General features: G+C 49.8%; 52 protein-coding genes and 1 riboswitch. Of the genes, 16 read left to right on the forward strand and 36 right to left on the reverse strand.

Translation table 11 applies throughout. The features are described 5' to 3' along the window. The 8 genes from EOJ37_RS09635 to EOJ37_RS09670 all read right to left on the reverse strand — a co-directional run. Nucleotides 1-142 (reverse strand): GTP-binding protein (locus tag EOJ37_RS09635; RefSeq protein ID WP_240651695.1); only part of this gene is annotated, 142 nt, incomplete at its 3' end. 67 nt (nucleotides 143-209) lie between these two features. Next, entirely contained in the window at nucleotides 210-2318 is a 2109-nt protein-coding gene (gene fusA, locus EOJ37_RS09640; protein ID WP_127959712.1) for an elongation factor G, read from the reverse strand. A gap of 139 nt (nucleotides 2319-2457) precedes the next feature. After that, the gene (gene rpsG, locus EOJ37_RS09645) at nucleotides 2458-2928 is read right to left on the reverse strand and encodes a 30S ribosomal protein S7 (RefSeq protein WP_127959713.1); all 471 of its coding nucleotides are present in this window, start codon (nucleotides 2926-2928) and stop codon (nucleotides 2458-2460) included. A 97-nt stretch (nucleotides 2929-3025) separates the two neighbouring features. Next, nucleotides 3026-3400: a 30S ribosomal protein S12 gene (gene rpsL / locus EOJ37_RS09650; RefSeq protein ID WP_127959714.1), complete on the reverse strand. Its 375-nt coding sequence runs from the start codon at nucleotides 3398-3400 to the stop codon at nucleotides 3026-3028. Between the two features lie 142 nt (nucleotides 3401-3542). Then, nucleotides 3543-3830, reverse strand: coding sequence for a sulfurtransferase complex subunit TusB (gene tusB, locus EOJ37_RS09655; RefSeq protein WP_127959715.1), 288 nt, complete (start codon nucleotides 3828-3830; stop codon nucleotides 3543-3545). A gap of 9 nt (nucleotides 3831-3839) precedes the next feature. Beyond that, a complete protein-coding gene (gene tusC / locus EOJ37_RS09660; protein ID WP_127959716.1) occupies nucleotides 3840-4199 on the reverse strand; it encodes a sulfurtransferase complex subunit TusC in 360 nt (119 codons plus the stop codon). A gap of 57 nt (nucleotides 4200-4256) precedes the next feature. Then, the gene (gene tusD / locus EOJ37_RS09665; protein WP_127959717.1) at nucleotides 4257-4646 is read right to left on the reverse strand and encodes a sulfurtransferase complex subunit TusD; all 390 of its coding nucleotides are present in this window, start codon (nucleotides 4644-4646) and stop codon (nucleotides 4257-4259) included. Continuing rightward, a complete protein-coding gene (locus tag EOJ37_RS09670; RefSeq protein WP_127959718.1) occupies nucleotides 4646-5368 on the reverse strand; it encodes a helix-turn-helix transcriptional regulator in 723 nt (240 codons plus the stop codon). Before EOJ37_RS09670 ends, tusD begins: the two co-directional genes overlap by 1 nt. Before the next feature lie 495 nt (nucleotides 5369-5863). Here EOJ37_RS09670 and EOJ37_RS09675 point away from each other — a divergent pair, with 495 nt between their 5' ends. The 8 genes from EOJ37_RS09675 to EOJ37_RS09710 all read left to right on the forward strand — a co-directional run bounded on the left by EOJ37_RS09675 (nucleotide 5864) and on the right by EOJ37_RS09710 (nucleotide 11995). After that, nucleotides 5864-6769, forward strand: a complete 906-nt coding sequence (locus EOJ37_RS09675) for an SPFH domain-containing protein (RefSeq protein WP_206194043.1) — start codon at nucleotides 5864-5866, stop codon at nucleotides 6767-6769. 32 nt (nucleotides 6770-6801) lie between these two features. Beyond that, complete coding sequence (locus tag EOJ37_RS09680) at nucleotides 6802-7266, forward strand: NfeD family protein (protein ID WP_127959720.1); 465 nt, start codon at nucleotides 6802-6804, stop codon at nucleotides 7264-7266. Between the two features lie 248 nt (nucleotides 7267-7514). Next, the gene (locus EOJ37_RS09685; RefSeq protein ID WP_127959721.1) at nucleotides 7515-8408 is read left to right on the forward strand and encodes a LysR family transcriptional regulator ArgP; all 894 of its coding nucleotides are present in this window, start codon (nucleotides 7515-7517) and stop codon (nucleotides 8406-8408) included. Nucleotides 8409-8483: 75 nt separating this feature from the next. Continuing rightward, nucleotides 8484-8810 carry a cell division protein FtsB gene (ftsB, locus tag EOJ37_RS09690; RefSeq protein ID WP_127959722.1) on the forward strand — a complete coding sequence of 109 codons (327 nt, stop codon included), beginning with the start codon at nucleotides 8484-8486 and terminating at the stop codon, nucleotides 8808-8810. Further along, a complete protein-coding gene (gene ispD / locus EOJ37_RS09695; protein WP_127959723.1) occupies nucleotides 8807-9514 on the forward strand; it encodes a 2-C-methyl-D-erythritol 4-phosphate cytidylyltransferase in 708 nt (235 codons plus the stop codon). The genes ftsB and ispD overlap by 4 nt, the downstream gene beginning before the upstream one ends. Nucleotides 9515-9527: 13 nt before the next feature. Then, nucleotides 9528-10001 (forward strand): 2-C-methyl-D-erythritol 2,4-cyclodiphosphate synthase, encoded by a 474-nt coding sequence (ispF, locus tag EOJ37_RS09700; RefSeq protein WP_127959759.1) that lies wholly within the window; start codon nucleotides 9528-9530, stop codon nucleotides 9999-10001. Nucleotides 10002-10005: 4 nt separating this feature from the next. Continuing rightward, on the forward strand, nucleotides 10006-11022 hold the full coding sequence (truD, locus tag EOJ37_RS09705; protein WP_127959724.1) for a tRNA pseudouridine(13) synthase TruD: 1017 nt from the start codon (nucleotides 10006-10008) through the stop codon (nucleotides 11020-11022). A gap of 190 nt (nucleotides 11023-11212) precedes the next feature. After that, the gene (locus EOJ37_RS09710) at nucleotides 11213-11995 is read left to right on the forward strand and encodes a JAB domain-containing protein (protein ID WP_127959725.1); all 783 of its coding nucleotides are present in this window, start codon (nucleotides 11213-11215) and stop codon (nucleotides 11993-11995) included. A 173-nt stretch (nucleotides 11996-12168) separates the two neighbouring features. Here the strand turns inward: EOJ37_RS09710 and modC are convergent, their stop codons facing one another. The 4 genes from modC to EOJ37_RS09730 form a co-directional block, all read right to left on the reverse strand. Next, a complete protein-coding gene (gene modC / locus EOJ37_RS09715) occupies nucleotides 12169-13236 on the reverse strand; it encodes a molybdenum ABC transporter ATP-binding protein ModC (RefSeq protein WP_127959726.1) in 1068 nt (355 codons plus the stop codon). After that, nucleotides 13237-13926, reverse strand: coding sequence for a molybdate ABC transporter permease subunit (gene modB / locus EOJ37_RS09720; protein ID WP_127959727.1), 690 nt, complete (start codon nucleotides 13924-13926; stop codon nucleotides 13237-13239). Continuing rightward, nucleotides 13913-14671 carry a molybdate ABC transporter substrate-binding protein gene (gene modA / locus EOJ37_RS09725; protein WP_420820629.1) on the reverse strand — a complete coding sequence of 253 codons (759 nt, stop codon included), beginning with the start codon at nucleotides 14669-14671 and terminating at the stop codon, nucleotides 13913-13915. Before modA ends, modB begins: the two co-directional genes overlap by 14 nt. A gap of 333 nt (nucleotides 14672-15004) precedes the next feature. Continuing rightward, nucleotides 15005-15145, reverse strand: a complete 141-nt coding sequence (locus EOJ37_RS09730) for an AcrZ family multidrug efflux pump-associated protein (RefSeq protein WP_127959728.1) — start codon at nucleotides 15143-15145, stop codon at nucleotides 15005-15007. A 271-nt stretch (nucleotides 15146-15416) separates the two neighbouring features. Here EOJ37_RS09730 and modF point away from each other — a divergent pair, with 271 nt between their 5' ends. Together modF and EOJ37_RS09740 are read left to right on the forward strand one after the other, a co-directional pair. After that, entirely contained in the window at nucleotides 15417-16892 is a 1476-nt protein-coding gene (modF, locus tag EOJ37_RS09735) for a molybdate ABC transporter ATP-binding protein ModF (RefSeq protein WP_127959729.1), read from the forward strand. 564 nt (nucleotides 16893-17456) lie between these two features. Further along, nucleotides 17457-18044, forward strand: a complete 588-nt coding sequence (locus EOJ37_RS09740; protein WP_127959730.1) for an Ail/Lom family outer membrane beta-barrel protein — start codon at nucleotides 17457-17459, stop codon at nucleotides 18042-18044. A gap of 265 nt (nucleotides 18045-18309) precedes the next feature. Here the strand turns inward: EOJ37_RS09740 and ilvN are convergent, their stop codons facing one another. The 8 genes from ilvN to rraB all read right to left on the reverse strand — a co-directional run bounded on the left by ilvN (nucleotide 18310) and on the right by rraB (nucleotide 26210). Continuing rightward, a complete protein-coding gene (gene ilvN, locus EOJ37_RS09745) occupies nucleotides 18310-18606 on the reverse strand; it encodes an acetolactate synthase small subunit (protein WP_127959731.1) in 297 nt (98 codons plus the stop codon). A 3-nt stretch (nucleotides 18607-18609) separates the two neighbouring features. Next, the gene (gene ilvB / locus EOJ37_RS09750) at nucleotides 18610-20304 is read right to left on the reverse strand and encodes an acetolactate synthase large subunit (protein WP_127959732.1); all 1695 of its coding nucleotides are present in this window, start codon (nucleotides 20302-20304) and stop codon (nucleotides 18610-18612) included. Between the two features lie 109 nt (nucleotides 20305-20413). After that, the gene (gene ivbL / locus EOJ37_RS09755) at nucleotides 20414-20512 is read right to left on the reverse strand and encodes an ilvB operon leader peptide IvbL (RefSeq protein WP_240651693.1); all 99 of its coding nucleotides are present in this window, start codon (nucleotides 20510-20512) and stop codon (nucleotides 20414-20416) included. 103 nt (nucleotides 20513-20615) lie between these two features. Beyond that, nucleotides 20616-21320, reverse strand: a complete 705-nt coding sequence (gene thiQ / locus EOJ37_RS09760) for a thiamine ABC transporter ATP-binding protein ThiQ (RefSeq protein ID WP_127959734.1) — start codon at nucleotides 21318-21320, stop codon at nucleotides 20616-20618. Next, entirely contained in the window at nucleotides 21307-22914 is a 1608-nt protein-coding gene (thiP, locus tag EOJ37_RS09765) for a thiamine/thiamine pyrophosphate ABC transporter permease ThiP (protein WP_127959735.1), read from the reverse strand. Before thiP ends, thiQ begins: the two co-directional genes overlap by 14 nt. After that, nucleotides 22890-23876: a thiamine ABC transporter substrate binding subunit gene (gene thiB / locus EOJ37_RS09770; RefSeq protein ID WP_127959736.1), complete on the reverse strand. Its 987-nt coding sequence runs from the start codon at nucleotides 23874-23876 to the stop codon at nucleotides 22890-22892. Before thiB ends, thiP begins: the two co-directional genes overlap by 25 nt. A 55-nt stretch (nucleotides 23877-23931) precedes the next feature. Continuing rightward, nucleotides 23932-24072: riboswitch (TPP riboswitch) on the reverse strand. 169 nt (nucleotides 24073-24241) lie between these two features. After that, complete coding sequence (gene lysA / locus EOJ37_RS09775; protein ID WP_127959737.1) at nucleotides 24242-25519, reverse strand: diaminopimelate decarboxylase; 1278 nt, start codon at nucleotides 25517-25519, stop codon at nucleotides 24242-24244. A gap of 247 nt (nucleotides 25520-25766) precedes the next feature. Beyond that, the gene (gene rraB, locus EOJ37_RS09780; protein ID WP_127959738.1) at nucleotides 25767-26210 is read right to left on the reverse strand and encodes a ribonuclease E inhibitor RraB; all 444 of its coding nucleotides are present in this window, start codon (nucleotides 26208-26210) and stop codon (nucleotides 25767-25769) included. Nucleotides 26211-26371: 161 nt separating this feature from the next. Here rraB and argF point away from each other — a divergent pair, with 161 nt between their 5' ends. Beyond that, nucleotides 26372-27388 carry an ornithine carbamoyltransferase gene (argF, locus tag EOJ37_RS09785; protein WP_127959739.1) on the forward strand — a complete coding sequence of 339 codons (1017 nt, stop codon included), beginning with the start codon at nucleotides 26372-26374 and terminating at the stop codon, nucleotides 27386-27388. Here argF and hda read toward each other — a convergent pair. The 11 genes from hda to aroK form a co-directional block, all read right to left on the reverse strand. Next, nucleotides 27383-28084 carry a DnaA inactivator Hda gene (gene hda, locus EOJ37_RS09790; RefSeq protein WP_127959740.1) on the reverse strand — a complete coding sequence of 234 codons (702 nt, stop codon included), beginning with the start codon at nucleotides 28082-28084 and terminating at the stop codon, nucleotides 27383-27385. The genes argF and hda overlap by 6 nt on opposite strands. A gap of 270 nt (nucleotides 28085-28354) precedes the next feature. Then, complete coding sequence (locus EOJ37_RS09795; protein WP_127959741.1) at nucleotides 28355-30079, reverse strand: SulP family inorganic anion transporter; 1725 nt, start codon at nucleotides 30077-30079, stop codon at nucleotides 28355-28357. 179 nt (nucleotides 30080-30258) lie between these two features. Beyond that, the gene (gene lpxP, locus EOJ37_RS09800) at nucleotides 30259-31179 is read right to left on the reverse strand and encodes a kdo(2)-lipid IV(A) palmitoleoyltransferase (protein WP_127959742.1); all 921 of its coding nucleotides are present in this window, start codon (nucleotides 31177-31179) and stop codon (nucleotides 30259-30261) included. A 266-nt stretch (nucleotides 31180-31445) separates the two neighbouring features. Continuing rightward, entirely contained in the window at nucleotides 31446-32450 is a 1005-nt protein-coding gene (gene trpS, locus EOJ37_RS09805; RefSeq protein WP_127959743.1) for a tryptophan--tRNA ligase, read from the reverse strand. Between the two features lie 2 nt (nucleotides 32451-32452). Then, nucleotides 32453-33151 (reverse strand): phosphoglycolate phosphatase, encoded by a 699-nt coding sequence (locus EOJ37_RS09810; protein ID WP_127959744.1) that lies wholly within the window; start codon nucleotides 33149-33151, stop codon nucleotides 32453-32455. Next, entirely contained in the window at nucleotides 33144-33821 is a 678-nt protein-coding gene (gene rpe / locus EOJ37_RS09815) for a ribulose-phosphate 3-epimerase (protein ID WP_127959745.1), read from the reverse strand. Before rpe ends, EOJ37_RS09810 begins: the two co-directional genes overlap by 8 nt. Nucleotides 33822-33857: 36 nt before the next feature. Continuing rightward, nucleotides 33858-34670 (reverse strand): adenine-specific DNA-methyltransferase, encoded by an 813-nt coding sequence (gene dam, locus EOJ37_RS09820; protein WP_127959746.1) that lies wholly within the window; start codon nucleotides 34668-34670, stop codon nucleotides 33858-33860. A gap of 73 nt (nucleotides 34671-34743) precedes the next feature. Beyond that, a complete protein-coding gene (locus EOJ37_RS09825) occupies nucleotides 34744-35526 on the reverse strand; it encodes an SPOR domain-containing protein (protein WP_127959747.1) in 783 nt (260 codons plus the stop codon). Nucleotides 35527-35599: 73 nt separating this feature from the next. Continuing rightward, nucleotides 35600-35752, reverse strand: coding sequence for a hypothetical protein (locus EOJ37_RS14435; RefSeq protein ID WP_155522493.1), 153 nt, complete (start codon nucleotides 35750-35752; stop codon nucleotides 35600-35602). A gap of 136 nt (nucleotides 35753-35888) precedes the next feature. Further along, nucleotides 35889-36977 (reverse strand): 3-dehydroquinate synthase, encoded by a 1089-nt coding sequence (aroB, locus tag EOJ37_RS09830; protein WP_127959748.1) that lies wholly within the window; start codon nucleotides 36975-36977, stop codon nucleotides 35889-35891. 82 nt (nucleotides 36978-37059) lie between these two features. Next, nucleotides 37060-37581, reverse strand: coding sequence for a shikimate kinase AroK (aroK, locus tag EOJ37_RS09835; RefSeq protein WP_127959749.1), 522 nt, complete (start codon nucleotides 37579-37581; stop codon nucleotides 37060-37062). 499 nt (nucleotides 37582-38080) lie between these two features. Between aroK and ubiK the strand changes: the two genes are divergently transcribed. Next, nucleotides 38081-38374 (forward strand): ubiquinone biosynthesis accessory factor UbiK, encoded by a 294-nt coding sequence (gene ubiK, locus EOJ37_RS09840; protein WP_127959750.1) that lies wholly within the window; start codon nucleotides 38081-38083, stop codon nucleotides 38372-38374. Nucleotides 38375-38540: 166 nt separating this feature from the next. Here the strand turns inward: ubiK and trkA are convergent, their stop codons facing one another. From trkA to def, 4 genes are all read right to left on the reverse strand, one after another. Next, nucleotides 38541-39917 (reverse strand): Trk system potassium transporter TrkA, encoded by a 1377-nt coding sequence (gene trkA, locus EOJ37_RS09845; RefSeq protein ID WP_127959751.1) that lies wholly within the window; start codon nucleotides 39915-39917, stop codon nucleotides 38541-38543. Between the two features lie 35 nt (nucleotides 39918-39952). Beyond that, on the reverse strand, nucleotides 39953-41269 hold the full coding sequence (gene rsmB, locus EOJ37_RS09850; RefSeq protein ID WP_127959752.1) for a 16S rRNA (cytosine(967)-C(5))-methyltransferase RsmB: 1317 nt from the start codon (nucleotides 41267-41269) through the stop codon (nucleotides 39953-39955). Nucleotides 41270-41359: 90 nt separating this feature from the next. Continuing rightward, a complete protein-coding gene (gene fmt, locus EOJ37_RS09855) occupies nucleotides 41360-42304 on the reverse strand; it encodes a methionyl-tRNA formyltransferase (RefSeq protein ID WP_127959753.1) in 945 nt (314 codons plus the stop codon). A gap of 17 nt (nucleotides 42305-42321) precedes the next feature. Then, complete coding sequence (def, locus tag EOJ37_RS09860; protein ID WP_127959754.1) at nucleotides 42322-42831, reverse strand: peptide deformylase; 510 nt, start codon at nucleotides 42829-42831, stop codon at nucleotides 42322-42324. Between the two features lie 177 nt (nucleotides 42832-43008). Here def and dprA point away from each other — a divergent pair, with 177 nt between their 5' ends. The 4 genes from dprA to aroE all read left to right on the forward strand — a co-directional run bounded on the left by dprA (nucleotide 43009) and on the right by aroE (nucleotide 46132). After that, entirely contained in the window at nucleotides 43009-44142 is a 1134-nt protein-coding gene (gene dprA / locus EOJ37_RS09865) for a DNA-protecting protein DprA (RefSeq protein ID WP_127959761.1), read from the forward strand. After that, nucleotides 44139-44681: a DNA topoisomerase family protein gene (locus EOJ37_RS09870; protein WP_127959755.1), complete on the forward strand. Its 543-nt coding sequence runs from the start codon at nucleotides 44139-44141 to the stop codon at nucleotides 44679-44681. The genes dprA and EOJ37_RS09870 overlap by 4 nt, the downstream gene beginning before the upstream one ends. A 71-nt stretch (nucleotides 44682-44752) precedes the next feature. Continuing rightward, complete coding sequence (gene tsaC, locus EOJ37_RS09875; RefSeq protein WP_240651694.1) at nucleotides 44753-45307, forward strand: L-threonylcarbamoyladenylate synthase type 1 TsaC; 555 nt, start codon at nucleotides 44753-44755, stop codon at nucleotides 45305-45307. Between the two features lie 9 nt (nucleotides 45308-45316). Continuing rightward, nucleotides 45317-46132: a shikimate dehydrogenase gene (gene aroE / locus EOJ37_RS09880; protein ID WP_127959757.1), complete on the forward strand. Its 816-nt coding sequence runs from the start codon at nucleotides 45317-45319 to the stop codon at nucleotides 46130-46132. 55 nt (nucleotides 46133-46187) lie between these two features. On the opposite strand, the gene EOJ37_RS09885 is transcribed toward aroE, so the two are convergent. Next, the gene (locus EOJ37_RS09885) at nucleotides 46188-46736 is read right to left on the reverse strand and encodes a gamma carbonic anhydrase family protein (RefSeq protein WP_127959758.1); all 549 of its coding nucleotides are present in this window, start codon (nucleotides 46734-46736) and stop codon (nucleotides 46188-46190) included. Nucleotides 46737-47240 lie beyond the last annotated feature (504 nt).

A 47240-nucleotide genomic window follows, 5' to 3' on the forward strand; every position in this document is an offset into this window, starting at 1 on the left:
CGAAAGCACGCGCAGAACCGCCGAAGTGTTTTGCCAGCACGGTAGTAATTGCTGCAGTCAGGGTAGTTTTACCGTGGTCAACGTGGCCGATAGTACCAACGTTAACGTGCGGTTTTGTACGTTCAAATTTTTCTTTAGACACGGCTATATTCCTTACTCTTATGCTCTCCCTCTGTAGGAGAGCATTGGATCAATGTGTTAAACCCGTATTACTTACCACGGGCTTCAATAACGGCCTGAGCGACGTTGTTCGGCGCTTCAGCATACTTCAGGAACTCCATGGAGTATGAAGCACGGCCCTGGGTCTGAGAACGCAGGTCAGTTGCATAACCAAACATTTCAGACAGCGGAACCTGAGCACGAACGGTTTTACCGGTAGCGGTATCATCCATACCTTCAATCATACCGCGACGACGGTTCAGGTCACCAATTACATCCCCCATGTAGTCTTCTGGGGTTTCAATCTCAACTTTCATGATTGGCTCAAGCAGAACTGGTTTTGCTTTCTTGAACGCTTCTTTAAACGCAATCGAAGCGGCCAGTTTAAATGCCAGTTCAGAAGAGTCAACATCATGATAAGAACCGTAATGTAGACGGATCTTAATATCAACAACCGGGTAACCAGCCAAAGGACCAGATTTGAGCTGTTCTTGCATCCCTTTGTCAACCGCCGGGATGAACTCTTTCGGAATTGTACCACCGACGATATCGTTAACAAATTCGTAGCCGACACCACCTGGTTCCAGTGGCATCATGTCGATCACAACGTGACCGTACTGACCGCGACCACCAGACTGCTTAGCGTGTTTACCTTCAACGTCTTTGATCGTTTCGCGAATGGTTTCACGGTAGGCAACCTGCGGCTTACCGACGTTCGCTTCAACGTTAAATTCACGACGCATACGGTCAACCAGGATGTCGAGGTGCAGTTCACCCATACCTGCGATGATGGTTTGACCTGATTCTTCGTCAGTCCATACGCGGAATGATGGGTCTTCCTTCGCCAAACGACCGAGTGCCAAGCCCATTTTTTCTTGGTCAGCCTTGGTTTTTGGTTCTACTGCAACCGAGATTACTGGCTCAGGGAATTCCATGCGCTCAAGAATGATCACATGTGCAGGATCACACAGCGTATCACCGGTAGTAACATCTTTCAGACCGATAGCTGCAGCGATGTCACCGGCACGAACTTCTTTAATTTCATCACGCTTGTTAGCGTGCATCTGCACAATACGACCAAGACGCTCGCGTTGCGCTTTCACTGAGTTCAGTACGGTATCGCCTGAGTTAACCACACCGGAATAGACACGGAAGAAGGTTAAGTTACCCACGAATGGGTCGGTAGCGATTTTAAATGCCAGCGCAGAGAACGGCTCTTTGTCGTCTGCACGACGAACCGCTGGAGTATCTTTACCGTCATCCAGAATACCATTGATTGCTGCAACATCTGTCGGTGCTGGCAGATACTCAACTACCGCATCAAGCATTGCCTGAACGCCTTTGTTTTTAAACGCAGAACCACAGGTTACTAGGATGATTTCGTTATTCAGTACGCGCTGACGCAGCGAGGTTTTGATCTCTTCTTCAGTCAGAGTCTCACCACCCAGGTATTTGTCCATCAGCTCTTCTGAAGCTTCAGCTGCTGCTTCAACCAGGTTTTGGCGCCACTCTTCTGCCAACTCAAGCATGTCTTCCGGGATATCTTCGTACTCGAAGGTAACGCCCTGGTCAGCATCGTTCCAGTTGATTGCTTTCATCTTCACCAGGTCAATAACACCGGTGAATTTCTCTTCAGCACCGATTGCCAACTGCAATGGAACTGGGTTAGCTGCTAAGCGGCTTTTGATCTGCTCAACAACTTTCAGGAAGTTAGCACCCATACGGTCCATTTTGTTAACGAACGCAATACGTGGCACTTTGTATTTGTTTGCCTGACGCCATACGGTTTCAGACTGTGGCTGAACACCACCAACGGCACAGTAAACCATCACCGCACCATCAAGCACACGCATTGAACGTTCTACCTCAATGGTAAAGTCAACGTGCCCTGGGGTGTCGATAATGTTGATACGGTGCGGTTCAAACTGCTTGCCCATACCGGACCAGAAAGCAGTTGTTGCTGCTGAAGTGATGGTAATACCACGCTCCTGCTCCTGTTCCATCCAGTCCATGGTGGCAGCGCCATCATGCACTTCACCGATTTTATGGTTTACACCGGTGTAAAACAGGATACGTTCGGTAGTGGTGGTCTTACCGGCGTCGATGTGAGCACTAATACCGATATTGCGGTAGCGCTCAATAGGGGTTGTACGAGCCATTTGATTCCTCTATTGCCTTAGGCGTTCAAGTTCGCTGAAACCAGGCGGGAGTTTATTGTTGCCGCCTGGTCTGCATCACTTTCAGTTGATGTAACTTTCAGTTTGCATAACTTTCCGTCTGCATAACCACAAGCAGTGATTACCAGCGGTAGTGTGCGAACGCCTTGTTGGCTTCTGCCATACGGTGAACGTCTTCACGCTTCTTGACAGCAGAACCTTTGTTCTCTGCTGCATCAGACAGTTCGTTCGCCAAGCGCAGAGCCATTGATTTATCACCACGTTTACGAGCAGCATCAACGATCCAGCGCATTGCCAACGCATTACGACGGACCGGACGAACTTCAACCGGAACCTGATAAGTAGAACCACCAACACGGCGAGACTTCACTTCCACCGTCGGACGAACGTTGTCCAGTGCTACTTCAAAAGCTTCCAGATGATTTTTACCAGAACGCTGAGCCAGGGTCTCCAGCGCGGTATAGACGATGGCTTCGGCGGTAGATTTTTTACCGTCAACCATCAGGATATTAACAAATTTAGCCAGCAGCTCAGATCCGAACTTAGGATCTGGCAGGATTTTACGCTGACCAATAACGCGACGACGTGGCATGGAAATACTCCGTTGAAAATTTCAGGATTGTCCAAAACTCGATGAGTTTATTTTGACATTAAAGCGAAAATGTTTGGCCTTACTTAACGGAGAACCATTAAGCCTTTGGCTTCTTCACGCCATACTTAGAACGAGCCTGCTTACGGTCTTTAACACCAGAGCAGTCAAGTGCACCACGGATGGTGTGGTAACGCACACCTGGCAGATCTTTAACACGACCGCCACGGATCAGGATCACCGAGTGCTCTTGCAGGTTGTGACCTTCACCACCGATATAGGAGGTGACTTCAAAACCGTTAGTCAAACGCACACGGCATACTTTGCGCATTGCAGAGTTAGGTTTTTTAGGAGTGGTAGTGTACACACGGGTACATACCCCACGCTTTTGCGGGCAGGCTTCCAGCGCTGGAACGTTGCTTTTAGCAGCCTTCACAGAGCGTGGTTTGCGCACCAGCTGGTTAATTGTTGCCATTCAAAAAGCTCCTGGGTTTGCTTCGTTTTTGCATCGTAAACATGTGATCAATCGCCCTGTATGCACTATCGGCAAAATACAAGGACGCAGAATTTTATTGCTGACAGCCATAAGTGTCAAGAAATATACAGTGCTGCGTGAGTTACCATGCAACTTGTGCCGGATGCTTTTGGGTTAATTCAACCAGTTGCTGATAACTAATGCGGATGATATGGCAATCAAGGTGGGCACTCAGGCCTCGGGCATCAAGATCGTCACTTAATGCGTAAAGCGTGACAGGTGCGTTCAGTAACAGTGCCAAACTGGCACTGCCGTCAAGTCCGGCGACAACGCCATCCTGCCACAACAGCAGATCATCGCCGGGTGCGGTTAGTCGGAGCAAGGCTGGCAGGTCACAACAGGTTGGTGAACGGCTAACAGTATAGAGCATTGGAACATCCTAAAATGTCATAACAACATCGTAACTGGCTACTTTTTGGCGCAGTGCAGCAGCAGAGAGTATCTCAACCGGTAAAATCCAATCGGTAAACTGCTGTAACCCACGTTGCTGTAGTGCGGTTTCGCACAGATAGCAGTGCTCAACATCATACAGTGGCAGTACACCAAAGGTGGCAATGTAGTTGCGAGCCAAGATTTTATCCGGTTGCTGGGCGGGTAACAGTTGCAGTACACCGTCAGCAACAAAAAAAACCCCAACTTCTTCACTTAGCGCGGCGGTGGCCAGTAGTGCGTCCAATCCCTCGCGCCCACTGCTGTTACCGTGTGGCGGCTGGGTGAAAATAAAGGCGATTCGTTTCATCTTATTTGAGTCAATATTGTTTCAGTCAGCAGCCTGTGCCTTTCACTGTTCGTGGATTTAAAACTGCACCAGACGATCACAACTGAGCGCAGCTTCTGCCAGTGCTCCCAGACCGCTCAGGGTAAACCCAGGCTGCAAGTTGGCACTCAACAGCTTCAGCTCGCTTGCCTGCTGCTGATCGACCACGCCACGGCGTAGTGCTGCCGCGACACAGACGCTCAACTGTACATTGTGTTGTTGTGCCAGCGTCAACCAAGCACGCACCAGATCGAACTCGTCACTGGCTGGTGCGGTTAACTGATTAGCATTTGAAACGCCTTCACGGTAGAAGAAGACATGCTCAATCTGGTGGCCAGCAGCCAGTAGCGCCTGAGCAAACTGCCAAGCACTGCTGGCTTGTTGGGTGCCGTAGGCCGGCCCGGTCACTAATAGCGAATAACGAGACATCAGCGATCAAAACCTATTGGCTCACCATTTTTGAACTGGCGAATATAGAGGTAGACCGTATGCTTAGAAATATTCAGTCGTTCAGCCACCTGATTGATGGCATCTTTAATATCAAAGATGCCTTTCTCATACAGATTAAGCACAATTTGCCGATTTTTCGCGTTGTTTGACACGTTGCGATCAGTACTCACCTCTTCGATGGTGAACTCTAGCGTCTGTGAAACCAAGTCATCTACCGATGATGCAAAGTTGACTGATGAAGCCACTTCCTGTGGTTCTGGTGGTATAAAGGTTTGCACGATCTGCGAAAACGGAACATCCAAGTTCATGTTGATACACAACAGCCCAATCACGCGTTGCTCACGATTGCGAATGGCGATGGTCACTGATTTCATCAGTACACCACTTTTGGCTTTAGTAAAGTAAGTCTTGGAAACGCTACTCTCATTACCGGTCATATCGTGCAGCATACGCAGTGCCAGATCGGTAATCGGTGAGCCGACTTTGCGCCCGGTATGCTGCCCATTGGCGATACGGACCGCAGAGCATTTCAGGTCTTCTAGCGCATGTAACACGATTTCACAGTGTTCACCAATCAGCATCGCGAGGCCATCAACCACTGCCTCATACGATTTCAGGATTTCATAATCGGTTTGACTAAATGGACGCTCATTTTGCCAGTCAAGCTCACTGTTTTCGCTAGATAAAAGCGAATTGGACATCAAAGACACCACCCTTATCAAACGGTGAAGATAGAGCGAACAACTGCAGCAGCACTCTATGCTTCATTTTCCACATTCAATTTTCTTGTCGATTCGGCGAGTGTTGCTGATAGCGTTACCCTCATCACCTCAGCGTTGCCAGCCGTTGACGTTAAGCCCGAAAGCCGATAGCCGTCAAGCAGTGCGTTGAGAAAAAGGACGCGGCGCGGTCATTCATACGATATTAATTCCATGCAAAATGGCAAAATTACCAAAGTAAAGTTTATGTTATGTCTTTTTTATGGATAAAAAACCTGATAATTCAACGAATGTGACTATTTGTGAATGAAAGGAAATCAGCTACAATCATCCAGTAACAGGAAATCGGTTGCGCTTAATCGCTGCAAGTTTTGGTTAGTCACGGGTTGTGCTGTTCTCAAGCGATCAGTGTGGCAGGTAATAATACTTCACTAATAATAGGGGTGGTTTATGTTGGACGTTATTCAAGGAATTTCAATGACTGTGGTTGTGTTGATCGTTGTTGCACTGGTGGTGGTGACCCGTGCAGTAAAAACGGTGCCACAAGGTTATCAATGGACTGTAGAGCGTTTCGGTCGTTATACCAAAACATTGATGCCGGGATTGAATTTGATTGTGCCATTCATCGATAGTATTGGTAGAAAAATTAACATGATGGAGCGAGTGTTAGATGTTCCATCGCAAGAGGTTATTTCTCGTGATAACGCTAATGTAGCGATTGATGCGGTCTGTTTTATTCAAGTGATTGACTCTGCGCGTGCCGCATACGAAGTCAATGATCTTGAGTATGCAATTACCAATTTAGTCATGACCAATTTCCGTACTGTGTTGGGTTCAATGGAGCTTGATGAGATGCTGTCACAACGCGATAGCATCAACAGCCGGTTGCTGCATATCGTTGATGAAGCAACCAATCCTTGGGGAGTGAAAATCACACGTATTGAGATCCGTGATATTCGTCCACCAGAGGAACTGATTGCTTCAATGAACGCACAAATGAAAGCGGAGCGAACCAAGCGAGCCGACATTCTCGAAGCTGAGGGGGTACGTCAGGCGGCGATTTTACGTGCTGAGGGTGAAAAGCAGTCCCAGATCCTGAAAGCGGAAGGGGAACGTCAATCTGCATTCTTGCAGGCAGAAGCGCGTGAAAGGGCGGCTCAGGCAGAAGCACAAGCGACCAAAATGGTTTCTGATGCAATCGCAGCCGGCAATATTCAGGCGATAAACTACTTTGTGGCACAGAAATATACTGAAGCGTTGCAGAGCATTGGTGCGGCAAATAATAGCAAAGTGATCATGATGCCACTGGATAGCACCAACATTATGGGCGCGATTGGTGGCATATCCCAGTTAATTTCTGAAACGCAAAAAAGTCGTGGCTAATCGGATACTGCCAATGACGAGGGGTGATAGTCATGCTTGATTACATTGCAGTAGAACCACACTGGTTTTGGTTTTCCCTGGGTGGATTATTACTGATATTTGAATTGCTCGGCGCTGGCGGTTATTCACTTTGGAGTGGCATGTCGGCCATTTTGGTCGGCGTGATTGTCTGGTTATTTCCAATCACACTGGTATGGCAGGGGATTATTTTTGCCCTGCTGACCTTGCTGAGTGCCTACTGTCTCTGGTATTGGTTGCGCAAAAGGCAAGAAAAAAAGCCGAGTACTCAGCCGCTGCTGAATCAGCGTTATCAGCAGCTTGTGGGGCGGAGAGTGGTGTTAACGGAGCCAACCCAGAATGGTATCGGGCGTATCACCATCGCCGATGGCAGTTGGCCGGTAAAAATTGCTGATGATGTACCTGCCGGCACTGAGGTGGAAATTACGGCAGTTGACGGTATTCTACTGCATATTCGCACCGTCAATTCACAACACTGATGACATTAATCGTACTTGTATTTCAAGGTAATCATACAGATCGTCGCAGCCACTCAGGTTAGCGGTGTGATTGCGCTAGGGTGGTACAACCCCGCATAGGTTGTGCTGCCTCATACAGGTTTACAGGTTATCTCATCCTGAATGGCTTGCCCCTACGGCGTAAAGCGCCCAATTTAAATTCTTCCGCAAAAAAACTCAAAAGTGTGGCATAGTGCGCAAGTCACTTTATCTTGAGGAATGTCGCGATAATGAAACGCCCAGATTACAGGATGCTACAAGCGTTGGATGCGGTGATCCATGAACGTGGTTTTGAACGTGCAGCGCAAAAGTTATGCATTACTCAATCTGCTGTGTCACAACGCATCAAACAACTGGAAAATCTGTTTGGCCAACCGTTACTGGTGCGTACCATTCCTCCCCGCCCGACCGAACAGGGGCAAAAGCTGCTAGCGCTATTGCGTCAGGTTGAATTTCTTGAAGAAGAGTGGTTGGGCAGTGACAATGGCGTCGAAAAGCCGTTACAGCTCTCGTTAGCAGTGAATGCAGATAGCCTAGCAACCTGGTTATTACCCGCCCTGAAACCGGTGCTCACTGACACACCGTTGCGCTTTAATGTACAGGTAGAAGATGAAACCCGCACCCAAGAGCGGCTACGCCGAGGTGAAGTGGTTGGTGCGGTGAGTATACAGCCACAACCGTTACCGAGCTGCCAAGTAGATCGTTTGGGGGCGCTGGATTATCTGTTTGTTGCCTCCAATGCTTTTGCACAGCGTTATTTTCCGAATGGCGTCACCCGCTCCGCGTTATTGAAAGCGCCCGCAGTGGCATTTGATCACCTTGATGACATGCACCAAGCTTTTCTGCAACAAAATTTTGATCTGTCACCAGGCAGCGTCCCCTGCCATATCGTGAACTCCTCCGAAGCCTTTGTGCAGTTGGCGCGCCAAGGCAGCACCTGCTGCATGATCCCACATTTGCAAATTGAGCAAGAGCTTGCCTCAGGTGAGCTGATCGACCTCACACCAGGTCTATACCAGCGAAGGATGCTATTTTGGCACCGTTTTGCGCCAGAAAGTCGCATGATGGGCAAAGTCACCAGTGCACTGCTCTCTTATGGTCGCAAAGTGTTAAAACAGGACTAAGCCAGAGCGAGAGCGCTTGCTATGGAGTCAAAGGTAAAGTTGTGGGATGATTGCCCAGCTTGTTAGGAGGCGGAGATGAAAAAACTTACGCTGCTATTGCTGGTGCTACTTGGTTGGTTGCAGTACTCGCTTTGGCTGGGAAAAAATGGCATCAGCGATTATGTGCGGGTACGTGACAGTGTGTTGGAGCAGCAGCAGATCAACGCCGAACTAAAAGCCCGTAATGACCAACTGTTTGCTGAAATTGATGATCTAAGTGCTGGACGAGAAGCAATAGAAGAGCGCGCACGCCACCAGCTCGGCATGATAAAACCGGGCGAAACGTTCTACCGTCTGGTCAATGAACCATCACAGCGTAGTACTACCGCACCGACACAACGTCATAGACAATCAAACCCATGAATCATATTAGCGAACACCTCTCGCCAGTGGTTGCCATTCTACCTGCCGCAGGTATTGGTAGCCGGATGCAGGCGGACTGCCCAAAGCAGTATCTCACCATTGGTCAACAGACCATTCTGGAACATGCCATTCATGCGCTGTTGCGTCATCCACGAATTAGCCAAGTGATTGTGGCACTACACTCGGAAGACCAACATTTTCAACAACTGCCAATTGCGAAACATCCGCGAGTGCGAGTCACTCAAGGTGGCCCGCAACGAGTCGACTCGGTACTGGCTGGCTTACAACTCGTTACCGATACAGAGTGGGTGTTGGTACATGATGCGGCTCGGCCCTGCCTACATGCCGACGATTTAGCACGTTTACTGGCGATCACCGCGCAGAGCCAAGTGGGCGGGATCTTGGCTGCGCCAGTAAGAGACACCATGAAACGCGCGGTCGCGGGACAACATCGCATCGACCATACCGTGGATAGGCAAGCGCTATGGCACGCACTGACGCCACAGCTCTTCCCGCGTCAATTGCTGTTGACCTGCTTGCAGCAGGCATTGGCTGACGGCATCAATGTGACTGATGAGGCATCGGCGCTAGAACACTGTGGCTACCAGCCGCTGCTGGTGGCGGGGCGTAGCGACAATATTAAAGTCACCCAGCCGGAAGACCTGGCATTGGCGACATTCTATTTAACCCAGTTAACTCGCTAAAGGGGCATCGATGATACGTATCGGGCACGGTTTTGATGTGCATAAATTTGGTGGTGAAGGGCCGTTGGTGATCGCGGGTGTGCGCATTCCGTTTGTACATGGGTTACTGGCGCACTCCGATGGCGATGTTGCCCTGCACGCACTTACTGATGCGCTACTGGGCGCAGCGGCCTTGGGTGACATTGGCAAATTGTTTCCCGATAGCGATCCTGCATTCAAAGGGGCGGATAGCCGCCAATTACTGCGAGAGGCCTGGCGTCGGATCGCACAGAAAGGCTACCAAATAGGTAACGTCGATATTACCCTCATCGCTCAAGCACCGAAAATGGCACCGCACATCGCACAAATGCGCGTATTTATTGCGGAAGATTTGCAGTGCCATATTGATCAGGTCAATGTTAAAGCCACCACGACTGAACAGTTGGGTTTTACGGGCCGTGGTGAAGGCATCGCTTGTGAAGCGGTGGCACTGTTACAGCAGAGGTGATCTGATGAGTATGGCAAACCTCCATTGGTTACATGGTAAGCCCTCAGCGTGTGGGCAGTTGAAAAGCTCACCAGAGGACTTTGTGGTGATAGAAGATCTGGGTTTCTCGCCAGATGGTGAGGGTGAACATCTACTGGTTAGGGTGCGTAAAACCGGTTGTAACACCCAGTTTGTTGCGGAAGCGTTGGCAAAGTTTGCTGGCATTGCTGCACGAGCGGTCAGCTATGCTGGGCTGAAAGATCGTCATGCAATTAGCGAACAGTGGTTTTGCTTACATCTACCAGGAAAAGTGACCCCAGATTTCAGTCAGTTCCAGTTGGCAGGGTGCGAGTTACTGCAAGCTGAACGCCATTTGCGTAAATTGCGCATTGGTGCATTGAAAGGCAACCACTTTGTGCTGATGCTACGCCAGATTGATGATGGAGCTGAAGTGGAACAGCGGTTACAGATGATTGCTCAGCATGGCGTGCCTAACTATTTCGGCAGCCAGCGATTTGGTCACGACGAGAATAATTTACAGATGGCTCTGCGCTGGGCGAATAATGAGATCCGCGTGACACAGCGTGACAAACGCAGTTTCTACCTGTCGGCCAGCCGTAGTGCATTATTCAACCTGACAGCCAGCCAGAGGTTGGCAAACCAGCAGCAGAACGTTGTATTGGCAGGTGATGCGCTACAATTGGCGGGGCGTAACAGTTGGTTTGTTGCCAAAGCCGACGAGTTGCCGTTGTTGCAAACACGCGTGGATGCTGGTGAGTTGATGATCACGGCACCGCTCGCTGGTGATGGCGCACTTGGCAGCGAAGCAGACGCGTTAGCGTTTGAACAGAGCAGTTTACAACAACAGCCACAACTACTGGCACTGTTACAGCGTGAGCGGCTTGAAACGGCTCGGCGAGCAATATTACTCAAACCGCGTCAGTTACAGTGGCACTGGCACAATGACGCGACACTGGCGCTGCGTTTTTGGCTACCTGCCGGAAGCTTTGCCACCAGTATCGTGCGCGAATTGGTACAATAGCAGGCATTGGCATGGCAGCACACGGCTTAATCAGTGCTGTCAATCGCCGACAGAACAGGCGAAGCAGACAACGGTGAGCGCGACAATGGTTCGATACTTCTATTGTTTATTCATGACAATAACTACTCATCAGTAGAACTTAATCATGTTATAGTGTACGCCCTGTTCACAATTGGCGGTTGAGCATGTTATGGAAATCAAGCTAACTGATAAAGACAAAAAACAGCTTACCAACCCTGATGATGTCTATGACATCATGCAGCGCATCCTGTTACGTGACAACAAAATTGACCGTGAAAAGGAGCACTTCTGGATTATTGGTATGAATCTGGCTGGCTATATCCTCTATATCGAACTGGTCAGCCTCGGTAGCGTCAGTGCCACAGTGATCGAGCCGATGAATGTCTACCGCATTGCAGTGATGAAGAATGCCCCGCGTGTAGTTGCAATACACAACCACCCTTCCGGCAATGTAACCCCTTCTGCGTGTGATAAAGATATTACCGACCGCCTGATCCAAGTAGGTAGAATACTGAATATTAGCTTGGATGATCACCTGGTGATCTCGACTAAAGAGTATCTCAGTTTCCGCCGTGCCGGTTTGATGACGGAGTTGGAGGCGAGCCTGAAATACGTGCCGACCTATCAGATCATCGAGCAGATCCGCAAACAGGAACAGGCGATCGCCAAGGAGCGCGTACGCACGGCGAAAGAGGCTGAGAGCATCGCCAAACTGGCTGCGCTCCAGCTCAAACGGCAACTGAAAGAGAAAGAGACCTCAATAAGAAGCGCCAAAGAAGAGGTGAAAATCGCCAGAGAAGAGACGCGAACCGAGCGGGAACAACGCGAGCGCTCTGAACAGATCTTGTTGGCAGCAATCCATTTCTTACAGCAAAACCAACACAGTAGCGTAGAGATTGCCGAGATATTGCAGATTAGCAGCGCAGAAGTGGAAAAATTACTGGGAAGTTAACATTGAGCGCGTGCGGTTACCCGCTCAAACAGTGGTGCTAGGCTCAGTGAAAGATAACGATTAACTTAAACGCAAAAAGCACGGGTTGCTGTGGCACCGTTGTGCTGGTTATATCAGCCTGCTTGTCATATCAGTATGCTTATCACACTACCGCGCGGCATCATTTGTCACCATCACCGACCATCACGGTTTAGCGAAACACTTTTTAGTTGAGCATAGAGCGATTGACCGGGCTGGATCGCTAATTCGTCACGTGCCCACCGACTGATACGCGCCCAGAGCATGTGCTCCGCGATCATCAGCTTCACGTCAACCTGATCATCAACTGCAATACACTCAACCACTTCTGCTGCCAGCGTATTGCGAATACTGCTCTTGCGTGGCGGTTCCAGCAGTAGCGAAACATCGGTAGCATTGATGCGAATGTGTAGCTTACTGCCGATCGGGGCATCAATTGTTGGCAGCCACAAATGTTGTTCACCCAATTGCAACGCAGTCATTGCGTAATACGGATGATGTGCAGCAACAGCGAGCGACAAGATAGCGCTACGTTCCTGCTGCTGCAACCAAGGCAGCAACGCACTGCTATTCCAAACTGTTGCTAGCTCACCACAAGCCAGCACGCTACCCTGATCAAGCACCAGTAGGTGAGTAGCCAGACGAACAATCTCATCTAAACTGTGGCTGACATAGAGCATCGGGATCTGCACATCCCGAGCCAACCGTTCCAGATAGGGTAGCAGTTCACGCTTACGAGGCAGATCCAGTGAAGCCAGTGGCTCATCCAACAACAGTAACTCAGGGGCACTGAGCAGCGCACGGCCAATCGCCACTCGCTGTTTCTCACCACCAGACAGCGTTAATGGCTGGCGCTCAAGCAGTGGCGCAATCCCCAACAGCTCGACAATGGTCTCAAACTGGCTCTGCATGTTAGCGGCCATGCCATATTGCAGATTGCCGCGCACGCGATAGTGGGGAAATAGCCGCGCATCCTGAAACACATAACCAACCCGCCGTTGCTCGGGCGGTAGCGCGATCCGCTGAGCGCTATCAACCAGAGGGCGGCCGTTAAGCACGATCTTTCCCTGCTGTATCGGTGTTAAACCGGCAATCGCATTGATCAGCGAGGTCTTGCCAGCACCAGAAAGGCCAAATATTGCGGTGATCCCCTGTGCGGGTAGAGTGGCTTGCACCTTCAGGTTAAGCTCCCCGAGCTGTTGTGAAAAATCAAGCTGTAACATCTATAAGCCTATTCGCTTGCGCCCCCAGCGAGCCAACCACTCGGAAGCCAATAGAGCCAGCAGTGACAACAGCACGGCAATAACACATAAACGTGCTGCTGCGGCCTCTGCTCCAGGCGTCTCGATCAGGGTATACATCGCCAGTGGCAGGGTTCGGGTCTCGCCCGGAATATTGGAAACGAAAGTGATAGTGGCACCAAACTCACCCAACGAACGGGCAAACGCCAGCACAATACCGACAATCACACCAGGTAGCGACAGAGGCAAGGTAATGGTGAAAAACACTTTCCACGGGCCAGCACCCAGAGTGCGAGCTGCCTGCTCGAAGCGAATATCGACCGCTTCCAGCGCTAAGCGGATAGCCCGTACCATCAGTGGAAAGGCCACTACCGCAGAAGCCAGCGCCGCGCCGCGCCAACTGAAACTAAAGCTGAAACCAAACCAGTGATAGAGCCACTCACCGATAAAACCGCGTCGCCCCATTGCAATTAACAGCAGATAACCGATCACCACTGGTGGAAGCACTAGCGGCAGGTGGATCAGACTATCAAGCAAAGATTTACCGGGAAAGTGCGTGCGTACCAGTACCCAAGCCAGCAAGATACCCAACGGCAAACTACAGATTACTGCCACACTGGCCACCTTCAGGCTCAGCGCAAGCGCCTGCCACTCATAATCAGTTAACATCATCGCTACGACTGAAACCAAAATGTTGGAAGATTGCTGCGGCCTGAGGGCCTTTCAGATAGTGATAAAAAGCGTCGACAGCTTGACGTTGTTGCCCTTGAATGATGGCCATCGGGTACTCAACTGCAGCATGACTTGACGCGGGAAAGGTAGCAACTACCTGCACCTTATTGCTCGCAACGGCATCGGAACGATAAACAATACCTAACGGTGCTTCCTGGCGTTCAACCAGCGCTAGAGCGCTGCGCACATTATTGGCGCGCGCCAAATGCGGAGCAACGGTTGCCCAACTGCCTAAATTCTCCAGTGCCTGTTTGGCGTACAAACCGATCGGCACATGTGCTGGATCGCCCAATGCTAAACGCCCACCCGCCAGCAATTTGATCCAGTCGGTGTGATTATTGATCTCAATCGGCGCAAATTGTACCGATTGACTACTGATCAACACCAGCGCATTACCCAACAAGGTATAGCGGGTCTCTGGCAGCAGTTGTTTTTTTTGCCACAGATAATCCATCCATAACTGATCCGCTGAGATAAAAATATCAGCCGGAGCGCCCTGTTCAATCTGACGCGCTAAGGTAGAGGACGAGGCGAAGGAGCTAACGATACGCACATCGTGCGCCTGCTGATACTGCTCCGCGATCTGCTGTAGTGCGTTGGTTAACGACGAAGCCGCAAACAGGGTGATTTTCTCACTGGCAGCGGCAGGTGCCAGTAACAGGCTGATCAACAACACGCCAAAAATCCCGTGATACCCTCTTTTTTTCACCGTCGGCTCCGTCAGTAAGTGGGATGAATGCATTATTAAAAAATGATATAACGCACCGCTGCTGGTTGTCATGCGGTTAATCAAAGCAAGCTTAACCCAAATAGGCTGAAGCAAAATTTTTGCTGGAAAAGCGCTGTGTGGGCATATGATTGGAGCGATGTGCCTGCGGTAACCTGCAGTGCCGAGACGATTTGATCTATTGCCTTCAAACTGCAAGCGCACCTTAATGAGCAACGATGCCCTAATGACCGCAGATCAGACTAATACAGGTGCTAAACACCCAAGCGAGCGGTTAATAACAGCAGAGGATCAGTGATGATGCGGTTTATGTCCGATATGGGAAAACAGGTTAAACAGGCTACCTAATAGGTAGATTGAACCGAGGATCACTGCCATCACAACCGGCACCATCACCACGGCAAATAACAGACTGCTCAATAGTTCTAACATGTTGACCTCATTGACTGGAATTAAAAACAATAATATTGATTAATGTCTACCGGCATCATCGGCAGCGATTAGCATCAGCACTCAGGCTGAACCGCGCTGAAAATGTACTGTAAACCCTCGATGGTTGCAACCTTGCTGCTGGTAGTGGCTAACATCGGAAAATTATCGCTATGATTAACAGATAATAATTTTCACCTTGGCAAAACTGTTGGCATCACCCGGTACCCGGGTAAAACCGAGCAACATTGATTGATTAGCGAATGGAGCGACAATGACATCACTGCAAATTTCACAGGGGCAATTTCGTTTAAGCGATACACGCCAACTTTCACTGCCACAACTGACAATCCGCAGTGGTGAAAGTTGGGCGTTTGTTGGTGCCAATGGCAGTGGGAAATCAGCGCTAGCACGAGCACTGTCAGGAGAGTTGCCGTTGCTAACCGGACAGCGAGTTAGCGATTTTCAGCGGATTGTCACCCTCTCACTGGAGCAGTTGCAACAACTGGTCAGTGAGGAGTGGCAGCGTAACAACACCGATCTGCTCAGTGCGGATGAAGAGGACATCGGCCGTACTACGGCGGAGATCATCCAACAGCAGTGGCAGGATCAAGCGCGCTGTGCGCAACTGGCGGCCCAATTTGGCATCAGTGCACTGCTCAATCGGCGTTTTAAGTATCTCTCTACTGGCGAGACACGTAAGGCACTGCTCTGCCAGGCGCTGATGTCACAACCTGATTTATTGATTTTGGATGAACCGTTTGACGGACTGGATAGCGATTCACGCAGCCAACTAACTGGCCTATTGGCCACACAAGTTCAGCAAGGATGCACACTGCTCCTGATCCTCAATCGCTTTGATCAGATCCCCAATTTTGTGACACAGATCGGTGTGTTGGCAGATGGTGTACTGGTCAGCCAAGGGGAGCGACAGTGGGTGATGCAGCAGGCATTGATTGCACAACTCGCCCACTATGAACAACAGCGTGAGCTGAAACTGCCAGCGGCGGATGTCGTCACGGCACAACCCCAGTTACAGGCACAACAGCCATTAATCCGTTTGCGTGACGGAGTGGTCAGTTATGGTGAACGACCGATCATCAACCGACTGAACTGGCAAGTGAATCACGGTGAGCACTGGCAAATCATCGGGCCAAATGGTGCTGGCAAATCGACGTTATTGAGTTTAATTACCGGTGATCACCCACAAGGTTACAGTAATGATCTGACACTGTTTGGTCGGCGTCGTGGTAGCGGCGAAACTATTTGGCAAATCAAACGCCATATTGGCTACGTGAGTAGCAGCTTACATTTAGACTACCGCATCGCAACCAATGTCCGTAGTGTGATCCTCTCCGGTTTTTTCGATTCGATTGGCATTTATCAGGCAATATCAGATCGCCAGCAGCAGCTTACCAACCAGTGGTTGCAGCTATTACAGTTGCCGGGTGATGCCGCATTGCATAGCCTCTCTTGGGGGCAACAAAGGTTGGCGTTAATTGCCCGAGCGCTGGTGAAGCACCCAGCACTGCTGATCCTGGATGAGCCACTCCAGGGGTTGGATGGTTTAAACCGCCAGTTAGTGTTACGAGTGATTGATCTACTGATGGCTCAGGGAAACAGTCAACTCCTCTTTGTCTCCCACCACGTAGAAGATGCGCCACAATGTATCACCCACCGCTTGCTGTTTGTACCAACAGAGCAGGGCTATTGCTATCAGCAACAGACTGTCAGCAGCGTAGCGAACTGAAGCTCACCACATAGCATAGTGCAGCACTTGGCTGATAGTGTTATCCACTGTTGTGCTGGCAGCACCTGCCGGTTTTGCTGATATTTATCAATGCGGTTGTTTAAGAAAAAAATGTAAAAAAATCACCGCCAGCCATTGAAAACTTTGATTACCAGATATAATATCTGAATACACTTTTTTAATTAAATAATAAACAGGTATTTAGTGTTTTTTTTGGTGTTACTTTTGCTTTCTGTTACTGGGGATGGCGGTATTGTCTGCGCTATATCGTGATCGGCTTGCTAATTATTTTCCTAAAATTGGCCGATGACACTCTCAAGTTGCTCAGCATGTTCAGCGACACCAATCAAAATGGGTGTAGTCGCATTAGCTAACTAACCTAAGCTCAATGTTTTTGCTTTGGCTAAACATTGGCTATGAGTCGCACCCATGTTACCTCATAACAGCTCTGATATATCCACTAATGCCTGGGTAGCCTGCGGCTGCGCCAGTCAGCGATGGTGTAATCAGGGCTGAATAAAAATCAGTGATTAAATAACCAAAAAAGTAAACAAGGAGTAAGCAATGAAAAAATTATTGGCCGCGCTGGTGGTCTCTGCAACACTGGGTTTGGCTGCAACTGCACACGCCGAGCAGCATACCGTCTCTCTAGGGTATGCTTCCGGTAAAATAGAGAAGCTTCATGATATCAGCGGTGCAAATCTAAAGTACCGTTATGAGTGGGATTCGCCAATCAGTATCGTAGGCAGTTTCAGTTATATGAGTGGTAGCTCAATTCAGAGAACGGAAGCGGAGGCACTTTATGAGAAACTGCTCGGAGAGGCTAATTTGAAGACTAAATATCTCTCTCTGGCTGCTGGTCCTGCCTACCGGTTTAATGAATATGTAAGTATTTACAGCCTGGTTGGATTCAGTAACAGTAAAGTTTCTTATGACACAAGTTTCTATATTCAAAATAATGGTGTTAATGAATTAACTGATACTACGAAAGGTGATTTTAATAACACCACAGTTATGTATGGTGTTGGCGTGCAGATTAACCCGATGCCAAATGTTGCGGTTGATATTGGCTATGAAGGCTCTAGACTGAAAGATGGTTTCAAATCATACGCAATCAACAGCTTTAACATCGGTGTTGGTTACCGTTTCTAATCAAACTATTTGAGCCTGACCTGAGTTAGGATGAAATAGCTCGATGCTGATGAGTGGTGATGGATCACTCTGTTCATTCCTTCCCGCTTCGATTAGGGGAAGGAATTTTAGTTGCATAGCAAGTCAACATTGGAAAATGCTCTCTCATTATGCTAACGCCGCTACTATTACCCGCGTAGAATAAACCATCTCCACGCGGGTTTTATTGAGCATGTCTGTTGCTCGAAGGGTATTGGTGGCTATTTTGTAAGCGGATACGCTGCTGTCATTCGAACAGCGAACCTAGCTGCTCAAAGATTTTCACATCGCCATTGTGGCGTTTCACCGTCAGTACATCCTCCAGTTTTTCCACTTGGCTGATCATCTGTACCAAGCGCTGATCATTAGCAACCAGTAGCCAGATCCGGCTTTGGCTGCTATCACGCTTCAGTGGCATACACAAAATACCTTCAACGTTAAACGCACGGCGAGCAAACAGGCCACAGACATGTGTCATCACGCCAGGGTGGTTACGTACCGCCAGTTCGAGGATAACTTGTCGATTTGTTGTCTCTGATGTCATGACTTATTCTCCAATCATGTCGATGTTGGCGGCACCAGGCGGCACCATCGGGTAGACTTTTTCGTTGATGTCGATCAGCACATGGATCAGGCAAGGGCCAGGGCGATTGATCGCCTGTTGTAACGCCGCTTGTGGATCGCTGGCAGCATTGAGATCGCAGATATCCAGGCCGAATCCGGCAGCAATTTTCAGGAAATCTGTCTGTCTTGGATAGGCAGCAGCAAAAATATGCTGTTGATAGAACAATGTTTGCTGCTGGTGAACGAGCCCCAATGCCTGGTTGTTCATCACCACGATTTTGACATCCAAATTATGTTCTGCCGCAGTGGCCATTTCCTGAATATTCATCATTAGGCTGCCATCGCCTGAGAAGCAGATCACTTTGCGCTGCGGCTCTGCCAGCGCCGCGCCAATTGCAGCCGGTAGGCCAAATCCCATGGTCCCCAATCCACCAGAGGTTAACCATTGGCGTGGTCGGCTCAATGGGTAGGCTTGTGCTACCCACATTTGATGTTGACCAACGTCGGTGGTGATAATGGCACTATCATCAACACAACGTGCGACTGCCTTCACTAGGCCGTAGTGGCTTAAAGGGTCATCCAGGTTGGGCATACAGACTGGGAACTGCTGCTGTAATTGAGCCACAACTTCCAGCCATTCGGTGCGTGGTTGTGCTTCAATCAATGGTAACAGTTGCTGCATTACCCGCTCAACATCGCTGTGAATGGCAATATCTGGCTGTTTGATTTTGCCCAGTTCAGCACGATCAATATCAACATGGATGATTTTGGCATTGGGGCAGAACTGTTCTGTTTTGCCAATGGCGCGATCATCAAAGCGTGCTCCCAGGACGATCAGCAAATCTGCTTCCTGCAGAATAAAGTTGGTACTGCGTGCAGCATGCATTCCTAGCATACCCAATGACAACCGATGTTCTACTGGCATAGCACCCAGCGCCATCAGTGTCATGGTGGTAGGCAGGTTGGCTTGTTCTGCCATTGTTAAGGCAGATTGTGCTGCTTGCGAACTGATGATGCCACCGCCGAGGTAGAGGATCGGACGTTTGGCCTGGTTAATCAGTGTGGCGGCCTGTGCCACGAGGTTGCTGTCAAAGGCAGGAGCGGCATCGGGCTGTGCCATAGGTGGCAACTGATCCCATTCAATTTCAGCCGTTTGAATATCTTTAGGAATATCTATCCACACCGGGCCGGGACGACCAGATTCAGCAATACGGAATGCATCGCAAATCACTTGTGGCAGTTCACGGATATCGCGAACCAGGTGGTTATATTTGGTGATGGGGATAGAGATACCGTAAGTATCTACTTCCTGAAAGGCATCCGTACCGATCAGTGAGGAGGCCACTTGCCCGGTAATGCAGACCAGTGGGATAGAGTCGAGTTTGGCATCGGCAATCGCGGTAACCAAGTTGGTTGCACCAGGCCCACTGGAGGCGATACAGACTGCTGCTTTGCCACTGGCGCGCGCCATACCTTGTGCGATAAAACCGGCACCTTGCTCGTGGCGTGCCAGAATATGGTGGATGATCTGACTTTGACTTAGTGCATCATACAGTGGCAGCGCTGCGCCACCGGGAATGCCTGCAATAGTAGTAATGCCTTGACGCTCGAGCAGATGAACAACCAACTGTGCGCCAGTAAAACGTTGCCCTTTTTGAGGGGTACCCGAAATTGCCATTTACCTATCCTTTTCTCAAGGCCGGTTTGCATTTAGGGCAGGATCAAAGCAGAAAACCCCGCCCGGTTTGCGCCGGCGGGGTTTGGGAATCGATGCGTTGACTCAGACCCTACGGCGCACTGCCGACGACCACCACCACACGCACCACGACCACAGTAGCGGGCGGTGTGCTAATAAGTAGAGATGAAGTCAGTGCAGATGCAAACACAGGGAACCTTGTCATAGTGAATAAAACAGTGTGTGTCATAAAAGCATAGCTGAGAAATTCGCACAACAGGTTTATGCATACAAAATTAAAAACGTGACATTCATCACAGTTCAGCTAGCACCCCCAATACCTGGGCTTCGGGAGTGCTGCCTTCTAACAGTGCCTCAGTTGAGCCATCGTAATAGATGCGACCATTGACCACCAGCAGCGTGCGAGGTGCGATGCGCGCGGCATCTTCAAGGCTGTGTGAAACCATCAATAAAGTCAGTTGCCGTTGATGACATACCGTGCGCACCAGTTGCAGCATTTCACGCCGTAGTGCTGGATCGAGCGCCGAAAATGGCTCATCCAGTAGCAAGATCGGCTGCTGACGTAGCAGGCAGCGGGCTAATGCTACTCGTTGTCGCTGACCACCGGAAAGTTGCGTGGGTAAACGTTGCAGGTGTTCATCCAGACCAACCTGACAGGCAATCTGCATTAATTGCTGCTGCTGTGCGCTATTAAGGCGTAAACCAGGATCTAGCCCCAAGCCGATATTCTGCCGTACTGTGAGGTGAGAAAACAGGTTATTTTCCTGAAATAACATAGAAACAGGACGTTTTGCCGGCGCTGTTTCGGTGTGGTTAATGTTATTAAGCCAGAGTTGGCCACTGGCAACGGGTAAAAAACCGGCAATCAGATTGAGCAGTGTGCTTTTACCCGCACCACTGGGGCCAAGTATTGCGACCTGCTCCCCTGGTTCGATACGCAGATGAAAACGCATTGGCTGGTGTTGATAAAGGTAAGTCAGGTTTTCAAGCGTCAGCATGGCGGTTTGGTAAACGTTCAATTAATGTAAATAGCAGGAAGCACAATAACAGCATTAACAGTGCGGTTACCGCACCATCATTGCTGCGATAGGCGGCGATTTGTTGGTAAAGGTAGAACGGCAGAGTCAAGAATTGTTCGCTGCCAAACAGCGCAACGACACCAAAATCTCCTAGTGATAGTAGGCAGGCAAAAGCAAATGCTTGTGACAGTGGCTGTTTTAGTGCTGCTAACTCTACCCACCATAAGCGCCGCCAACCAGTGATGCCCAATGACTGGCATAATCGATTGTGTCGTTCAGCCAAATCGCGCATTGGGTTATCCAATATTTTCAATGCATAGGGTATTGCCATCAGTGCATTAATCAAAACAACCGGTAGATAGGGTGACTGTGGTATACCGATGGTGTTGTTCAGCAATAAAAAGCAGCCGGTTGCCAGCACAATGCCCGGCATTGCTAAGATGATCATGCCAGTTAACTCAAGTGAATAGCCCCAGTTTACGTGTTGGCGTAGTTTTAGTTCACGGCTACTCCAGAGTAGCATCATGGTTAACATCACGCATAACGTGCCAGCCAGCAAAGCAATATGTAGCGAAGTACTGAGCGCCTGCCAAAGTGCCGGCTGCTGTAGCACACTGAGCATTGCCTGATTGGTGCCATCAAGCAGCACCGCAAACAGCGGCGGCAGTACCAGCAGCATTGCAGCAACAATCAATGCGCTATCGCAAATGCGTTGCCATAGGTTATCGGCTGGATCCTGCCAGTGCTGCTCATTGCTCGATCCGCTGGGCAATTGATGGTTAAAGCGCTGACTCAAGATCATTAACCCCAGGCAGCAAATGAGCTGGAGTAGGGCTAATAGTGCCGCTTGTTCGAGGTTGTACTCATAACTGAGTGCTTGATAAATCGCCAGTTCAATGGTGGTTGCTTGTGGCCCCCCTCCAAGCACTAACACGGTAGCAAAGCTGGCAAAGCAGAGCATGAAGATCAAGCTGATGCAGGAGGGAAGTTGGCGACGTAATGCCGGCCATTCAACCCAGCGAAACTGCTGATAGCGGCTCATGCCGAGTTGTGCTGCCAGTTTTCGCTGTTCAGCCGGAATAGTCTCTAATGCTTGCAGTAGCAGTCGGCTGGCCAGTGGCAGGTTGAAGAAGGCGTGTGCCAGCAGAATACCGTCCAAGCCGTAGGGTGAAAAGGTGTAGCTGAAACCGAGCCAGTCAAACAGTGTGGCTAACCAGCCCTGCTTGCCATAAACGGTTAAAATACCAAACAGCGCGACCAGCACGGGTAGGATCAGTGTCATTGAGCAGAGGCGCAATAGTAACTGGCGACCAGGGAAACGTCGCCGATAGAGTGCGCCAGCCAGCCCGATAGCCGGAACGACGGAGACTAAAACCGAGAGTGTTGCCTGCAGAAAGGTAAAGCGTACCACGTACCAGAGGTAACTATCCTGCCAGAGGCTATCATCGTGCTGCTGGGGGGCGTGCAGCCAGAGCACGCCGAATGTCATCAGCGCAATCGATAGCAGTAGGCCGGCAGCGATCAATCCCGGCCATAACCAAACTGGAATTAGTGACTGACAGCGTTTTGCCATGCACGTGTCCAATCACTGCGTTTCTGGGCTACGTCCTTTGCGCTGAACTGTAGTGCCACTTTTGGTATGGCAATTTGTTTAAATTCAGCAGGTAGTGCGTTCTCAAGCACCGGGTACATCCAGTTACCATGCGCAATATGATCCTGAAATGCTGGGGAAATCATAAACTGCATAAATTGTTCGGCCAGCTCTGGGTGTTTGCTGTTTTTTAACTTGCCAGCAATTTCGATCTGTAGGTAGTGACCTTCACTAAAATTGGCGGCCGCGTAGCTGTTATCACCCTCTTCGATCTGGTGATAGGCTGGCGAGGTGGTGTAGCTGAGCACCATGTCACTCTCACCTTTTAAAAATAGTCCATAAGCTTCGCTCCAGCCTTTGGGTACCGTGATGGTTTTTTTCGCCAGTTTTTTCCATTGTTCACCGGCTTGATCGCCGTACAGCTTTTGCATCCAGAGTAGCAGACCCAGGCCAACGGTGCTGGTGCGTGGATCTTGATAGATAATCGTCCAGTTGCGATCGCTGTTGATCAACTCTTGTAGGCTGCGAGGGGGATCTGTCAGTCGATTTTTATTGTAGATAAAGGCAAAGTAGCCGTAATCATAAGGAATGAAGGTACTATCTTGCCAGCCACCCGGCAGTGTCAATTGACGGGTATCAACTCGGCTCTCGGCAAACAATCCCGTCTTACGTGCTGCTTGTAGCAGGTTATTATCCAGCCCCAACACGATATCAGCACTGCTCTTTTGGCCTTCTAGTCGCAGACGGTTAAGTAGTGAGACACCATCTTCCAGTGCGACAAATTTCACTGTGCAGTCACAGTTCGCTTCAAATGCTGCCTTCACTTTGGGACCTGGCCCCCAACTGGCAGCAAATGAATCGTAGGTGTAAATAGTGAGTTGTGGTTTTGCTAGTACTGGAAATGTAGTGAGTAATAACAGACTTAGCAGATATTTGTTCAACACTTTGCACTCCTGAGAAATAAGGGGCAAAGGTATCTGAGGGCGCGCAAGGATCTCTTTGTGCGCCATACTCAAATCCCTCCGCCGGTATTGACCGGATCAGGTTCGACGGGTGTCCTCTCAGCAGGAAAAGTGAGTACTGTCGGTTGTTCTAGCAGACAGTAAACTCAGGCTGTTTCCCGCACCCCGTTGAGTCGGCGTCATTGTAAGGATTAACGCGTAATAGTCAAAGCCTGATTGTCAGCGCTTGTTGCAACAGCCAGGCTCAATATTTAGCGCAGTGTTGAGTGTCGCCAAGCAAGCAACCACCACGCCTTCAGCATGACTTAGTGAGCGGGTGGAGAGTTGCTGGCTGGAGTTATTGAATGCTATTGACTGCGAGCCGGTTGGGGATTCAACTCCAGATCAAGCAGTTCATCAATGGTTTGTCGACGGCGGATCAGCCGTGCTTCACCGGCATCGATCAGCACTTCAGGTAACAGAGGCCTGCTGTTGTAGTTAGATGACATTGAAGAACCATAAGCACCAGTATCATGAAACAGCAGATAATCCCCAACAGCGGCTTCGGGTAACAAGCGGGTTTCGACGCCACCGCCCGCCTGTTGGGTGAAAACATCGCCCGATTCACACAATGGCCCGGCTACGACACTCTCCTTCTGAGGACGCGTACTACAGTCATCACCGTTGGCGGCTAACAGAGACATATGGTGATAGCTACCATACATTGCTGGACGCATTAAATCGTTAAAGCCAGCATCTACCAGCACAAAGTGGCGGCTGCCCATTTGTTTAACGGCACGTACTTGGCTCAGCAGCACACCCGATTCAGCGACCAGAAAACGTCCTGGTTCAATCTCTAGTTTTACCGGATGGCCCAAATGTGCGGCGATCTGCTGCCGGGCGCGGTGCCACAAGCCATAATAGTGTTCGGTATCAATCGCCTCTTCTCCCTGTTGATAAGGAATAGAGAGGCCACCACCGGCAGAAATGGCACTGATATCATGCCCGAGTGCGATCACCTGCTGCACCATAGCGTCGCAGACGCGCGCCAGATGCTGATAATCAACCCCAGAACCAATATGCATATGCACACCGACCAGCTTTAACTGGTACTGAGCAATTTTCTCCATCGCTTGTTGCAGTTCGCTGTGCCAGATACCATGTTTGCTGTTTTCACCGCCGGTGTTGGTTTTCTGGCTGTGGCCGTGGCCAAAGCCAGGGTTGATGCGTAACCAGACTGGGTGACCACGAGACACCTGACCAAGTTGCTCCAGCATATCGATCGAACCGGTATTCACCGGAATTTTCAATTCAGCGACACGCGCTAGTGTGGCGTGATCGAGCACATCGGCAGTAAAGACGATGTCATCGCCATCGGTTTGAAAGCCTGCTTTTAAGGCACGTTCAATCTCGCCCAGTGACACTGAATCCACTTTCACACCTTGTTCACGCATCAGACGCAGAATATGGATATTGGAACAGGCTTTTTGGGCGAAGCGGATCACATCAAACTGGCGTAGCTGGCGGATGCGCTGGCGGATCATCTCAGCATCGAATACCCAGAGAGGAGTGCCGAAACGTGCAGGTAGAGTCAGTAGTTGCGTGGCGTTGAGCGGATTTGCGCTATCGTTAATCGGGCGTGGCATTGGCGGTTTCCATCCAAAAATAGGTTGTCACAGTTAGCGGTAGTCAATGGCAAGCAGGCAGTGAGTGAGCAAACCATCCTTGGCGTTAAGACCAACACTGAGGCAGCAAGGGGATGGGATTTACCCCTTGGCTTCAATCTGTCATGGTGTGTAATTCACAACAATGTTTAGCTTACAACAGATTATTCAAATTAACCGGCTAGTTACATGACGAATTTTATATAACGAGCATCAGGAGGCTAAACGATTAGTGGCGCTTGCCATCATCATCGTGATCAATAAACCCAGGCTCATCTTCGTCGTCATCATATTCATCGTCACCATCCGGATCTTGATAATAAGTGCCCCAACCGTCGTAGTTCACTTGGTACTTATCAGCCAGTGCCATGATCTGCTCGACCTGTTGATCGATAAGTTCAGCATCCAGTGCGACTTGACCAATTACATCGCAGCAGGTTAACAGCGAATGCTCTCCCGTGTCGTCATCCACTTCTAGTTCTTCAGCATCACTGACCTCGTAGCCGAGTTTAAACGCTTCGACAGCAAGTTGTTCCAGTACATCAAACTCTTTGGCGGATAAGTGGTGTTCAATGGTATAAAGCGCATCCGGGTCACTACCATCTTCGAGTAACTCTTCAATAATCCGGCGTGTCTCTTCACGTTGTTCTTCCAACAGTTCGCGGCTTGCCATTTCTCTGTTCTCCGTAAAATTAGCCTAAGTGCACTCATTTTCACATAGCGGCGACGGCGCGGCTATGCTAAACAGAAAAGATTTTTTGCTGGGGTTGAAAATGAATATTAATACATATAATTTGAATCGATATTCAATCCAGCTTAAGAGAGAAGTATCTGATGAACCCATTCTACAATCGCCACCTTTTACGTTTGATGGATTTTACCCCAAGTGAGATCAATGCATTGTTACAGTTGGCTGCAGATTTAAAGCAGGCCAAAAAGCAGCGCCAGGAGAAGCAGTATCTGGTGGGGAAAAATATTGCGCTGATCTTTGAGAAAGATTCGACACGCACCCGTTGTGCGTTTGAGGTGGCAGCCTTCGATCAAGGCGCACATGTTACCTATCTTGGGCCGAGTGGCAGTCAGATTGGGCATAAAGAGTCAATGAAAGATACCGCACGGGTTCTTGGGCGAATGTATGACGCAATCCAATATCGCGGTTTTGGCCAACAGCAGGTAGAGATATTGGCCGCACACGCGGGTGTGCCGGTTTGGAATGGCCTGACCAATGAGTTTCATCCGACGCAGCTATTGGCTGATCTGCTAACATTGCGAGAGTATCTGCCTGATCAAGCAATCAATACCATCAAATTGGCCTATGTTGGTGATGCACGAAATAACATGGGCAACAGTTTATTGGAAGCGGCTGCATTGGTTGGCTTGGATCTGCGCTTGGTGGCGCCGAAGGCGTGTTGGCCAGAAGAGCAGTTAGTCGCACAGTGTCAGGCTATTGCCAAACAGCAGGGTGGCAAAATTACGCTCACTGAGCAGATTGCGGAAGGGGTGTTGGGCGTTGATTTTATCTATACCGATGTTTGGGTTTCGATGGGCGAGGCGAAGGAGACTTGGCAGCAGCGTATCGATCTACTGCGTCCTTATCAGGTCAATATGGCGATGTTGCAGTTAACCGGGAATCCAAACGTGAAGTTTTTACACTGTTTGCCAGCCTTCCATGATGACAATACCACGCTCGGTAAACAGATGGCGGATCTGTATGGTTTGCATGGTGGCATGGAAGTGACAGATGAAGTGTTTGAATCAGAACACAGCGTGGTCTTTACTCAGGCGGAAAATCGTTTGCATACCATTAAAGCGGTGATGGTTGCCAGCTTGAGTGAAACGGTGTCGCTATAGATCGAGGATCTCTTTCACAAACGGTATGGTCAGCTTGCGTTGTGCGGTAATAGAGGCACGATCAAGCTGATCAAGGGCATGAAATAGCGAACGCATTTCACGATCGAGCCGACGAAACAGGAAGGTGCCGACATCTTCCGGTAGCTCAAAACCACGCAATTTGGCGCGCAACTGCATTGCCTGTAGTTTATCGTCATCAGAGAGCGGATGTAGTTTATAAATCTGTCCCCAGTCGAGACGGGAAGCCAGATCGGGCAGTGTCAGTGCCAACTGGCGTGGTGGACGATCACCAGTAATCAGCAGTGAAGTGTGGTTGTGCTCAAGAATGCGGTTGTAGAGGTTGAACATCGCCACTTCCCACTCATGGTCACCAGCAATGCACTCAATATTATCAATGCAGACCAGCGCGAGCTGCTCCATTCCCTCTAACACGTCAGGCACGAAATAGGCACGCTTATCGAGCGGCACATAACCGACCGCTTGGTTGCGTTGCGAAAGCGCGGCACAAGCAGCATGAAGTAGATGGCTGCGTCCTCCCCCTTCCCGTGACCAGAAATAGAGATAGCTGGCCTGTGGCTGCTCAATCGCAGTTTGTAGAGCAGCGAGCAGTGAGGCGTTCTCTCCTGGATAGAAATTGGCGAACGTCTCATCATCGGGAAGATAGAGTGGCAGTGAAAGCTGTACCGATGTATTCAGAAAAACACCTCAACCAAAAGCGGGCAGAAAACAGCAGCAGTCTATCACAAAAAGTGACAACTGTTGAAATCACGCTTTAACGGCCTGATGCAACTAGCAATAAGTCCCGAAAACTGTACTGGCAAGCCTGAGATGTTGGTTCAACGCAATACACGTGTTCAGCCTTTGGCAAGGTAAAGCTACAGCAGACACACATTGAGCTTTGGCCCGAAAAAACGCATTGATTCGGTTTTTTGTCTGGATGGTGGCGTTCAATATTCTGCTGCACCATCAGGGGACTGCTGGCGGATCTGTGATCTGTTCTGCCTGTGTTTTCTGCTCGTTACTCTGGATCAGCCGTAACGCTAGGTAAAGATCCGGCACGATAATCAAATCACGATTGCTGTCGTTGTCGCTCTGGAACCAGCGCGTCAGTTCACTGCGGCGCCCAGCCAACACTAGCCTGATATTTCGCATCTTTAAATCACGTTGCAACTCATCAATGCTGGCGAGTACGCTGATATCCGGGTGGGTAAAACTGGCAACTGCGTCAATTACGACCCAACGTGGCGTTGCTGGCAGACTGTCAACCAGATTGGTGATCCGGCGTTTGAAGTAGACCACGTTGAAATAGGTCAGTGGTGAGTTAAAACGGTACATTAGCACCCCTTCGACTGCTTTAATGCCGTTGTTATTACCCATTGAATGGATCATCCCTTCGTCGTTTACCCCCAACAGTTGTTCAGTTGGGCGGAACACTGTCTGCAAAAACTGCAACAGCGCTAGCAACACCGCCAAGCCAATACCGGGGATAATGCCGATCAATACCACGCTTAAGAAGGTAAACAGGGCCAGATTAAAAGCTGAACGGTTACGCTTGCGTAGTCGGAATATGCCACGCAGGTCGAGCAGTGACCAAGAGGCGTAAATCAGCACCACACCCAATACTGCAACTGGGATAAATTGCAGCGGTTGGCTGAACAGAAACAGCACCGAGGCGATGGTGAGTGCGGCAATCACTGATACCAGTTGACTTTTACCCCCGTTGGCATCGTTGATTGCGGTGCGTGAGCTGGCTCCACTGATCGCGAAACCTTGTGACAGAGCCGAGACGATATTGATGATCCCCAGTGCGCGAAATTCACGATTGGCGTCGACCTCATAGCCATTTCTTGCTGCAAAGCTGCGTGCTGTCAGCATCATGCTGACGAAGCTGACTACTGCGAGGTTAAGGGCAGGGAGTACCAGATCACGCAGTAATCCAGGTTTAAATGCGGGCCAGGCAACCAGCGGTAATCCACTGCCGGTATAAGCAGAAACAGTTTCAATGCCAAAACGCGTTAGACCGGCTGACCAAGTTAACCCAGTGGTGATCACCAGTGCAAATAGTGGTGCTGGCCACTCAGGGCGCAGATAACGCAGCCCGAACAGGATCAGTAAGGTAAACAGTGACAGCAGTAGTGTAGGCCAGTGGCTATTGAGCAAGCTGATTGGAAGCGAATAAATACGTTCAATTAACTCATCTGAAGGTGAAGTGAAACCAAATACTTTGCTGATTTGATTAACAATAATGGTTAAGGCTACGCCATTTAGCAAACCGTTTAAGATCGGGCGTGAAAGCAGATCAGCAATAGCACCGAGATTAAAATGGCTGGCAATCAGGCACCAGGTTCCCATCATTAGTGTCATAACAATAGTAAGTTGCCAGTGCAACTCGCTATTACCAGCGGCAAGTGGTGTCACCACGGCCGCAATCACTGCACAAGTGGCGGCATCCGGCCCAACAATCAACTGGCGTGATGAGCCAAAGATGGCGTAGGCCAGCATCGGTAAAATACAGGAGTAGAGTCCGACAATCGCACTTACACCAGCCAACTCGGCATAAGCAATCGCGATAGGTAGTGCAACGGCGGCAACAGACAAGCCGGCACGCAGATCCGGCTTGAACCAACTACGTTGATAAGCCAATAAGTTCATTAGCCCAGGAGCGATGTTGTGTCGTTTTTTCCGCTGCATACCCTCTCCATTTCAATTGGTTATCGCTAGCTTTGCTTGTCAATACTGACGCACTGTCAACCTCTGTGGTTGTTGAACGGTGTTGCTGCGTAATAACCAGGGAATGTTAGTGCATGTGCTGTATGACAGGTTGAACAACCCCCACAACTGTAGACCACTTTGCTGATCGCTGTGCCGTTTTAATAGAGTGATGGTGCGCCGGGTGGGCGCGTCTTAAAACGGCGATGCAGCCACATGTACTGTTCTGGGGCACGCATGATCTCACGTTCGATAACTTTGTTCATGTACGCCGCAGCAGCCAATTCATTATCCAGCGGATAGTCCTCGAGTGCCGCACCGATCAGCAGATCATACCCATCACCTTGCTGACGACGAATAAGCACTACTGGCAACAGAGCAGGTTGTGCCATACGTGCTAATACAAAGGTGCCGTTGGTGGTTGCAGCTTGCTCTACGGCAAACAGTGGTGCAAACACGCTGCCTCGTGGGCCATAATCTTGATCAGGGGCAAACCAGACTGCTTCCCCCCCCTTTAGTGCCTGCACCATTGCACGTAGCTCTTTACGATCAAGCATCGCTTTGTTGGAGCGCATACGCCCTTTAGTTTGTGCCCACTCCATTGCCTTGTTGTTGTGCGGTCGGTACATCGCCATCATCGGTTGACATAACCCCATCGCACGGCCGCCTAGCTCCAGCGACATAAAATGGACACCAATCACTAGCACTCCGCGCCCTCCCTGCTGTGCGGCTTGCAGGTTATCCAGCCCAGAAACAGTAAACCAGCGTTTTACCCGTCGATCTGACCAGAACCAAGCGATACCGGTTTCGATTAATCCCATCCCTAGCGCAGCGAAGTTATCCGTCACCAGACGTTCACGCTGTTGTCGATCCATCTCAGGAAAACAGAGCTCAAGGTTACGACGCGTGATCTCAACCCGGTGCGCTAAAAAGCGCATTGAGAAGCGCCCGAGCCAAGTGCCCAATTTGTGCAGCAGTGGATAAGGCAGTTGTACTAACAGGAACAGAGCAGCCAGACCAAACCAGGTTGGCCAGTAACGCGGATGCAGTAACGCAGCATGAAAATTAGGAGGACGCTTCATATCAACTCATTCGGCAGTGTCGGCTAATCAGCAGGTCAGGTGGAGTTTACCGCGCCAAGGCTACCTGCCTATTGCAGTGACTGATTGGCGATCAATACACTAATTGCGATTAAAAATAAAATATTATGCTAGCTAACTCAAATAAAGTAGCAGATTACGACAGGAATTCAGCCTATATTGGCGATTGTATCACACAAAATCAGTGTCGAAAGCGGCACAGCAGTGAAAGCGGTGCTGTGCCGAGGCGGATAACCGCCATGCAATCCTCAGCGCGACATGACAAAACCTACCGCATCGTAGACTTTCGCCAGTGTTTGCTGGGCACGAGCACGCGCTTTGTTGGCACCGTCCTGCATCACCTGTTGCAGCAACGCTTCATCGCTGCGCACTTGTTGATAACGCTGTTGCAGGGAGCTCAGCATGTCGGCAACCGCTTCTGCCACAGCCCCTTTCAGATGCCCATACATCTGGCCAGAAAATTCGCTCTCGAGTTGGCTGATGCTTTTACCACTCACGCCGGAAAGGATGTCCAGTAAGTTTGATACTCCGGGCTTGTTGCTGACATCATAGCGGATCACTGGTGGATCTTCTGAGTCAGTCACCGCACGTTTGATCTTCTGATGAACTGATTTGGGATCTTCCAGCAGACCAATAACGTTATTACGGTTGTCATCTGATTTGGACATCTTTTTAGTCGGGTCTTGCAATGACATTACCCGTGCGCCCGCTTTGGGAATGAACGGCTCTGGTACCCTGAATATCTCACCATATAACGCATTGAAGCGTTGAGCGATATCACGGCTAAGTTCCAGATGCTGTTTCTGATCTTCGCCGACAGGCACTTGCTGGGTTTGGTAGAGCAAAATATCGGCCGCCATCAGTACCGGGTAGCTGAACAGGCCTGCGTTGATATTTTCGGCATAGCGCGAGGATTTATCTTTGAACTGCGTCATGCGGCTCAGTTCACCAAAGTAGGTGTAACAGTTGAGCAGCCAGCTTAGTTGACAGTGTTCCGGAACCTGTGATTGGACAAAAATGGTGCTTTTTTCTGGATCAATACCGCAGGCCAGATAGAGTGCCAGGGTATCCAGCGTCGCTTTACGCAACTGCTGGGCATCTTGGCGCACGGTGATCGCATGCAAATCAACGATGCAGTAGATGCAGTCGTAGTCGTCTTGCATCTGCACCCATTGACGCAATGCTCCCATGTAGTTGCCTATGGTCAGTTCTCCAGAGGGCTGAGCACCACTAAATACGATGGGTTTATTCATGATTAAATTTCCTGATCGTCGCAACATGAAGGGTCAACAAGGGACAATAAATCGGCAAAGTTGGTTAATACGTAGTCAGGATGGCTTAGCGCTATCGATTCGCCGTAGTTGTAGCCATAAGTCAATCCGACACTGGGGCAGCCTGCCGCTTGCGCTGCCAGAATATCATTACGAGAGTCACCAACAAACAGCAACTGATTGGTGTGTAAGCCGAGTTTACCACAGACCAGATAGAGCGGTGCAGGATGGGGTTTCTTCTCAACCACATCATCGCCACCAATAATCGGCGAGAATAGGTTATCGATACCGAGCGAGGCCAGCAGCGGCGCGATAAATGGCGTCGGCTTATTGGTCACCAGTGCGAGCGGATATCCGCGTTGGGCCAGTTCAGTCAGGCTCTCTTTGACGCCAGGAAACAGGTTGCTACCGCCCTGCACCGTTTCGCGGTAAAAGTGATCAAACCGTTGGCGAACCAGCAGGCAGTTGGCCGCACTGATATCGCCGCCAGCCCACTCTAGCGCACGCTGTACCAGCAGATCAGCACCGTTGCCGATCCAACAGGCGACCTGCGTTTTACCCGCAGCAGCCAGGCCGCTTTCACGCAAGGCCAAATCGATGGCCGCTGCTAATCCTGGCACACTGTCGACCAGCGTACCATCAAGATCAAACGCCAATGCACGGATAGCACGCAAATCAGCCATGCTGCACCTGCAGCAGTTGACTGCGCATTTGTTCGATCACTTGGCGGTAATCGGGTTGACCAAAAATGGCGGAACCAGCAACAAACATATCTGCACCGGCAGCGGCGATCTCAGCAATATTATCGACTTTTACCCCACCATCCACTTCCAGACGAATGTCATAACCACTCTGGTCGATCAACTGGCGTGCCTGGCGTAGTTTATCGAGAGTGGCAGGAATGAATGATTGACCACCAAAACCAGGGTTGACTGACATCAGCAGGATCAGATCAACTTTGTCCAGCACGTAGTCGAGATAGCTCAATGGCGTTGCCGGGTTAAAAACCAACCCTGCTTTACAGCCATGCTGTTTAATCAGTTGCAGGGTACGATCGACATGTTCTGACGCTTCAGGATGAAATGAGATGTAGCTGGCTCCTGCGCTGGCAAAATCGGGAATGATCCGATCGACCGGTTTTACCATCAAGTGAACATCGATCGGCGCGTTAATGCCGTAGTTGCGCAGAGCCTGACAAACCATCGGGCCGATGGTTAAATTGGGTACGTAGTGGTTATCCATGACATCAAAATGAACCACATCAGCCCCAGCAGCCAACACGTTGGCGGTATCTTCACCCAAGCGGGCAAAATCAGCCGAAAGGATCGATGGGGCGATCAAAAACTGTTTCATCTGCTTCTCCAAGCATTAGGATTTAGACTGAGTAACTTATCTATATAAGGCAAGAAGTTCACCCACTTTACTGCGTGCAGAGATATTACTGCTGATCGTGCGTGTTGCCTGCACAGCATACAGTTCAGCATGTTGATACCATCCGCGTGTCAATTCGGTATCGTGATTGGAGATTAATACCGGCACCTGCTGTTGTGTGGCCAGTTGAAGAGCCAGTTCAGCCAATGCCTGCTGATCATCCAAGTTAAAGTTACTGGTGTGATAGGCAGTAAAATTTGCCGTTGCAGAGAGCGGCGCATAGGGCGGATCACAATAGATAACTGCTCCAGTGGTTACCTGGAGCATAGTTTTGCGATAGTGTTCACAGATAAAAGTGGCACGGTGCGATCTTTCGGCAAAGTAGTACAACTCATCTTCTGGAAAGTAGGGTCGCTGATAGCGCCCAAACGGTACGTTAAACTCGCCACGTGAGTTATAGCGACATAGCCCGTTGTAACAGTGTCGGTTAAGGTATAAAAACAGCTGCGCACGCCGATAGTTGTTATTGCAATCGTTAAACTCGTCGCGCAGCAGGTAAAACTGTTCCGGCGTGTTGAACTCCTGCGTGAACAGGATCCGAACATCACGTACAAAACTGTTAGTGCGTTGTTTGACGATGTTATACAGATTGATCAAGTCAGAATTAATATCAGCAAGAATATAGTGTTCATACTCCGTGTTCAGAAACACTGAGCCTGCGCCGACAAAAGGTTCTAGCAAGTAGTCTCCCTCTGGCAGATGGCGGCGAATATCATCCACTAGCGGATATTTGCCACCAGCCCATTTGAGAAAAGATCGGTTTTTTTTCATGCCGTCAATTAGCTAGTTATACCATTGAGAGCGGCGGATTGTACTCTATGTTGCAGCACACCAGCGCACAAAATTAGTAGTTGTTTTTAAGATCCTGCTGAACCTGAGATACAGGGCGGATCCACGGTTTTTTTGCTCGCACTTGTGCTGGAAGAGTAGCAATCGCGTTTTTGGCGGCCTCGGACGAGGGATAGCTACCACTGACCAATATATACCAAGGCTTACCTTCACGTAGCGTTCTGTACACCATAAACTGTTGCAGATTATGCTGTTTGCCAAAGTTAGTCAGGGTGTCCGGTTGAGAAGCTGAACTCAATTGTAGCGTGTAATAGCTGCTCGGTAGGGTGAGGTATCCCTGACCATTGATGCTAATAACATTATTTCTCTTCACATTGGCCGGATTGCTGGCAGTGCTGGTTGTTACAGGTGCTCGGGTTTGGCTGCTAGCTCCATTTTCCACTGTTGATGGTACACCTTGCGCAGAGGTGATGGCAGTGCTTGTTGACGAGGCAGCCAATGAAGATCGTTCACTACTGACCGAGGGGGTTGGTGTGGAACGTTGTGGCTGTTGTGCAGTTTGTCCAACGGTTTGATCGACAGTGGCGGAAAGGCGGCTGTTTGCTACGGTTGATGAAGTTGGCAGGTTAATCGGCTGAGCTACTTGCTGCTGTCCAGAGCGTTTTAGCGCTGAGTGGATGCTGACAATCACCAGTAATAACACCAAGACACCAATCACGATCATCATCGGCTGGCGGGAAACGGTAAAACGCGGTTTAGCCGCAGAGCGGCTGGCGCGAGTGGAGGGACGATCATTGACATCAGGTTTGAGATCATCTTTCGCATTAAACTCTTCCATCTGGAACCTTCTAGCTAAAGCAATCGTCAGTTAATGTTATCGATCATGGTGTTCATGTTTAATGGCCAACAACTTAGCGCATCACGCCTACTTTTACTGCTCGCACTGCATTTGGGCAGTGCGGGTAATCGACACCTGTCGCGGCAATGTTCCGCTTTTGATACCACACCGGTGCAAACGGGCAGCACCAATTGGCTACCACTAAACGATTTCTGAACAACAACATGCCGTTTTCCATTAACCGACGAAAAGCAAATTAAAAACAATATAATAGAATAGTCATCGCACTTGTGCTGAGGCTGTTTATTCCATCTGCCTGTTGATGCTAACACGCAGAGAGGTTCGGTGATTCAGGTACAGCATCAAGTGGGTAGACAGTCAGTAATTGCAGCCAATACTAAGGTATCAGCCACGCCTTTACGTACTTCAGCTTGACCAATTGCCGTTGGTAAAACCAAACGCAACTGACCTGCTAGCACTTTTTTATCACGCATCATATGCGGCAGATAGCGACTAGGTGCCATCTGCTCAGGGCCATGAACGGGCAACCCGGCACGCAGTAACAAACTTTTTATTCGCTCAACATCTGCCTGAGTCAATAACCCGAGACGGTATGCGGTCTGTGCAGCCATGACCATCCCTGCGGCGACAGCTTCACCATGCAGCCAGACACCATAGCCCATTTCTGCTTCAATCGCATGACCATAAGTATGGCCAAGATTGAGCAGTGCCCTTAGTCCATTTTCGCGCTCATCAGCGGCGACAACCTGCGCCTTTAATTCACAACAGCGACGGATACAATATCCGAGCGCTTCCATATCCAGTTTGACCAGCAACTCAATGTTGTTCTCCAGCCAAACGAAGAAGTCAGCATCCAAGATAATGCCATACTTGATCACTTCCGCCAGGCCTGAGGCCAGCTCTTTCGCTGGCAGCGTGTGCAGACAGTTGAGATCAATCACTACGCTGGCCGGCTGGTAAAAGGCACCGATCATATTTTTCCCCAGCGGGTGGTTAACGGCAGTTTTGCCACCCACTGAAGAGTCAACTTGAGAAAGCAGAGTGGTTGGAACCTGAATGAAACGTACGCCGCGTTGGTAGCAGGCTGCGGCGAAACCCGTGAGATCGCCAATCACGCCACCACCCAGTGCCAGCAGCGTGGTATCACGGCTATGGGGTTTTGCCAGCAGTGCGGAGAACACTTGCTCAAGTACCGCCAGTGATTTGTACTGTTCACCATCCGGCAGCACAACCTGATCTACCACTATGCCAGCCTGTTCCAGCACCCGTTTGACCGTTTCTAGATAGAGCGGCGCGACGGTCTGGTTGGTGACGATCATCACCTGTTCAGATGCTACCAGCGGAAGAAACGAAGCCGCATCATTGAACAGCCCGGGCGCAATGGTAATTGGGTAGCTACGCTCCCCAAGTGTTACAGTGACTTTCTCCATGTGTAATCAGTTCTCGGTATGATTTGAACCCGTGAATGCGGGATCGGTGTAGGACGCTACACCATACGGCTAAAGCCAGCCACTAGTGGCCTTCCAACATGTTGATGATCTGGTTGGCGACAACTTTGGCACTCTGTTCATCAGTACGGATGGTGACGTCGGCGATCTCTTCGTACAGTGGATTACGCTCTTTCGCCAATGTTTCCAACACGTCACGCGGTGGAGCATCAACCTGCAGCAGTGGACGCTTCTTATCACGCTGAGTACGAGCCAACTGTTTCTCAATGGTGGTTTCTAGGTAGACTACCACACCGCGTGCTGAAAGGCGGTTACGTGTTTCACGCGACTTTACTGCACCACCGCCAGTTGCCAGTATAATTCCTTGTTTTTCAGTGAGCTCGTTGATGATTTTTTCTTCGCGTTCGCGGAAGCCCTCTTCACCTTCCACGTCGAATACCCAACCTATATCTGCGCCTGTACGTCGCTCAATTTCATGATCGGAATCGAAAAACTCCATATTGAGTTGCTGAGCTAGTTGACGCCCAATGGTACTTTTTCCTGCCCCCATTGGCCCAACTAGAAAGATATTGCGTTTCTCTGCCATGTTTTTCGGTATTACCAAGACAATTCGTTAATGATAACCTGCCCCGTCAGTCAAATTAGCAACGGAACCTAAACTGAAACCTCATGAGCGATAGTGTGAGATCAGACGAAAAATTATCTCAACACTCTTGCTAGTTTGGCAACCGAATAAATTGCCACCCACGCTGCAGGAGAGAAATCATACCTTGTTACCTGCGTTGTTTGTGTCGCCCCCTTTTAGAGTAGTGGAAGAGGACGGAGAAAGTTCAACGCTTAGCTTGGTACTCCTTGTAAGCTAAATCCTGTGCAGCGTCAAACGCAGATGCTTAAAAGGGGATAAAAAAATCGCTTTGCTGCTGCTGAGGGCGATAAAATAACCAGTTGCACTTGTTATTGATCAACGGCGTTAACCTGTTGTTGTAGTGTAGCTTGCGTTTCATTGGTAACACTTTTTTGAATTACTCGGTCTATTGACTGATAATCACCAGATTGCGTTTACAACAGATAGAGAGGGGAACATTGTGATCGACCCGAAAAAAATTGAACAAATTGCTCGTCAGATCCATGAATCGATGCCAAAGGGGGTACGTGAATTTGGTGAAGATGTTGAAAAGAAAATTCGCCAAGTGCTTCAGGCGCAGTTGACCCGGTTAGAACTGGTAAACCGCGAAGAGTTTGATGTCCAGACTCAGGTGTTGCTACGCACCCGTGAAAAACTCGCGTTACTTGAGCAACGTTTGGCACGGCTGGAACAGCAACAATTGGAACAGCAGCCAGCGCTTGCTGCGCCAGAGGAGAAGAGCGGGCAGGCATAGTGCCTAAGTGATTATAGTGCCTAAGCCATAAGGGCTATTGGATTTGCCATTTGGCTAACTAATGGCCCTTATGCTGCCAATCAACAGATCGTTAGGCTTTGCGGTTGGTCAGCAATAACAGACCGGGAGCCGTTTGTTACGGTAGCCCGGCTGCTACTGTTGTGTATTACAAGAAGAATGGGCTTGGTTGGAATAGGCGTTCAACTTCCGGGACAAATTTCTTATCAGTAATGAACATGATGATGTGATCATCCTGTTCGATCCTGATGTTGCTATTGGCAATGATCACTTCGTCACCACGCACAATTGCACCGATGGTGGTGCCTGGCGGTAGTTTTACCTCATCAACTTTGCGTCCGACCACTTTCGAAGTCTGTTCGTCACCGTGGGCGATCGCTTCGATGGCTTCGGCAACACCCCGGCGTAATGACGAGACGCTGACAATATCTGCTTTGCGTACATGTCCCAATAGTGCAGAAACGGTGGCTTGTTGCGGGGAGATAGCGATATCGATCACGCTACCTTGTACCAGATCGACATAAGCGTGGCGCTGGATCAACACCATCACTTTTTTTGCTCCCATCCGTTTGGCGAGCATCGCGGACATGATATTGGCTTCATCGTCATTGGTGATGGCGATGAACACGTCGATCTGTTCAACATGTTCTGCCGTCAGCAACTCCTGATCGGAGGCATCTCCACAAAACACCATAGTGTCGTGTAACTGTTCAGCAAGGTCTGCTGCCCGTTGCGGATTTCGCTCGATCAGTTTCACGTTGTATGACTTTTCTAACCGCTGTGCCAGCCCTGCCCCAATGTTGCCACCACCGACTAACATAATGCGTTTATAGGGTTTTTCCAGGCGCTGCAATTCGCTCATTACCGCGCGGATATGCTGTGAGGCAGCGACAAAAAACACTTCGTCGCCGGCTTCAATCACCGTTGAGGCTTGGGGGCGAATCGGGCGATCGTGGCGGAAGATAGCAGCGACACGTGTCTCGATATGTGGCATGTGCTCACGCATTGAAGAGAGCGCATTGCCGACCAATGGGCCACCGTAATAGGCTTTAACCGCAGCAATACTTACCTTGCCTTCAGCAAAGTTGACCACTTGTAGCGCGCCTGGATATTCGATCAATTTGTAAATGTACTCGATCACCAACTGTTCTGGGGTAATCAGGTGATCGATAGGCACCGCCTCGGGGTGAAACAGGTTTTCTCCTTCCCGGATATAGTCGGCTGCACGAATACGGGCGATGCGGTTTGGCGTATTAAACAGCGAGTAGGCAATCTGGCAGGCAATCATGTTGGTTTCATCAGAGTTGGTGACGGCAACCAGCATATCGGCATCTTCGGCACCCGCAGCACGCAGCACTCGCGGGTGTGAACCATGCCCTTGTACCACACGCAGATCAAATTTGTCCTGCAACTGACGCAAACGCACCGCATTAGTATCAACTACGGTGATGTCGTTATTTTCGCCTACCAGGTTTTCTGCCAGGGTGCCGCCTACTTGGCCCGCACCCAGAATGATTATTTTCATTGGGATCTCTATTTGATGCGTCAGTTGCCAACTGGCTAACCGAATGACATTTTAATCAGCTTTGCATAGAAGAAACCATCACCCCGCTCAGGATGCGGAAGATTTTGCCGCCCCAACTGCGCACTAGCATCCAGTTGCGAACGGCCAGCCAGCTCAGCGAGTTGGGCATCTGGGTGCTGTGATAAAAATGTGGCAATTTGTTCGCTATTTTCTTCTGGCAGGATTGAACAGGTAGCATAGAGCAGTACGCCACCAGGTTTTAAATACCGCCAGATCGCGTTTAGGATCTGCTGTTGCAGTTGTACCAATTCGGCAATGTCGCTATCACGGCGTAGCCATTTGATATCAGGATGACGACGGATCACGCCAGTGGCGGAGCAGGGGGCATCCAACAGAATGCGATCAAACTGTTTCCCGGCACACCAGTCTTGTGGCGTTCTGCCATCACCACAGTGTAGTTGTGCACTTTGCCCCAAACGCTGTAGATTCTCAGCCACACGATCTAAACGTTGCTGATCCACATCAACAGCCATGACTTGTGCAGTTGGTGCTAGCTCAAGAATGTGGGTGGTTTTTCCGCCTGGTGCCGCGCAGAGATCGAGGATCTGCTCTCCTGGTTGCGGAGCCAGTAGCTCGACGGCTGCTTGCGCCGCAACATCCTGAACAGTGATCCAGCCTTCAGCAAAGCCAGGCAGCAAACTCACTGCACAGGGGGTGAGTAGCCGGATAGCTGCGGGATGTTCTTCATCAGCGACTGCACTGATCCCAGCCTGTTGCAGTAATTGCAGATAATCTGCACGTTGGTGATGTTGTTGATTGACCCGCAACCACATTGGTGGCTTTTGATTATTAGCAGCAACAATCTGTTGCCATGCTGTCGGGTAAGCGTGCTGAATGCGCTTTAACAGCCAACTGGGGTGTAAATGGCTGCTTGGGTGTTGGCGCGCCTTGTCAACCAATGCCTGCTGTTGGCGCTGGAACTGGCGCAACACACCATTAATCAGCCCTTTAAACTGGGTACGTTTTAATGCGCTGGCACCTTCCACCGTCTCGGCCAATGCAGCATGTGCTGGAATACGGGTGTACAACAGTTGATATAGCCCAACCATTAACAGGTGGTGCAGTGTGCGCTGTTTACCGACCAGTGGTTTCTCCATCAGTTGTTGTAGTAACCATTCCAACTGTGGCAACACACGTAAGGTACCAAAACAGAGCTCTTGTAACAGTGCGCGATCTCGCTCAACCAAGTGCACTTGAACACCCGGTAACACAGTGCTCAGTGACTGACCTTGTTCGAGAACCTGACTGATAGCTTGTGCTGCTAAACTGCGAAGGTTGTAACGGTTTTTCATAGGCTAAAGATGCTAATACTCAAGGTGCTAAGACCCAAAGTGGTGGAACAGCACAATCACACCGCTTCAAGCTCGGATGCGGATGTTTAGTTACAGGCGACGACCCAAGGTAAACCACTCGCGACGTGAGTTGAGCAGATCTTGAGCCGACATCACTTTCTTGCCAGCGGGTTGTAGTTGCGTCAGGTTTAGCACACCGTCACCCGTAGCGATTTGAATGCCGTGCTTATCGGCACCGATCACTGTCCCCGGCGTAGCGTTGCTTACCACCGCGAGCACGTTGGCTTGCCAGACTTTGACTGGCTGATCTTCCAGCATGAAATAGCTAACTGGCCAAGGGTTAAAGGCTCGAATACAGCGCTCCAGTTGATTGGCTGACAGCTCCCAGTCTAAGCGCGCCTCTTCTTTGCTCAATTTTTCAGCATAGTTGGCTAACTGTTCATCCTGCACTTCTGGCACACAATGCCCAGCGTTCAGTTGTTGCAGTGTAGCGAGTAATCCCTCAGGCCCGATCAGTGCCAATTTTTCATACAGTGTAGCGCTAGTATCTTCTGCTGCGATCGGACAGTGCAGTTTATAAAGCATATCACCGGTATCGAGGCCAGCATCCATCTGCATAATGGTAATACCGGTCTGCTGATCACCAGCCCACAGTGCGCGCTGTATCGGTGCAGCACCGCGCCAGCGTGGCAGCAGTGAACCGTGTACATTCAAGCAACCAAGACGCGGAATAGACAACACGGCAGCAGGCAGGATCAGCCCATAAGCGACCACCACCATCACATCTGCATTCAGCTCAGCAATTTGCTGCTGAGCTTCGGCAGCACGTAGCGATTTAGGCTGAAAAATAGCCAACTGATGCTGCTCAGCCAGAACTTTCACCGCACTTGGTGTCAACTTGTTGCCACGACCCGCAGGGCGATCAGGTTGGGTAAAGACACCAACAACCTGATGAGGGGAGTCCAGCAGTGCCTGCAAGTGGCGAGCGGCAAAGTCTGGTGTACCGGCAAAGATAATCCGCAAAGAGTCAGACACGTTGTGTTCCTATCCAGTTAGCCACGAGCATTCAGTTTGGCCATCTTTTCCAGCTTTTGCCGGATACGCTGGCGTTTCAGTGGTGAAAGATAATCGACAAACAGTTTCCCCATCAGATGATCCATCTCGTGTTGAATACAGATGGCTAACAGACCATCTGCTTCAAGTTCAAACGGTTGTCCATTAATATCGATAGCTGCGATTTTCACTTTCTCGGCACGCGGTACCAGTGCGCGGTGTTCTGGCACAGACAGGCATCCCTCTTCGATACCGGTTTCTCCACTTTTTTCCAGAAATTCCGGATTAATTAGCACCAATGGCTGATCGCGGTTTTCAGAGACATCAATCACAATAATGCGTTGATGAATATCGACTTGTGTAGCCGCCAGACCGATACCTTCCTCTGCCGCCATGGTATCGAACATATCGGCCACAATACGTTTTATCTCTTCATTGATTTCTTTGACCGGCGTAGCGATTTTGCGTAACCGATCATCGGGAAAATGTAATACTTGCAACACTGACATATAGGTTTAGATCTGCATTTGAGTGATGAAATGAAATTGGCGACCATTCTAGACATTTCCGCGACTGATTGACAGCATTGCAACATAATTGCAGCAATAGCCGAGTGCACAGACTTGTGCTGATAGTTGCTGATAGCCTAACAATTGATGAACCCAATCGCTGGCGGGATATGCACCATGCAGGCAGAAGAGATCAGTTTACGTATGCACGCAGTGACCGGTATTGGGGCGGTGCGTGCCAGCCGGATCATTACTGAACTGGTGCGGGCAGCGGGTGATCCGTTCCGGTTATTGCGCGCCGTCGGTTTGAATGAAAAACAGTGTAACCAGTTTCAGCACTGCGATCGCCGATACCTTACTGCCACACTTGACTGGTTGGAACAACCGGGGCACCAACTACTGCGTTACGGTGATGACAGCTTCCCTGAAGCATTACAGTCGATTGACCAGCCTCCGTTATTGCTGCTGGTGGAAGGCGCGAGTGATGCCTTATCATTACCTCAAGTTGCCATGGTCGGTAGCCGTCAATTTAGTCACTATGGAGAGTATTGGGCAACACATTTTGCTCAGGGGCTGGTACAGAGTGGCTTTGCGATTACCAGTGGACTAGCGATTGGAATTGATGGTATCTGTCACCGCGCAGCGCTGGCAGCCGGAGGGATCACCTTGGCTGTGCTGGGCTGTGGGTTAAATAATATCTACCCACGCCGCCATAGCGAATTGGCGCGGCAAATTGTTGAACGAGGTGGTGCACTGATATCTGAACATCTGGTCACTGATTTGCCGCTGGCGGATCACTTTCCACGTCGTAACCGTATCATTAGTGGTTTAAGTGCTGGAGTGGTAGTGATTGAGGCTTCACTGCGCAGTGGTTCGCTGATTACCGCGCGCTGTGCATTGGAACAGGGCAGAGAGGTATTCGCGTTGCCTGGTGCGCTAGGCAACGCTATGAGCGCTGGTACCAATTGGTTAATTCAGCAGGGTGCTAACTTGGTGACGGCACCCGCTGAGATAGTACAACAGCTTGATGAAGGCTTGCATTGGTTGCGGTTGCCTGAAGAGCCAGTGTTAACCGGTGTTGTGGAGCAGGTCGAATTGCCATTTGATGATCTATTGGCTAACGTAGGCGATGAGGTACTACCGGTTGATGTGATTGCCGAACGAGCGGGGCAGCCTGTCGCAGAGGTAATGGTGCGGTTACTTGAGCTTGAGTTGGCTGGCAGAGTGGTTGCGGTGCCTGGGGGATATGTGCGCGTTAGAGTGGCCAGCAACACCCCATCAGCCATTAAGAAGGACAAGAAAAAACAATGACAAAGCCGGCAATTTTCGCCATCAAACGGCATGAGTCCTGCCCAGAGTGCGGCGCTGAACTGGTGATCCGTAGCGGTCGCTACGGCGCTTTTCTTGGCTGTTCGGCGTATCCTGAATGTCAATATCATCGACCATTAAAGGCACAGATAGATGGGCACATTATCAAAGAGCTACCTGAGCTGAGTTGCCCGAAATGCCAAGCTGTTCAGGTGCTGCGTCAAGGGCGTTACGGGATGTTCATCAGTTGTCGTCATTATCCAGCGTGCGATCATACGGAGGTAATTGATAAACCAGATGAAACAGCGATCAACTGCCCTCAGTGTACCCAAGGGCAGTTGCTACAGCGTAAGTCACGCTATGGTAAACTGTTTTATGCCTGTAATCGTTATCCAGAGTGCCAATTTAGCCTCAATACTAAACCTGTCACGGGTGAGTGTGCTTATTGCCATTACCCGCTGTTGACGGAACAGCGTAGTTCCAAAGGCACCAAGCTCTGTTGTGCCAGCAAGATATGCCGCAAGCCGGTGCTGGTTGAGTAAGCAGTATTGGCAATAGCGACAATAAAAACCAATAACATCAAAAAAGTGTCACACTGATAATGGCGGAATCGATGACTGAATTGGCAGCACTCGTTGAATTACTAAAAGATGGGCAGGTTATTGCTTACCCGACTGAGGCAGTGTTCGGCTTGGGCTGTGATCCTGACAGTGAAACGGCAGTGGCTAAATTATTAGCGTTAAAACAGCGCCAATGGCAGAAGGGATTGATCCTGATTGCCGCAGATTATCAGCAATTGTTACCTTACATTGATGACAGCCAGCTTAATGCACAACAGCGTGCAGCGATTTTTGCCAGTTGGCCTGGCCCAGTGACTTGGGTAATACCAGCGAAAAGCCAAACTCCGCGTTTTTTAACCGGGCAGTTTGATTCGCTGGCGGTACGTGTGAGCGCACATCCACTGGTGCAACAGCTTTGTCGCCAGTTTGCTAAGCCGCTAGTCTCAACCAGCGCAAATTTAAGCGGTGCAGCCCCGTGTCGAAGTGTCGCTGAGATAACACAACAGTTCGGTGAGAATTTCCCGGTATTGAACGGCGAAGTAGGGGGGCGCCAAAACCCTTCTGAAATTCGAGATGCATTGACAGGTAAACAGATCCGCCAAGGGTAGGTATAGGCCATGAATCAGTTTGTTGTACTGGGTAACCCGATAGCCCACAGTAAGTCACCGCGCATCCATGCGTTATTTGCGCAGCAGACAGGGATTGAGCACAATTACGGTGCAGAGTGTGTGCCATTAACCCAATTTGAAGCCACAGTGCGCCACTTTTTTAGCACGGGTGGGCGAGGTGCAAATGTCACGGTACCGTTTAAGGAACAGGCTTATCAACTGGTGGATCAACTCAGTGACCGTGCTGCGGTGGCTGGTGCAGTGAATACCTTAAAGCGGTTGCCTGATGGTCAATTACTGGGAGATAACACGGATGGAGTTGGCTTGTTATCAGATCTTGAGCGTCAGGGGCTAATTCGACATCACGACCGGATATTGCTGGTTGGCGCAGGCGGAGCAGCTCGAGGAGCCATTATGCCGCTGCTTTCGTTTGGCTGTGAAGTGGTGCTGACTAATCGCACCATTAGCCGCGCAGAAAATTTAGCAGCAACACTACAACACCTGGGTGAACTCAGCGCATTGCCATTAGAGCAACTTGAACAACAACATTTTGATCTGATTATCAATGCAACTGCTGCTGGAATTAGCGGTGAACATCCTTTGTTGCCAGCCAGCATTGTCGAGCCGTCTACGCGCTGTTATGACATGTTTTATCAAGCAGGGTTAACCCCTTTTCTGAGTTGGGTGCGAAAACAGGGCGCACAGCAGTATGCTGATGGTTTGGGTATGCTGGTCGGGCAGGCTGCGCATGCATTCATGTTATGGCACAGTGCAATGCCAGCAATAGAGCCAGTATTGCAGCAATTGCGTAATGAAATGAAGTAGTACACCCAATCGCCAACCGCACGCTCAACTTGATGGATGATAAATCAGCAGATTGTTATAAATCAGTTTGCTGTTGTAGGTATTCATCTTTCCAGCGTAGATAGTTATTGGCAGAGTAGAGAAGCCCCGCCAATTCAGATGCCGTGAGCGGGCGAATCTGACGCACTGGATTGCCGAAGTAGAGATAGCCACTGTGCAACTGTTTGCCTGGAGGCACTAAGCTGCCAGCACCAATGATCACATCATCGCCTACTACTGCACCATCAAGCAGGATGGAACCCATCCCAACTAGCACACGGTTACCGATACGACAGCCGTGCAACACGGCCTTGTGGCCGACGGTAACATCCTCACCAATTAATAGTGGATAACCATCTGGATTATCATCAGATTGATGAGTGACATGTAAGATACTGCCATCCTGAATGTTGCTGCGTGCAGCAATTTTGATTGCATTCACGTCGCCACGGATCACCACCAGTGGCCAAATACTGACATCATCGGCTAACTCGGTATTGCCGATCACCACACTTGAAGGATCAACCATAACGCGGCAACCCAGTTTGGGGAAATAGTGCTGATAACGGCGTAGTGCTTGCGACATATATAGCGCCTTAACATTAGAAAAAGGGAAGAGTTAACTTACTGCAACAGAGGTCTGAACAGCAACTGCGGGATGATAGTGTTGGTGGTAGCCAATGCTGTTTACGACTAAAAAATCAGCTTGGTTGGATACCCAGGAAGAATAACGAATAAAAAATCTGAAAAAGTGGTTGCTTCCGATATCTAATTCCCTATAATGCGCCCCCACTGCCTGAGAGTAACAGATACTGTTTTGATTTGTAGTTAGGTTCCTGTGCTCAAATCGTTCAACAGGCTAGTGGTAAGAAGGTCAAACTTTACTGAAGAAAAAGCTTGACTCCTGACGCGGAAACGGTAGTATCTGCCTCCCGCGTTGCTGTGGCAAACAAGCTCGGCAACCAACGCTCTTTAACAATTTATCAGACAATCTGTGTGGGCACTCACAAGGCCGTTATCACGCTGCGCAAGCGGCGAAATAAATGAAGTCTTGAAGAGTGACTCGTAGAAGTAAATTCATACAGTTAAT

Source organism: Serratia microhaemolytica (assembly GCF_004011885.1).
In the GTDB taxonomy this organism is placed as follows: domain Bacteria; phylum Pseudomonadota; class Gammaproteobacteria; order Enterobacterales; family Enterobacteriaceae; genus Serratia_G; species Serratia_G microhaemolytica.

Coding starts and splice junctions, on each gene's coding strand:
- fusA (WP_127959712.1), bottom strand. CDS start 2,318: ATGGCTCGTACAACCCCTATTGAGCGCTACCGCAATATCGGTATTAGT.
- rpsG (WP_127959713.1), bottom strand. CDS start 2,928: ATGCCACGTCGTCGCGTTATTGGTCAGCGTAAAATCCTGCCAGATCCT.
- rpsL (WP_127959714.1), bottom strand. CDS start 3,400: ATGGCAACAATTAACCAGCTGGTGCGCAAACCACGCTCTGTGAAGGCT.
- tusB (WP_127959715.1), bottom strand. CDS start 3,830: ATGCTCTATACTGTTAGCCGTTCACCAACCTGTTGTGACCTGCCAGCC.
- tusC (WP_127959716.1), bottom strand. CDS start 4,199: ATGAAACGAATCGCCTTTATTTTCACCCAGCCGCCACACGGTAACAGC.
- tusD (WP_127959717.1), bottom strand. CDS start 4,646: ATGTCTCGTTATTCGCTATTAGTGACCGGGCCGGCCTACGGCACCCAA.
- EOJ37_RS09670 (WP_127959718.1), bottom strand. CDS start 5,368: ATGTCCAATTCGCTTTTATCTAGCGAAAACAGTGAGCTTGACTGGCAA.
- EOJ37_RS09675 (WP_206194043.1), top strand. CDS start 5,864: ATGACTGTGGTTGTGTTGATCGTTGTTGCACTGGTGGTGGTGACCCGT.
- EOJ37_RS09680 (WP_127959720.1), top strand. CDS start 6,802: ATGCTTGATTACATTGCAGTAGAACCACACTGGTTTTGGTTTTCCCTG.
- EOJ37_RS09685 (WP_127959721.1), top strand. CDS start 7,515: ATGAAACGCCCAGATTACAGGATGCTACAAGCGTTGGATGCGGTGATC.
- ftsB (WP_127959722.1), top strand. CDS start 8,484: ATGAAAAAACTTACGCTGCTATTGCTGGTGCTACTTGGTTGGTTGCAG.
- ispD (WP_127959723.1), top strand. CDS start 8,807: ATGAATCATATTAGCGAACACCTCTCGCCAGTGGTTGCCATTCTACCT.
- truD (WP_127959724.1), top strand. CDS start 10,006: ATGAGTATGGCAAACCTCCATTGGTTACATGGTAAGCCCTCAGCGTGT.
- EOJ37_RS09710 (WP_127959725.1), top strand. CDS start 11,213: ATGGAAATCAAGCTAACTGATAAAGACAAAAAACAGCTTACCAACCCT.
- modC (WP_127959726.1), bottom strand. CDS start 13,236: ATGTTACAGCTTGATTTTTCACAACAGCTCGGGGAGCTTAACCTGAAG.
- modB (WP_127959727.1), bottom strand. CDS start 13,926: ATGATGTTAACTGATTATGAGTGGCAGGCGCTTGCGCTGAGCCTGAAG.
- EOJ37_RS09730 (WP_127959728.1), bottom strand. CDS start 15,145: ATGTTAGAACTATTGAGCAGTCTGTTATTTGCCGTGGTGATGGTGCCG.
- modF (WP_127959729.1), top strand. CDS start 15,417: ATGACATCACTGCAAATTTCACAGGGGCAATTTCGTTTAAGCGATACA.
- EOJ37_RS09740 (WP_127959730.1), top strand. CDS start 17,457: ATGAAAAAATTATTGGCCGCGCTGGTGGTCTCTGCAACACTGGGTTTG.
- ilvN (WP_127959731.1), bottom strand. CDS start 18,606: ATGACATCAGAGACAACAAATCGACAAGTTATCCTCGAACTGGCGGTA.
- ilvB (WP_127959732.1), bottom strand. CDS start 20,304: ATGGCAATTTCGGGTACCCCTCAAAAAGGGCAACGTTTTACTGGCGCA.
- thiQ (WP_127959734.1), bottom strand. CDS start 21,320: ATGCTGACGCTTGAAAACCTGACTTACCTTTATCAACACCAGCCAATG.
- thiP (WP_127959735.1), bottom strand. CDS start 22,914: ATGGCAAAACGCTGTCAGTCACTAATTCCAGTTTGGTTATGGCCGGGA.
- lysA (WP_127959737.1), bottom strand. CDS start 25,519: ATGCCACGCCCGATTAACGATAGCGCAAATCCGCTCAACGCCACGCAA.
- rraB (WP_127959738.1), bottom strand. CDS start 26,210: ATGGCAAGCCGCGAACTGTTGGAAGAACAACGTGAAGAGACACGCCGG.
- argF (WP_127959739.1), top strand. CDS start 26,372: ATGAACCCATTCTACAATCGCCACCTTTTACGTTTGATGGATTTTACC.
- EOJ37_RS09795 (WP_127959741.1), bottom strand. CDS start 30,079: ATGCAGCGGAAAAAACGACACAACATCGCTCCTGGGCTAATGAACTTA.
- lpxP (WP_127959742.1), bottom strand. CDS start 31,179: ATGAAGCGTCCTCCTAATTTTCATGCTGCGTTACTGCATCCGCGTTAC.
- trpS (WP_127959743.1), bottom strand. CDS start 32,450: ATGAATAAACCCATCGTATTTAGTGGTGCTCAGCCCTCTGGAGAACTG.
- EOJ37_RS09810 (WP_127959744.1), bottom strand. CDS start 33,151: ATGGCTGATTTGCGTGCTATCCGTGCATTGGCGTTTGATCTTGATGGT.
- rpe (WP_127959745.1), bottom strand. CDS start 33,821: ATGAAACAGTTTTTGATCGCCCCATCGATCCTTTCGGCTGATTTTGCC.
- dam (WP_127959746.1), bottom strand. CDS start 34,670: ATGAAAAAAAACCGATCTTTTCTCAAATGGGCTGGTGGCAAATATCCG.
- EOJ37_RS09825 (WP_127959747.1), bottom strand. CDS start 35,526: ATGGAAGAGTTTAATGCGAAAGATGATCTCAAACCTGATGTCAATGAT.
- EOJ37_RS14435 (WP_155522493.1), bottom strand. CDS start 35,752: ATGTTGTTGTTCAGAAATCGTTTAGTGGTAGCCAATTGGTGCTGCCCG.
- aroB (WP_127959748.1), bottom strand. CDS start 36,977: ATGGAGAAAGTCACTGTAACACTTGGGGAGCGTAGCTACCCAATTACC.
- aroK (WP_127959749.1), bottom strand. CDS start 37,581: ATGGCAGAGAAACGCAATATCTTTCTAGTTGGGCCAATGGGGGCAGGA.
- trkA (WP_127959751.1), bottom strand. CDS start 39,917: ATGAAAATAATCATTCTGGGTGCGGGCCAAGTAGGCGGCACCCTGGCA.
- rsmB (WP_127959752.1), bottom strand. CDS start 41,269: ATGAAAAACCGTTACAACCTTCGCAGTTTAGCAGCACAAGCTATCAGT.
- def (WP_127959754.1), bottom strand. CDS start 42,831: ATGTCAGTGTTGCAAGTATTACATTTTCCCGATGATCGGTTACGCAAA.
- dprA (WP_127959761.1), top strand. CDS start 43,009: ATGCAGGCAGAAGAGATCAGTTTACGTATGCACGCAGTGACCGGTATT.
- EOJ37_RS09870 (WP_127959755.1), top strand. CDS start 44,139: ATGACAAAGCCGGCAATTTTCGCCATCAAACGGCATGAGTCCTGCCCA.
- tsaC (WP_240651694.1), top strand. CDS start 44,753: ATGACTGAATTGGCAGCACTCGTTGAATTACTAAAAGATGGGCAGGTT.
- aroE (WP_127959757.1), top strand. CDS start 45,317: ATGAATCAGTTTGTTGTACTGGGTAACCCGATAGCCCACAGTAAGTCA.
- EOJ37_RS09885 (WP_127959758.1), bottom strand. CDS start 46,736: ATGTCGCAAGCACTACGCCGTTATCAGCACTATTTCCCCAAACTGGGT.